We start from the raw sequence: 56609 nt of genomic DNA, 5'->3' as shown, positions 1-56609 counted from the left end.
CGCCATGCGCGTGATACTCATCTCTAGGGGGGAGACCGGGTCGACCGATTCCGCAAAGCACAGCTGCACGGGGCCCCTCACCTGACCGCAGTTTCTTCCGGTCGTCATCACCGCGCCAAACGTTCGGATATCGAAGAAGTTATCGCACATGAATTGAGTAACCTTGCGCTGATCCTCGACCTTTTTCGGCAGTTTCTTATCCACCGGCTTCAACCCATAGTGCTTGTACGCCTTTTCGTTCCTCTCATTGAGCACGGCACCTTCCTGCACGTAGATCTTGTATCCCAGCTCCCCCTCTTCGACGTCGGGATCATCGATGGAACATCCCTTGACAAGATCGACGTAGTTGCGAATCTTGCGCTTGATACAGACATCCGAGATGATCCCCACGCCCGTCTCGGGATCGATACGCGGGAGGTTGCCGGCATCGGGATCTCCATTTGGATTGCCGTTTTTCACGTCGCAAATAAAGATAAAGTCGTAACGGTTCTTAATCGGTTCAGACATTATTGCTCCTCCTCGGAATCACCTGTGTGGTTTTCAATTGCAACGTCCTCGTCTTTGGTCGTCTTGCCGCGCCAGAGATCACAGCGCTCTTGGTAATACCCGATGAAGAACGCCCCTTGCTCATCCATACTCAGCGTTTTTGGCAGCGAGCTCTCACCGGGAAAGAGGCGGCCGACAATCTCGTCCATCTCCCGCTCGAGCTTTACCGAAAGCCCCCTCTTCTTTTTGCGCAGAGTTCCTAGATTGGCTTGGCAGCCTCTCATCAACGGCTGAAAGACCCTCTCGGGTGTCGAGGAGGCGGCTCCGATGTACCGATCCCGGATTGTCGCGTTTGTGTCGCCCGAGGCACCCTGCTGGGCACGCTCCATAACGGCGAACAGTCTCCCCAAAAGATACCCGATGTTGCTGTTTCCCCTGTTCAGAGCCATATCAAAGCGCTCCTTTCTCGTCAGCTCGACACCCCTGCGGCGCGCCTTTCTTACCAGGCAGCCCTTAAGAGCCGCCGCGCGCTGCTCCATATCCCATTTGTTGTTCGACGCATGATCCGCTCTCATCCTCGACAAGATCAGCTGCTCAAGTGCAACAGGGAAATCCGTGCCGCGGAGCATCGATTCGAAGCTCCTGCTCACCAACGTCGAGGGAACATTCGAAGACTTTCCAAGGGGCGCCGTCTGCAGGAGAAACCCCCACATAGAGGTCCTCTCAACGCCCACCATAGCCGTGTCGCGAAGGAAGTACCCGTAGTTCTCAGCGATACTCCCCAACGAACGATGCTCGTAGAACCGCACGGACAACCTCGCGGCATTTGGGGAAATCCCCAAGATGCTGAATCCGAGGTTGTTGTCGAATTGCGAAAGGGGAAGCCCCTTTCGCATCTCGCTGAACGCATTGGAAACCACGTCGAGGGCGGCCTTGTCTTCCGCAGAAGACCTCCCGAGCAATATATCGGCCAAGAGACGCTCCTCTCGCGGAGCCGCCCTATCCGCCCAAAACGTGACGATGGTGTTGCCGAGAACAATCCTCCTGTCGGGTTTACCCAAAAGATATTTCAGGGCTGTCCCCGCCTTGAACGCAACGCTTTTAGAAATTGCCGCGTTGTAGGCCTGCCTCTTGCCATAAGACTCCGACGCGTCAAAGTTATATGAAACAAGCGAAGCGCCCGACGATTGAGCTCCGGGGATCCCTGTCACTTGAGGAAACAGGCGAGCAAGGGCACCGTACTCACCGGTGACAGAGCAGAAACCCTCTACATCATCGGAGGGGGCACGTTCAAGGTAATCGGTCCAAGCGCTCCGAACGGCAGAATGTTCGTGGATAAAGTTCCCTTCCCTCTCAAGACAGAAAACCATCATCCTGCCTTTTACAAGCTCATCGACGAGACCCTCGGAAACAGCATCGCCTGCTTTGGGATTGTCGAAGAAAGCCAGGACCGCCTTTGCTCCAGCATCGTTGCAGGCATCTAACACCTCATGGTGTAAAACACGCGATCGCTCCCTATTCGCACTCCCATCTTTCGCGTCGATACCAAGAAGGTAGGAGGCTTTATCGCATAGCAAATAAGCTTTTGGGCTCTTTCCCGACCTGCCGTCGTGCTCGGGAACAATCATCTCGAGCGGCTGAAGCCGCCCCTTCTCATCCTGAGTCCCCAGCGGCAGGACGCTCTTCACCGCTCCCTCGACATCAAGAACGATCGCCCAGCTAACCTTCTCCTCGCTCCATCCTGGAAGCGGAATCTGCTCAGAGATATCAGGTTGATCGACGAGCCTGTCATACAGGGAGCTCAACTCGTGAAGAATCATGAGACCAACCCCTCTCTCGCCGAAGCAACATCGATGACCCCATGGCGCATCATTGCCCTGAAAAAGAGCGGGTCTGGAGAGTCCGCATTGCTGAAATCAAGGTCGTATAGCATGTATCCCAGATCTCGTTCGGGCACGTCGGAATAAAAGCCCGCTATTTCTTCATCGGCCTCAAGCAATTCGACCTTCGCGGGAAACTCCCTACATCCGAGTACAGGTTGGGCGAAGTGTTGACCCTTCCTGAAGCGTCTCATCGCGATGTTGTAATGCTTCTTTGGCCCATCATCAACATCCCCGGCCCGATCCGTCATGTCGAAGTGTGCATCGACCACATATGCCACATCCCTCAGGTAGGTCATCGCCCTCTGCTGACGCTTGTCGGTAGCCACGATGGCCAAACCGGTCCCTTTCTCGTAAGCTTCTTTCGCGTTCCTATAGCTCAACTTGCTCTCCAGCTCGTTTCGCCGGAACGTATCGAACCGAATCTCGTTGAGGACCGCGATGCGGTCGATGAGCCACCGGATGGACGGCTTCCAGTACACGGCCTCTAAGATCCCCCTCGCCGCCGAGGGAGTGATGACGTCATAGCTCACCCGCTCTGATTTGAATTCCGGCCTCGTGAAACAGGCTCGCGGACCGGAAATCTTGAGACGCACGCCATATCCCATTTTTCCTCCTTTCGCTTCATTGTTTCTGACGACTCAGCAAATTAGTGTCATAGGCCTACCCTCTTCCGGCTCCAAAAGCCCTACCGCGCTGCTATATGTCTCACGACAATCATGCCATGTCGCGTAGACATAAATCGGAGCATACGTATCGGCATCAACCACACCTGCTCGCACGAGTTCGGCAAGTCTCCAGGAAGCCACGCCGACGCTTGATTGCTGAAGCTTTACCGCGAACGCAGACGCGGGAACTCCCCGCGAGCATGCATCTGAAAGCTCCTCGAGCAGCAGGCGGCCCTTCTCGCCCCAAGGCACGAACACCGGAACCGTTTCGTCTTCGATTATTCGGTACTTTTCCGCATAGTGCTCGAAATCGAGCGTTCCGAACACGGGCCTGGCCTCTAGCAGGGCGCTGGAAACCATGTCCCCATACAAGCCTTCGGCATCGAGGCCCACCGCAGTAGCGGCGCCGTACCGACACTCGAAAAACTCTTTGGATATCGCCGCGTCAAAAGCGCCTCCATGCGCATCGATCAGCCGCTTGGTAATAGCCTTCATGCGGCCGAGCCAACTTGCGTCGTATCGTTTGCCTGAAAGGCCGTTTTCAAACTCATCGGAGATTTCGAATATATGGACAATTCCCTGGTCGAGTCTTCCCTCGCGGTTGCATCTCCCCGCAGCCTGCACCAAGGAATCCGCACCGGCAACCTCGCGATAGACAACCGGAAAGTCGATATCGACCCCCGCCTCGACAAGCTGGGTAGATATGACGATGCAGCGATCCCCGGAAACCAGGCGCCGCTTCACGCTATCCAGCACCTCTGAACGGTGCAGGGGCGTCATATTTGCACTGAGATGGAAGATCCCGTGCTCTGCCGCAACATCAGTTCCAGCTACCCCCATGCGGCGAACCACGTCTTCAAATACGACGCGGGCTTTCTTCTTCGTACCGAGAATGCAAAGCACCTGATGGTTGGCGGACAGGGCGTCGACGAGTTCATCTTCTCGGATGTCACCGTCAACCACGAATCTGACCCTGCTCCCAAGCGCGATGTCCAAATCATCTTGGCAAGACACAACCTCGCGAGGATGTGCCCCGAATGGCCATAGGCCATCGAGCGCGGGCTGGGTTGCGGTGCATAAGAGCACGGTAACATTGTAGTCGGCAGTAAGTTCCTCGAGCATGGCCAACGTCACGGTCAGGAGGCCATCCGGAAGTGTCTGCGCCTCATCCAGGACGATGACGCTGTTCGCAATGTTGTGCAGCTTCCTGCATTTGCCCGGCTTATTTGAGAAGAGGGATTCGAACAGCTGGACATTGGTCGTCACGATGAGAGGAGCATCCCAATTCTGCGCGGCAAGTCGCACAGATAGCCTTACCTCATCATCCTCGATGAGATCGAAATCATAGTTCGAGTGATGCTCCAATACGTTAACGTCCCCGAACACCTCGCTGAACACACGTGCCGTCTGCTCGACGATGCTCGTAAATGGAATCGCATAGATCACCCTGTCCATTCCGTTGGCGGCCGCATGACGAAGCGCAAAGGAGAGGGAGGAGAGCGTCTTTCCCCCACCCGTTGGAACGGTGAGCGTATAGATTCCTCGCCTGCCACGCGCCGCGGCGCGGCATTCCTCAAGTACCTCAGCTCGTATCTTGTTGACCATGGATTGTGCAGCTGAAGCCATGATGCCATCCATGTGCCGATCGAGAAGATGCGACAGCTCGGCAATAGTCCGGCGCTTCGTTACGCCGTCCCTCGTAGCAGCGACATTCGGAGCTATATACCGCTCCGTATCGATATAATCCGCATCAACCAAACAAGAAAAGAGCATTCTCGATAACACGGAAGCAGAGAAGATCCCACGCGTTTGAGCCGTAGCGATATTTCCTGAAAGCGCCAGCTTCTCAAGTGGCATTGGCTCGAGCTCGCTACTTTCTGGAAGCGTTATCCCGATACGTTTCGCGTAATCCAAGAAAGCACAGACAACATCATCGACACCATCCGCGGAGAGTCTCTTGATCAGCGGGGTGCGTCCCCCGTCTCCGCCTTTCAAGCCGTTCGGCATGCCACCGTGGTGGCCAGCGATTGGAAACGCCAGCAAGCATCCGTTGGCATCGCCAAGCGCACTTGTATAACGGAATAGAGCTGCCGACGCGCCAGGGGCACCATGGTCAACCTGCTCCCTCGAGCCAAAAAGCCTTCTTTGAAACGCAGGGTTAACCTTCCCTGCATCATGAAACAAACCGAGAGCGCGGCCCCAGTTCTCATATCCAAATGAAGCGGCAAATTGAGATGCAAGTTCCGCCACATTGCATAGATGCTCTTCTAAAGACTGCCATTCAGAGGGATCGGACCCTTCTCGAGAATGGGCGTAGATCGGCGAATTCTCCGTTGCTGTCATGCTACCATCCTCCCGAGCGAAGATTGCATGACATCATTATTGAGTTCGTAGAAAATTCTTTGGTAACCATATCGGTTAACGGTAGATTTACGCCGGCAGAAAAGCGGCGGGCGGCTTGCGCCGCCCGCCGTCCGGTTCACGAAGAACCAAAGAAGTCTCTACGTTTCAATCCACGCACCCGCGAGAGGTGCGACTAGGACCAGCTGCCAGCCAATATGACGCTGCTCCAATTTCAATCCTCGCCATCTCATGAAGGCAACGCCTCCATTATCTCATTATCTGGCTGGTATTGTTTCAGTCACTTCACCACCACGAATGAACAGAGTGACGCTTTCCAGTTTGATCATGCCGCATCATCTGCGTTGATCAACATCGTTATGCATTGAACTGCTAACGCCGCAAGCTTTCACACCCATCCCCTCCACACAAAGCCTATGTCGCCACTAGGAATACCGTGCTACCATTCCCTGCGGAATTATCGGTAACGGAACGAGGAGGCATCCCTTATGGAGCGTCCGAACGCATGGAAGAAGTACGGTGAGGCGGATCTTGCCGAGCTCGAGAAGCTCTGTAGCGAGTACCGCGCCTTCATCAGCGAGAACAAGACCGAGCGCGAGTGCGTGCGCGCGAGCGTCAAGCTTGCCGAGGCTGCGGGCTACGTCGATCTTGACCAGGTGACGGCCGAGGGCCGCAAGCTCTCCGCCGGCGACAAGGTCTATGCCGTCTGCCACAACAAGACCATCATGCTCGCCAACATCGGCACCGCGCCGCTCGAGCAGGGCGTGAACATCCTGGGTGCGCACATCGACTCGCCGCGTCTGGACATCAAGCAGAACCCGCTGTACGAGGCCGGCGACATGGCCTACCTCGACACGCATTACTACGGCGGCGTGAAGGCCTACCACTGGGTCGCCACCCCGCTGGCGCTACACGGCGTCGTGTGCAAGAAGGACGGCACCACGGTCGAGGTCTGCGTCGGCGAGGACGCCGCCGATCCGGTGTTCTGCATCTCCGACCTGCTGATTCACCTGGCTTCCGACCAGATGAAGAAATCCGCCGCCGAGGCTGTCGACCATGAGAACCTCGATGTCATCATCGGCGGCCGCCCCGTGCGCATCGAGGGCGACGACGCCCCGAAGGAGCCCGTCAAGCAGATGCTGGTCGACATCCTGTCCGACAAGTACGGCATCGAGGAGGAGGACCTGCTGTCCGCCGAGCTCGAGGTCGTGCCCGCCGGCGCTGCCCGCGAGATGGGCCTCGACCGCTCCATGATCCTGGGCTACGGCCAGGACGACCGCGTGTGCGCCTACACCTCGCTTGCCGCCCAGCTCGACGTCGAGCAGGTCGAGCGCACGAGCGTGTGCCTGCTTGTCGACAAGGAGGAGATCGGCTCGGTGGGCGCCTCCGGCATGACCAGCCGCTTCTTCGAGAACACCATGGCCGAAATCATGGAGCTCGTCGGCGAGACCGGCCCGCTGGCGCTCCGTCGCTGCCTGGCCAACTCCCGCATGCTGTCCTCCGACGTGTCCGCAGGCTTCGACCAGCTCTACGCCGACCGCTTCGAGAAGAAGAACGCCGCCATCATGGGTCATGGCCTGTGCTTCAACAAGTACACCGGAAGCCGCGGCAAATCCGGCTCCAACGACGCAGACGCCGAGTACATGGCGCTCGTCCGCACCATCATGGACGAGGCCGGCGTCGACTTCCAGACCTGCGAGCTCGGCCGCATCGGCGCGGGCGGCGGCGGCACGATCGCCTTCATCCTCGCCGAGTACGGCATGGACGTCATCGACTCCGGCGTGGCGGTCCTGTCCATGCACTCCCTGTGGGAGGTCACGAACAAGGCCGACGTCTACGAAGCCTACAAGGGCTACAAGGCGTTCATCGAGCGCGCCTAGCGCGAAAACCCCTCCTTACGGGCCCAACCCGGGAATCTGCCAGACGGCGGGTTCCCGGGTTTTTTATTGCGACATCAAGGTACGAAGGCTCAACCGGTCGTTCCATCGAATCACCTTCCCTACCTCCCGGCCCCCTTTTAGACACCCCGTGGGTACCGCTTGCCATCCTGTGCGTCAAAAAATGTTAACGAGCACGTACGCTTGGAGATATCTGGAGGGTCTGCGCGTGCGCACGCCCGTGCCGCGCGCACTGTCAGGACGAGGAGGTACGGTATGAGAATGCCTCACCGAGTACTCGCCATCACCGCGGCCTTATGCGCCGGGATCTTAAGCGTAGGCGCAGGGGCTCTTCCCGCCCTGGCCCAGGATGCGAACGTCGAGGCACAGGTTGAGTTGCAGGCGTCGCAGACCAAGACCGCCTACGACTTCTTCAGGGCCCAGGGCAGCAACACGGCGGCGGGCATCCTGAACGGCACGGTCGGCCCGCGCAAGATGAAAGACGGCACCTACCTGCACAACTACACGAACCTCGGCGACGCCGACGACGCGACCTCGCTTGCCAACATGCTCGAGGCGCTCGACATGCTCGAGGAGATGAACAAGGTCCGCACGCAGGTCGAGCACGTCAGCGAGCTCAAGGTGACCGACACCGCCATGGCCTACACCATGCTTGCGGCCAATTGGACGAACGACACCTACGAGAACGGCGGCGGGCTCCAGCACTCCAACCCCTACGCCGACCCCGACACCATGCGCTGGGGCAACTCGCGCGGCGAGGTCATCGCGCGCGGGTACCGCGACGCCCGCCACGTGATAGGCGGCTGGTACTGGGCCGAGAAGGCCTATGCGACCGGCACGAGCCAGACCGACCTGTACGGCACGACCTACTCGACCACCGAGAACCGCCAGACCGGCCACTACAAGATCATCCGCGACAACACGTATAAGATCGCCGGCGCCGCCATCGTGAGCGACAACAACATCCGCGCGGTCGACTTCGCCGACGTCAACCGCCTGCTCGGAGCCGGCAGCTACACCGGTACGGTCTCGGGCGAGCAGACCTACACCGTAGCGCAGTACCGCGCGCGCCTGCAGGCCTACATCGATCAGATAGGCGGCATCGACGAGCCCGAGCCGGAACCCGAGCCCGAACCTGCGCCGGACACCCCGTCTGGCGACTACAAGGTCATCGTTGCAAAGAAGGGCGAGGTCGAGGTCCGCGTCGGCAAAGCCGCCCCGGGAGAAACACTTCACTTCAGCGTCATTCCTGCGGAAGGCTGGCAGTTTGACCGCATGTGCGTGGATGCCGAAGGAGGAACGCCCCTGGTAATACACTCCGGCGAGCGCGATGAGGACTACTGGATAACCATGCCCAATGCCAATGTCATCATCCAGGTCTTTTGCAGCAAAATCGAATACGAACCCTGGATGTACCCGAGCATCACGGTCGAGATCGAAGGCGCCGAGGGCGGCTACATGAACGTGCCTTCGAGCGCTAAGCCCGACACGGTGGTCTCCGGCAGCATCGTTACGAACGACGGCTGGTGGCTCTACTCCGCGACCGCCGAGGCGGGCGGACGCGACATCGTCTTCCAAATGGACGTCGACGACGGAGGACTCTGGAAGTTCGCCATGCCCCACGAGGACGTCACCATCAAGCTGGTGTTCCTGCCCTACCCCGATGATGAGGATCCGGATGAGCCCGACAAGCCGGACAAACCCGTTGAGACCCCGAAGCCGAACTTCAGCGACGTGGCCGACGACGCCTGGTACGCGGGCTCGGTCGCGTGGGCGGTCGAATCCGGCGCCATGGGCGGCTACACCGGGACGAACAAGTTCGGCCCCGACGACACCCTCACCCGCGCGCAGATGGCGCAGGTCCTGTGGAGCCTGGAGGGCAAGCCCTCCGTCACCGTCAACGCCGGCGACCTGCCCTCCGACGTGAAGACGGGCGAGTGGTACGCCTCGTCGGTGGCCTGGAGCCTTGAGACCGGCGTGTTCGCCGGCTACGACGACGGCACCTACGGGCCGGAGAACGCCCTCTCGCGCGAGCAGGCGGCGGTCGTTCTCTGGCGCCGCTCCGACGAGCCCGCATCCAACCAGAGCCTGAGCGCCTATCGCGACGGAGACAAGACGTCCTCCTTCGCGGTTGCCGCCATGCGTTGGGCGATCGAGGAGGGCGTGCTGTCCGGCAAGGACCAGGCGGACGGCTCGAAGCTGCTCTGCCCGCAGGACACCTGCACGCGTGCCGAACTCGCGACCATGCTCATGAGGATGGATAACGAGGGCAAGCTGTAATATCCGCCTCCAGCAGAAAAGCGGCCGCCCGGGACCTCAATGAAGGTCCCGGGCGGCCGCTTTTTCGGCTTGCATACCGTGCCGTGACATGATTTCGAAGGCGCCGCCGTGCTTACGCGATGGCCTCCAGGACGGCACCGCAGCGCGGGCAGGCGACGGGAACGGTGGGCGTGCCGACGCGCGTGGTCGTGTAGCCGCAACCGGGGCAGCGCATCGTCGTGGTCGCGAGCCTGCCGCCGCGTCCGTCAAGCGCGTGGAACCCGCCGGAAACCTCCGAGAGCTCCTCGTCGCTCAGCTGAATGGCGCCGTTGACCTTCATCTCGCGCTCTGCCATCGTTCGCTCCTCTCCATCGGCTGTCGAGACCATGGTACCCGGATTGGCCGACCTCGTCTTGTGGGAACGGAACGAAAGCAACGTTTTTGGGAACGAACCATGGCCCGTGGGTGAGCTGCTCGTGATACGGTGTTGCGCACGGTCCCGATTCCGAGGAGCACCCATGCTGCAGGTCATCATCTCCCCCGCCAAGCAGATGCGCGTCGCGCGCGACACGTTCAGCCCGCGCGGCATCCCGCCCTATCCCGCAACAACCAAGCGGATCTACCGCGCGCTGCGCGAGATCGAGCGGACCCAGGGCCCCGACGGCCTGCGGGGACTGTGGCGCGTGAACGACAAGCTGCTCGCCGAGAACATCGAGCGCCTGCATGCGTTCGAACCGGTCGCAGACGAGGCGCGGCTGGACGATCCGGATATCGCGCCTTCGGTCTCTCCCGCCGTCTTCTCGTACGTGGGCATCCAGTACCGCAGCATGGCGCCCGAGGTCATGGGGTTCGCCGAACTCGAATGGCTGCAGGAACACCTGTGGATCCTGTCCGGCTTCTACGGCTGCGTGCGCCCCTTCGACGCCGTGGAGCCCTATCGGCTTGAGATGGGGGCCAAGCTCGCCCTCGACGGCGCGCGCGACCTCTATGCGCTGTGGGGAGACGCGATCGCCCGCGCGATCTTTACCGACGACGAACCGGCTGTCGTGGTGAACCTCGCGAGCGTCGAGTACGCCAAGGCCGTGCTGCCGCACCTGCCCGAAGGGGCGACCGCGGTGACCTGCATCTTCAGCGAGGAGCTCCGAGCCGGGAAACCCGTGCAGCGCGCGACGGCGAGCAAGATCGCCCGCGGCTCCATGGTCCGCTGGATGGCAGAGCACGGCGTTGAGGATGCGCGCGACCTCACGCGGTTCGACGTGGGCTACGCCTTCGCACCGGACCTCTCCGATGCGGACGGGAGCACGCTTGTCTTTGTGCGCCAAGCAGGCGATGCCGAAGAGGACCACTCGTAGCCGTTCTCGCGCAGAGCACTCTCGAAATCGCGCTCGAACGCCTGGTGCGCGCCGAGCCCGATATTGAGCAGACCGTCGCCCGCACCCGAACCGATCGCCTCGACGCGGGAGGACGAGCCGTCGCCGGTGATGACGATGGTCAGGCTCGCATAGCTGCCGTTGCGCAGGAAGAACTTCTCGATGACGCCGACGTACACCGAGAAGTCGCCAAGGTCGCGCTCGGTCTTTCCCGCCCACTCGATTGAGGTCCCCAGCTCGCCGACCGCCGTGCGCACCAGGGCCTTGGCGTCCTCCATGCCGATGGGGGCTTCAAGAGGGATCATCGCATCCTCCCGTCTGCTGCCGCCTGAGATGAAACAGCAGGTCGCGTCACGAACCGCCGAGGAAGATGAGGATCGCGATGAGCACAACGACCAGGGCCAGGCACCACACCATGCACCCGCAGCCGCAGCCGGTCTGGTTACCGTTCGCCCCGGAGGGGCCTGTGAGCAGGCCGTGCACCATCTCGGTGAAGGCCCCGTCGCCCATGCCGACGCGCCCGTCGCGATCCCAGTCCAGCGGATGATGATTCATCTCGCCTCTCCTCTCACCTCTCGTGCTCAGTATACGAAGCATCTCGCGAACCCGGGCGATATCGGGGGACGGCTCCGTAAACGGCCCGCCGCAGTCCCCGTGGGCGGGTGTGAGAAAAAAGGGACAGGCACTTTTTTTCTCACGGCGGAGATTAACGACTCCGCGAGCGGTGCAACCGTAATTATGCTCGCCTCGAGGCTTCGCCCGCTATGCGCGCCACCGGAACCCCGAAATAGACGACGGCTCGAGTCCATCCGGAACCGAGCGCGCTATAATGGGCGCAACAATCGCATATCACGGGGAGCTTGCAGGACACCACGGCAGGCTGAGAGGGGGCGCGACCCGCCCCGACCCGACGAACCTGATATGGGTAATGCCAACGAAGGGAGCATGCGTATGAACGCACCCAACACTGTCAATCTTGTCACGCAGCTCGACTACGCGCGGGCGGGCGTCATCACCGACGCCATGCGCGCCGTCGCCGAGCGGGAACACCGCGATCCGGAGTTCATCCGCGCGGGCGTGGCGGCGGGCCGCATAGCCATTCCGGCGAACATCCGCCACCTCGACATGGGCCTTGAGCCCCGCGGCGTCGGAGCCGGCCTCTCCACCAAGGTGAACGTCAACCTCGGCATTTCCGGTGATGTCGCCGACGCCGACGTCGAGTGGGAAAAGGTGCGCACCGCCGAGAAGTTCGGCGCCGACGCCATCATGGACCTGTCCAACTCCGGCAAGACGCGCTTTTTCCGCCAGCAGCTCGTGCGCGAGACGCCGCTCATGGTGGGCACCGTCCCCATGTACGACGCCATCGGCTACATGGAGAAGCCCCTGGTCGAGCTGACCGTCGACGACCTGCTCGAGGTCACGCGCGCGCACGCCGAGGACGGCGTGGACTTCCTCACCATCCACTGCGGCATCAACAAGAGCGTCATCAAGACCTTCAAGGAGACCGGCCGCCTCATGAACATCGTGAGCCGCGGAGGCTCGCTGCTGTTCGGCTGGATGGAGGTCACCGGCAACGAGAACCCCTTCTTCGAGTACTACGACGAAATCCTGAAGATCTGCCATGAGTACGACGTCACCATCTCGCTCGGCGACTCGTGCCGCCCGGGCTGCCTCTACGATGCGAACGACGCCGTGGAGACCGCCGAGATGATCGAGCTGGGCAAGCTCACCAAGCGCGCTTGGGACGCCGGCGTCCAGGTCATGATCGAGGGCCCCGGGCACATGCCCATCAACGAGATCGAGGCCAATGTGCGCATGGAGAAGAGCCTGTGCCACAACGCGCCCTACTACGTGCTCGGCCCGCTTGTGACCGACATCGGCGTCGGCTACGATCACATCACCGCCGCGATCGGCGGCGCCATCTCGGCGAGCGCCGGCGCCGACTTCCTGTGCTACGTCACGCCCGCCGAGCACCTGTGCCTGCCGAACGCGCAGGATGTGCTCGACGGCCTCATCGCCACGAAGATCGCCGCGCACGCCGCCGATATCGCCAAGGGCGTGCCCGGCGCGAAGGATATCGACAACCGCATGGGAGACGCCCGCCGGCGCCTCGCCTGGAACGAGATGTGGACCTACGCGCTCGACCCGGTGACGTCGAAGGCGCGCTACGAGGCCTCCCCCGCCTCCACCGAGGGCACCTGCACCATGTGCGGCAAGATGTGCGCCGTGCGCACGGTCAACAAGGTGTTCGAGGGGACGACGATCGATCTCGACGCGCAGGGAAATACGGATTGATTCATGAATGTACGGGGGCCGAATCAGCGTTTGCGCAGGGTTCGTTTATCTGACACCCCAGTTCATTCATGAATGAGCTGATCGACGCTCCCGAACGGAAAAACTCACATGAAGGACCGGGCAGGGCCCCGTCCTCATCTCAGAAAGGAATAGCACCATGGACATGGCAGAACTCGGCCGTGCACTCGACAACGTTCGCACCACCGTGCCGCTCGTGCACTGCATCACCAACTACGTGACGGTCAACGACTGCGCAAACGCGCTGCTCGCGTGCGGAGGCTCCCCCATCATGAGCGACGAGCCCGATGACGTGGAGGACATCACCTCGATCTGCGGCGGCCTCGTGCTGAACATCGGCACGCTCAATCAGCGCAGCATCGAGGGCATGCGCGTGGCCGGCAAGCGCGCGGGCGAGCTGGGCCACGCGATCGTGCTCGACCCCGTGGGCGCCGGCGCATCCAAGCTGCGCACCGACACGGCGGCGGAGCTCATCGACACGCTGCCCGTCACGGTCGTGCGCGGCAACATGAGCGAGATCAAGACCATCGCCGGCTCCGCCGCAGCGACCCGCGGCGTGGACGTCAATCCCGATGACGCCGTGACCGAGGACAACCTCGCCGCGAGCGCCGATTTCGCCCGCAGCCTCGCCGCCAAGCTCGGCGCCGTCGTGGCCATCACGGGCGCCATCGACATCGTCGCCTCCGCGGACCGTGCGGTCGCCATCCGCAACGGCGTGGCGACCATGGGCAAGATCACCGGCACCGGCTGCATGCTCACCTGCGTCGCCGCCGCATATGCCGTCGCCAACCCCGACGACGTCTTCGGCGCGACCGTCGCCGCCATCGCGGGCCACGGCCTTGCCGGCGAGGTCGCCGCAGCGCGCATGGCGCCCGCCGACGGCAACGGCAGCTTCCGCACCTACCTGCTCGACGCCATCTGCAATATGTCCGCCGACCAGCTCATGGCCGGCGCCAAGATCGAGGAGCTGTAATGCCGGCCGCCCAGCGCGGCCCCTGGACGCCAGAGGATATCCGTCACGGCATGCTGCTGTATGCCGTGACGGACTCCGCCTGGCTGCACGGCCGCACGCTCGCCTCGTGCGTGCGCGAGGCGCTCGCGGGAGGCGCGACCTTCGTCCAGCTGCGCGAGAAGCACATGTCGACCGACGAGCTCGTGGAGGAAGCGAAGACGATCCTCCCCATCTGCCGCGAGGCGCGCGTCCCGTTTCTGATCGACGACGACGTCGAGGCGGCGCGGCTCGTCGGCGCCGACGGCGTGCATGTCGGCCAATCCGACACGGCATGCGCCGAGGCGCGCCGCATCCTCGGCCCCGACGCCATCGTCGGCGTCTCCGCGCAGACCGTGGAGCAGGCGGTCGCCGCCGAGCGGGCGGGCGCCGACTACCTCGGCGTGGGCGCGCTCATCCCCACGCCCACCAAGCCCGACGCCGTCGACGTCACGCCCGAGGAGCTTTCGCGAATCTGCCGCGCCGTCGAGATTCCCGTCGTCGGCATCGGCGGGCTGCACCTGAGCACGATCGACATCCTCGACGGAACCGGTGCCGCCGGCGCCGCCGTGGTTTCCGCGATCTTCGCCGCCGAGGATATCGAGAGGGACACGCGCGAGCTTGCCGACAAGCTCTCCCGCATGGCCCTCGCACGCTAGCGGCAAAGGATACCATCTGCGCCCATCCCAAATGGCGCAACGAGAAGGAGGTTGACGATGGACACGTTCCGCGTTCCCGCCGTGCTGTCTATCGCCGGTTCGGATTCGAGCGGCGGTGCCGGCATCCAAGCGGACATCAAGACGATTGCCGCCCATGGGTTGTTCGCCGAGACCGCCATCACGGCGCTTACCGCGCAGAACACCACGGGCGTCCGCGACGTGCTCGAGGCGACGCCCGAGTTCGTCGGCGAGCAGATCAATGCCGTGTTCGAGGACATCCCGCCCGCAGCGGTGAAGATCGGCATGGTGTCGTCGGCCGCCATCATCGAGACGATTGCGCAGCACCTTGAGCGCTGGCGCGCCGAGAATATCGTCGTCGACCCCGTCATGGTCGCCACGTCGGGCGCGCGCCTCATCAACGAAGATGCCTCGACGGCGCTCACAGGCAGGCTGCTGCCGCTCGCGCGCGTGATCACGCCCAATATTCCGGAGGCGATCGCCCTCGCCGGCAGATCGATCTCCGATGCCGACGAGCAGCAGGCGGCGGCATGCGAGCTCGTCGAGCGCTTCGGCTGCGCCGTCCTCGTCAAGGGCGGCCACGGCGTCGCCGACGCCAACGACGTGCTTGCCGAGCCTACGGGCACAGCAGGCCCGCGTATCACCTGGTTCACGCACGAGCGCATCGAGACCGAGAACACGCACGGCACCGGGTGCACGCTGTCGTCCGCCATCGCCTGCGGGCTGGCGCAGGGCCTTACGCTCTCCGATGCCGTCGAGCAGGCGAAAGCCTATCTGACCGGCGCCCTCGCCGCGGGCCTCGACCTGGGCCGCGGCTCGGGTCCCGTCGACCACATGTGGCGCCATCGCGGCTGATGGGTTGGATGGGGACGGGTTCGTTTCAACCCGTCCCCGATGGCACGCCGACAGCTGCCCCTAGTCGTCCGCGACCGTCACGCCCAGCAGGCCGACGAGCGCGAGGGCCTGCTCGACGCTCACCTTCGCGCCGCGTAGCTCGCGAAAGTCGCTCGAGAGCACCGGGGCGGCAAACTCACAGGTCGAAAGGTCGATGCCCGCAAGCGGCGTGCCGAACACGTCGATACGCGTCAGATCGCATCCGTCGAGCTCCACGCGCTTCAGGCGCGTCCGCTGCATCGCCGCCTCGATCAGGCGCACCGCGCGCATGCACAGCACATCGACGGTGCATTCGGACAGGTTCGCATAGCTCAGGTCGCTCGAGGAGACGGCGACGCCGGCGAGCCGGGCCTGAAGGAGGCTCAGGCCCGGCGCCGAGCAGTCGACCATATCGCAGCGGTTGAGCCACGCCCGATCCATGGAGCACCGGATGAACCGGCAGCCCTGAAAGCGCACATCGCGAAACGTGCACCCGCTGAAATCGACGCCGTCGAACGTGCAGCCGCGAAACGCCACGGTATCGAACGTCGCCGACCCCGCGTCCTCGTAGGAAAGCTCGAGTCCTACAAACGCCGTGTTACCCACCCGCGCGTCGCCCTCGGCGAACAGGTCGAGCAGCTCCTCGACATCGATGTGGGCCCCGAGCGCCTCGGGCACCTTGGCGAACGAGGAGACCCGCCGCGCCATTACAGGTACTTCCTCCAGTCGTCCTCCTCCTCGGCGGCCGCCTCCGCCGCAGCGTCCGCCGCGGCCTTGGCGCGCGCGGTCTGCATGTCGGAGTAGGACTCGCCGTTTTGCTCGGGGAAGCAGGCGAAGGCGTGCTCGAAGCGCGGGAGGTTGTCGTCGTAGCGGGTCTTGGGGATGGCGAACCAGACCTCCTCGAGCGCATGGGCGCCCGAGGCGAGCTCCGCGCGGAACATCTCGGCGACCGCGCTCGCGTCCCAGCCGAAGGCGCCGCAGCCGTACGCACCGAGCACAGCCTTCTTGATTCCGCGCGCATCGATGAGGTCGAGCACGAAGCGGATGCGGTCGCGCATGGCGTCCGCAAGGACCTCATCGGAGACCTTGTACTCCGAGCGGGCGCGGCGAGCGTTCGGGGCGGCCGCCACGACCACGTCGGCGTAGGCGTGGATCTTGCCGCGGCCGAAACGCACGGCGGGCACCACCAGCGCGCGGTTGCGGTACAGTTCGCAGTTGAGGTTGCGGCGACGGTTCTCGGCGTACCAGTCTCCGAACGTCTCGAGGACGTTGCCCAGATAGGACTCGCGGCACAGCGACTGCTCCTGACCGGTCGCACCGCGCGAGAAGCCGCCGGCGGGATTCACGAACGAGGCGAAATCGAGGACCGCGAGATCACAGTAGGCGGCACGTCCGCGCCCGTTGTCCAAGATGACGGCGACGGCATCGGCGTCGACGACGCTCACCTGGGGGACGCGCCCCTCTTCGACCTCGTGGGCCGGGACGCCGTCGTAGCGCACCGTGCCCTGCTGCGCCTGCTCGATTTCCTTCGCATAGCGCGCAGCCATCTGCTCGATATGCTTTTTCGCCGCGTCCGCGCGCGCCGCCTTACGGGGATTCTCCCTGCGCTCCGCCATACTGCATGCTCCTTTGCCGTACGCATTCGGGATACCTACATGGTGCCTATGATAAACCGTGCGGCGGAGCTTTTGGGACGGGGTCGTTATCGGGCGCAGTGCAAATCGGGGACGTACCTGTTGCGTGCATGCATGCACGCAACAGGTACGTCCCCGATTTGCACCGACGGCCCCGACCCAAATAGCACCATCATGGTATGACGGTGTTGACCGGCCATCCGGGTAGGTCATGGAATGAAACTCCGGTATCATGTTTTGAGTTCTGACCATTTTTCGTCCGCAAACGGTGGTTTCGCCTTGTCCATGGAGTTCTTCATTCCATATATCTGTGTGGCCGCGGCGGCCTTTATCACCACCTATGCCTGCGTACCGCTCGCACGGCGCCTGGCGATCCGCCTGAACGCCGTCGACTATCCCTCCAAGCGCCGCATCAACAAGACGCCCATCCCCCGCATGGGAGGTGTCGCGGTGCTCCTCGGGCTCATCGCCGCCCTCGTCGTCCAGCTCATCGGCACGTGGTACTTCCACTGGCCTCCCGTGCTGATCCCGCACCCGAGCATGAGCATCAACTATCCCCTGCTCGGCGTGTCGTTTCTGCTGATCTTTCTGACCGGCGCGGTCGACGACGTCGTCCAGCTGCGCCCGCGCGCAAAGCTCGCTGGCCAGCTCGTCGCCGCCATCTGCGCCGTCGCGAGCGGCGTGGCCATCAACTCGGTCGTCAACCCGTTCGGAACCGACTACATCCAGCTCGGGTGGCTCTCCTACCCCATCACGGTGATCTACCTCATCGCGTACAGCAACATCATCAACCTGGTCGACGGCCTCGACGGACTCGCCACGGGCATCTCCGCCATCGCCTCGATCTCCATGTTCTCGTTCGCCGTGCTGGCCGGCCGCGTAGACGCCGCGGCGCTCGCCATCGCCCTCATGGGCAGCTGCTTCGCGTTTTTGCGCTACAACTTCCACCCGGCAAGCATCTTTCTCGGCGATTCGGGCGCGCTGCTGCTCGGCTTCGCGCTGGGCACCATCTCGCTGCTCAACGTGTCGCGCACCGCGGCCCTGACCTCGCTCATCATCCCGCTCATCGTCGCGGGCGTGCCCATCATCGACACGTTCTCGGCGATCATCCGCCGCATGCGCGCGCACGTCAGCATCGGCCAGGCCGACAAGGGCCACATCCACCACAGGCTCATCGAGGAGGGTTACGACCAGCGCCAGGCGGTGCTGCTCATCTACCTGTGGTGCATCCTGCTGTCGCTGGGCGCCGCCGCCATCAACCAGGTCGGCATCGAGCTGCGCATCGTCATCTTCATCGTGCTGCTCGTCTGCTCCATCGCCTTCGCCATGCGCTTGCACCTGTTCGAACCGGTACTGCGCCACCACTACAACCCCAAAACCCACCAGGATGAGATCGTCACTCCCGACGACCCCGCGTTCGCCGAAGAGGAGCAGTCGCAGCGCGAACTCAAGCGCGAGCACCGCGAGCAGTACCGCGAGAACCTCGGGAAGGTCTTCCATCCGAACAAGCCGAATCGTGACAACAAACGCTAGGAGATCACACATGCCCAACGAACGCAGCTACGAGACCGCCCTCGAGCGCAGCAACCAGATCAGCGCGGACCTCGCGCAGCACCCCCAGAACTACACCATGCTGACCGGCGACCGGCCGACCGGCCGTCTGCACCTGGGCCACTACTTCGGCACGCTCAAGGGCCGCGTCGAGCTCCAGAACATGGGCGTCAACACGAACGTGCTGATCGCCGACTACCAGGTCATCACCGACCGCGACACCACCGAGCACATCCAGGACAACGTCTACAACATGGTCATGGACTACCTCGCCTGCGGCATCGATCCCGACAAGACGATGATCTACGCGCACTCCGCCGTGCCGGCGTGCAACCAGCTCCTGCTGCCCTTCCTCTCGCTTGTGTCCGAGGCCGAGCTGCAGCGCAACCCCACGGTCAAGGCGGAGATGGAGGCCTCGGGCCACGAACTGACCGGCCTTCTGCTCACCTACCCGGTGCACCAGGCCTGCGACATCCTGTTCTGCAAGGGCAACGTCGTGCCGGTCGGCCGCGACCAGCTGCCCCACATCGAGCTCACCCGCCTCATCGCCCGCCGCTTCAACAACCGCTACGGGCGCGTCTTCCCCGAGGTCGACGCCCTGCTGTCCGACACGCCGCTTCTGCCCGGTCTCGACGGGCGCAAGATGAGCAAGTCCTACGGCAACGCCATCTCCATCTCCATGACGGCCGAGGAGACGGCGAAGCGCATCAAGAAGAGCCAGACCGACTCCGAGCGCATGATCACGTTCGACCCCGAGAACCGCCCCGGCGTCTCGGGCCTGCTGTCCACGGCCGCCATCTGCACCGGCCGCTCCGAGGTCGAGATCGCCGCCGAGATCGGCATGGGCGGCTCCGGCCAGCTCAAGAAGTACGTGACCGAGGCCGTGAACAGCTACTTCGCCCCCATCCGCGAGCGTCGCCACGAGTTCGAGAACGATCTCGGCTACGTGAAGGACGTGCTCGCCGAGGGCAACCGCCGCGCCAACGAGATCGCCGAGGCGACGCTCGCCGAGGTGCGCGAGGCCATGGGCATGGTGTACTAGCGCACCTGCAGTCACCGGTTTCTGACCCCGCCATGGGCATCTCTTCATGGCGGGGTCCGCGATGCATCCCGTCAGGATCGAGAGGTTGAAGGAGCAGCCGATGTACCGGCTTATCGCAAGCGACATGGACGAGACCTTTCTCGGCGAGGGGCACCGCGTGCCGCCCGCGAACCTCGAGGCGCTCGCCCGCATGCGCGAGATGGGCATTCTTTTCGTCCCGAGCTCGGGCCGCCCCTACTCCTCCATCATGGACAGCCTGTCCGGTATCGACCCCGCGCTGCTGCAGGGCAGCTACGTCATCTCCTACAACGGCGGCTTCATCAACCGCTACGGTGACGATCGCCCGCTTCTGCGCACGGTGATGGACCGCGCGAGCCTCGAGCAGCTGTACCGCTACGCCGTCGAGCACCGCATCTGCATGCATGTCTACACCGAAAGCGGCCGTATCTTCACGCAGTTTCTGAACGAGCTCGAGCGCGGCTACATCGCCAACCTCGCGGGCATCGAGGAGCTCGGCGACGACCAGGACGCCCTCGCGATGGCGGGAGGCGAGGAGTTCCCCAAGATCATCTTCATGGACCCCGATTTCGACGCCGTCAAGCGCCTGGGCGAGCGGCTCCGCCCCTCACTCGATCCCGAGCTCGTCGATATCACGCACTCCTCGAACCGCTACGTGGAGTTCGTCCCCCACGGCGTCAACAAGGGTACGGGCCTCGCCCACCTCGCCGCCATGCTCGGCATCGATATGGCCGAGACCGTCGGCGTGGGCGATTCCGCAAACGACCTGGCCATGATCCAGGCGGCGGGCCTGGGCGTGGGGGTGGCGAACGCCTCGGACGACATCCGCCCCGCCTGCGACCTCATCCTCGACGCCACAGCCGACGACGGGGCCTTTCCGGAGCTGCTGCGCCGCATATCCTGACCGCGACCTCGAGGAGGAACCATGCCGTCCATCCCGCCGTTTTGCACCTGCACCGACCACGCATGCGCCTGCCATCCCGCAAACCACGACCGGGGCTGCGCACCGTGCGTCGCCAAGAACCTGCACCAGCACGAGGTTCCCGCCTGCTTCTTCCGCGCCGTCTCCCCCGACAAGCTTCCCGAGGACTCAGACGACTGGTCGTGGGAGAGCTTCGCCCGCCACGTGCAGGCGCACGCCCGATAACCGCACGCGCCCGATACATGAAAGCGCCCCACCATCGACTTGGATGGCGGGGCGCTTTCATGTACAACGTTGATCGCACAGAGGGGAGGGATGCAATCAAACCCGGCGGAGAGATTATTTTTCATCGCCTGTATCTGCTCCGTCGTTGAGTTAACTATAGTAAACTGACCGGCTGAAGTCCATGACGAAGATGCTCTCCATATCCTCTTCATAAGTTAGCCATGGATAACCATTTATGAGGACCGACGATATGGGACAATTCTCGTGCAGTCTGGATGGAAAGGAGCCGGATATGGAGCGAGACGGATTCTTTGCACGCGTCTACGAGACAGTCGAGCAGATTCCCGTGGGCTTCGTGGCGACCTACGGGCAGATCGCCCGCCTCATCGGTGAGCCGCGTCGCGCGCGCTACGTCGGCTACGCCCTGCATTCGAATCCCCGTCCGGGCGAGATCCCCTGCCACCGCGTGGTCTTTGCCGACGGGCGCATCTGCGAGGGGTTCGCATTCGGCGGCCCTGAGGTCCAGCGCGCCCTCCTTGAAGACGAAGGGGTCGTCTTCCGCGACGAGACGCATGTCGACCTGAAGGCGTGCAGGTGGCCTGCGGGGCTGTAAGAAAGCACTGATCACCATCTTTCGCGCCGCGGGAACGCGCCTGGAGGCCGTCGTATCCGCCCGTGTGTGAAATCGCACCTTGGTAAAAGGTTTTACCAAGGTGCGGGGGGCGCCTCGTTTTGAATTTGGTATCAATTCGTAGGCCAGAAGGGCCACACGGGGGCGGATCGAGGGCCCCTCCCGGAGCCTACGGAATCGGCTGGCCAAAGAAACCGCAGATCACAGGCTTGTCAGATATGGCCGTTTCCATCTGTACTTCCCGATTTGATACCAAATTCATTTTCAAGAGCCATTGACCCCCTCGTTCCTGGGGTTTTGCAGTGCGGTTTTCCCACCGTGCGCATACGGGCACCGAGATCCGACCTCAGCGTGGCACCAAACGCACGTCGACTCCCCCGCTAAGGACGCTCTCCTCGCGCCGACCGCTCCACCTTTCTCCTCGTCGGCGTCGGGCCCAAGAACAGCGGCACGGCGATGCGCGTATAGAACGCGAGCCAGATCAGCGAGGCACAAAAACCGCCGATCACGTCGGAGGCGTAGTGCACACCCAAATAGATCCTGCTGATCCCGATCATGAGGATGATGAGGGAGAAGACCGCCGAAAACAGCATGCGACGGCGCCTGTCGTCCTCGTAATGCCAGACCAGCCACACGAGCAGGCCGAAAAACGCGCACGCCGCCATGGAGTGTCCCGAGGGGAAGCTGAACCCATGCTCGACCACGAGGTTGATGCCTTCGGGCCGCGGTCTCTGCACGAGCGCCTTGATGCCGAGGTTCAGCAATGCGACCAGGCCGACATTGAGCGCGCAGCACCATCCGGGGCGCTTGCCCGGCGCGAACGCCGCGATCACCAGCAGCATGGCGACGATCACCAGCGGTGTCGCCAGAGCCGAGAAGGCCTCCATGAGCGGTGTGAGCCAATCGGCGCGCAGGTGCTCCACGATCAGCCAGCGCGCGAGCGCATCGATGCGCATGAGCTCGCCTTCGAGCACCTCCGCAAGCAGCAGCATGAAGACCGCGAGGCATACGAGCACCAGCACGAGCACGCGGTTTTCAACCAACAGGGCCGCAAGCCTCTTTGCCGTGCCGTGCGTACGCTCGGCACCTTCCTGTCCGGACCCCATGCGATCCATTCGCATCTCCCCTCAACGCGTTTGCGGCATTGTACCCACCAGACCCCTCCCCTGTCCGCGCATCATCGTTCCCGCACAACGCCGCCCCGGTGCGCAGGACGCGAAGCGGCCGGTTTGACTTTTGTCCACGCGAGCCTCTATTATCGAACATGTGTTCAGTTTGAGCGATTCGAGCGGAGGAGAAACGGTGGCGAGGCGCGAAGGCGAAGACAAAACCTACCTGTGCATCGACCTCAAGACGTTCTACGCCTCCGTCGAATGCGCCGACCGCGGGCGCGACACGCTCACCTGCAACCTCGTGGTGGCCGACCCCGACCGCGGGCGCACGACCATCTGCCTCGCGGTCTCGGCCGCCATGAAGAAGCTCGGCGTGCGCAACCGCTGCCGCGTGTTCGAGATCCCCGAGGGCATCGACTACATCATGGCCAAGCCGCGCATGCGCCACTACATGGAGGTCTCCGCGCAGATCTACGGCATCTACCTCGAGTTCGTCAGCGCCGACGACATCCACGTGTACTCCATCGACGAGTGCTTCATCGATGCGACTCCCTATCTGGCCCTGTACCACAAAACCGCCCGCGAGTTCGCGCGCGAGCTCATGGACGCCGTGTTCACGCGGTGCGGCATTCGTGCCACCGCGGGCATCGGCACCAACCTGTTCTTGGCCAAGGTGGCGCTCGATATCACGGCGAAGCACGTCAACGACGGCATCGGGTACCTCGACGAGGAGCTGTTTCGCGAGCAGATCTGGCGGCATCGGCCCATCACCGACATCTGGGGCATCGGGCCGGGCATCGCGGCGCGCCTCGCCAAATACGGCGTGGCCGACCTGATGGGCGTGGCCGCGCTCGACGATGCGCTCCTGTACCGCGAGTTCGGCGTGACGGCCGAGTATCTGATCGACCACGCGCAGGGCATCGAGCCGTGCACCATCGCCGAGATCCACGCCTACGTGCCCGAGGCGACCTCCATCGCAAGCGGCCAGGTGCTGCCGCGCAACTACAGCTACCGGGAGGCGCGCACGGTGCTGCGCGAGATGGTCGACACCTCGGTGCTCGACCTCGTGGCGAAGCGCGCCGTGTGCGACGGCATCTCGCTGTACGTGGGGTATGCGAGCGATGCGCGCGACCTGGCGCGGATCGGGGCGAGCGGAAGCGCGCGGGTGACCGACAGCTGCGGGCAGGTGCGCGCGAGCACGCACGGGCTGCTGCCGGACGCCGTCTCCGCGCCGCATGCGACGCGCTCGCGGCCCGTGGCGCACGCTGCAGACGGCATCCGCGCCCGCCAGGCGGCCCGCGATCCGGACGGCGCCGCGCCAAGTGCCGTCTTTGTGGGCGAGCACGGCAAACGCACCGTGCGCGGCAAACGGGCCTACGGATATGCGGAGGCTTCGCGCAAGCTGGGGGAACGCACCAACTCGTTCAAGCGCTTGATGGCCCGCTTCGACGCGCTCTTTGACGAGATCGTCGATCCCACCCGGCCCATCAGGCGCATCAACATCGGCTTCGGGGGGCTGCTGCCGGAGGAGTTCGCGACGATCGACCTGTTCACCGACGTGCAGGCCGAGCAGACCGAACGCAACCTCGCCGAGGCGATGCTCGCCGTCCGCGACCGCTACGGGAAAAACTCCCTGCTGCGCGGCACGAGCTACAAAGACGAGGCCACCGGACGGGACCGCAACGAGCAGGTGGGAGGACACCATGCCTGATATATCGGATAGGAAACGCGTGCCCTCGCCCTGGGGGGATCTCGAGTTCACGCCCGTCGAGGACGCGGGCCGCGCCCCCTCGCTCGAGCGGGGCGACGGACGTCCCCAGCGCCGCGCGGACGGCCGGCCGCGGGCGAGCCGCGCCGCGCAGTTCATGCCGTTTGCCGCCCTGACCGGCTATTACGATCTGGTGCGGGAGCAGGAGCGCATCGTCGAGCCGCGCCACGAGCTGACCGAGGAGGAGGCCGATGAGCTGTCGCGTACCATCATGCAGGTGCGCCGCGGCGACCTGGTGCGCATCACGTACTACGATCGCGGCGGCTACAAGACGCGCGCGGGTGTCGTGAACGCCATCGAGCCCGAACGCCGGCGCCTGCGCCTCGGCACCAACACGATCCCCTTCGACGACATCTGGAAGCTCCTGCGCGCATAGGGGCGCCACGAGAGAGGGGCACAAAAGGCGCGCCCGGGTCGCATTGGCGCGACCCGGGCGCCGCATGAATCAGTCGACGGCTCTCCGATAGCGGGAAACGGGAGGCAAACGTCCCGTGTATGCCCCTAAGTGTTATCCCTTAATATGCTCACTGGGGAGCACGATCGACACCGTAGTATTCGTAGTATGTCGAACCACAACTGCACCTATAAGGAGGGGGAACCAACCCCGAACCAGAGGAGAGATACCCGATAATATGGCCACACCAACAGCACTTCCAGAGAGGCCGCGCAGTATTGCCATTAGACATCGGGGGCTTCCAAATCATTTGTCCCCCGGACGCGTCTACAAGGGCATCATCGGGGATCTCTGCGCAGCCGTCGCCGACCCCCCAGCTTCTTTTCGAGATTCTCCTCCATGATTAACCTCGTCTCTCGCAGGTTCCTCGTACCGCCCAAACACCATATTGGTTCCGGGCCACACCCCCATCCTAGCATGGCAGGCGATCACCGTCCGTCGCGACGGGAGCGAGCGCCCCGGTTCCGGGAACGGATGCGCGACACCTGTCAGATGACCCATTACAGTTTGATCACGTAGTAGCCTGCGTCGCGCACAGCCGCCTCGTACGCGGCCTCGTCAATCGGGTGTTTCGACCGCACGTGCGCGGTCTTGGAGCCGAGATCCACCGTGGCCCAGGTGCCGGCGACCCCGTTCAACGCATGGGCCACGTTGTCGGCGCAGCCTTGGCAGCTCATGCCCCCGATGGGCAGATCGATCTCATACGGGTAATGCGTCTCGTCGGTATCCGTGACCTTGACTGCCCGCACCGCGCGGCCCTCGTTGCCCTCCGTGCAGCAACTCTGCCCCCTGGTGAGGCCGCCGACCGCACGTCGAACGCCTGCGACAAGGCCGATCACGACGACGATGAACACGATGATGTTGCCCGGTGTGAAGATGTCTCCCATAGCTCCCCTTTTCCGTGCAGGACGCGCATACATGCGCAATAGACAGGCTGTCACAGCCACTATAGCGCGTTTCCGTCATAAGTTCGACAAAGTTGACTTTTTTCTTGACCTGCAGGCGGCTTCGCTATAAGTTTGCTAGTGGAAACTTTCATCAGCCGCAGGGTAAACGGGAGCAGCCATGACCAGGACCATCGATTCTCTGTCCCTCGAACGAGCCATCGTGCGCCATTGCTCGCCTACGCTCGCCGCGCTCAAGCCGGCAAGCCTTTTCACCTTCCCCGGCAACTTCGTCGACGCTCCCGACAGCCAAACGCATCGCCACGCCCTGGCGGAAGCGATAACGGCATGTGAGCAGCAGCTGGCGAGCGCCGGCATCACGGTGCGCGTGCTTGCATGGCGAACCTGCGGCGCGCTCGTCTACGTGTACCGTCCTGCCGAGCTGGCGGCCTACCTGTCCGATCGGCGCGCATCCTGCCTTCTCGGCGCCCTGGGATACGACACGGCTTCGCTCGATCGCTGCATCGGGGCGCTCGCCGGCAAGCTGCAGGCCATGGACCCCGGCCGCAGGCAGGCAGCGCGCGAAACCCCCTGCCCATGCACATCGTCCGGATGCAGCAAGGATTTCCCCCACGAGATGGGCCTGTTTCTGGGATACCCCTACGAGGACGTTGTCGGCTTCATCCAGCATCGGGGACGCGATTACCTCGCCGTGGGCATGTGGAAGGTCTACACCGACCTCGAACGCGCGCTCGAGACATTCGAGCGATTCAAGCGGTGCGCCGCAGCCAGCATGCGCGCCCACCAGAACGGCAGCAGCCTTGCGCAGCTTGCCGTCGCAATCCGGTAACTGTCCGGATCAATCCGGACCCGATAGAAAGGATACATCCATGAGCAAGATCGCAGTCATTTTCTGGAGCGGCACCGGCAACACCGAGGCCATGGCCAACGCGGTTGCCGAGGGCGCAGCATCCAAGGGAGCCGAGGTCGAGACGATCCAGGCTGCAGATTTCAGCGCAACCAACGTCTCCGGCTACGACGCTCTCGCTTTCGGCTGCCCGGCCATGGGCTCCGAAGAGCTCGAAGAGGGCGAGTTCCAGCCCATGTGGGACGACGTCAAACCCGAGCTCGGCGACAAGAGGATCGCCCTGTTCGGCAGCTACGACTGGGGCACGGGCGAGTGGATGGACACCTGGCGCGAAGACGCCGAGGACGCCGGCGCCAACGTGGTCGACACGCTCATCGTGAACAACGAACCCGATGACGAGGGCCTCGCCTCCTGCGCAGAGCTCGGAGCGGCACTCGCGTAGCATATCCGCAAAGACGCCGATCACCCGCCTCGGCGCACCATACGCCACCCCTCCTCAAGCCCTGCCGACGCGACTCACGGCAGGGCTTTTTGCGTTCCGTCAAGGGTACAATTGGACGTGACGGTCCAGACGGGTCGCCGCAGCCCGTCAGACGCGGCCCGGCATCTGAACCGAATGCAGAACAGAGAGGGGAACTATGGACGATACCAAGCGCGCAGCCCATCGCGCCACGGCGCAAACCGTCATCAAGAATCTCAAGCGCCGCAACATGGAAGGCTACTACTGCGACACCGCAGCCGAGGCAGTCGACCTGGTGTGCGGCATGATTCCCGCAGGCGACTCCGTCACCTGGGGCGGCAGCGTCACCTTCACCGAATCGGGCATGAAGGCCGCGCTTGAGGCGGGCGACTGGCGCCTGCTCGACCGCACGACAGCCACCACGCCCGAGGAGAAGCGCGAGATGTGGCGCGACCGCTCGAGCGCCGATTGGTTCTTCATGAGCACGAACGCGCTGACCATCGGCGGTGAGCTCGTCAACATCGACGGCAACGGCGACCGCTTGGCGCTGCTCGTCCACGGACCGGCGCACGTCGTCGTGCTGGTCGGCATGAACAAGCTCGTGGCCGACGTCGACTCCGGCATCAAGCGCATCCGCACGACGACCTGCCCGCTCAATGCGTCGCGCCTGCACACCGCGACCCCGTGCGAGACCAACGGCATCTGCGGCAGGTGCCATGCCGAGCGCTGCATGTGCTGCGAGACGGTCATCACCCGCCATTCCCGCCACGACGGGCGCATCAAGGTCATCCTCATCGGCGAGGATCTCGGCTACTGATATAGACATCACGGCATCAGGCATTACACGTCCTCGAAAGGAACGACTGTGAACGATTTTAGGTTCTACTCCCCCACGCGCTTCGTCTTCGGCCGCGGCGTGACCGACCGCGCAGGCGACGAGATCGCCAAGCTCGGCTTCAAGCGCGCCCTGCTCGTCTTCGGCCAGGGCTCCGTGGTCCGCACCGGAACGCTCGACCGCGTCAAGGCATCGCTGGATGCCGCCGGCGTCGCCCACGCCGAGCTCGGCGGGGTGAGGCCCAATCCCGAGATCACCTCGGTGCGCGAGGGCATCGCGCTGGCGCGTGAGTTCGAGGCGGACATCGTCGTGCCCGTTGGCGGCGGATCGGCCATGGACGCCGCAAAGGCCATCGCGCTCGGAGCCGTCTACGACGGCGATGCGTGGGATTTCTGGCGCAAGCGCGCCACGCCGACCGACCATCTGCCGCTTGCGTGCGTGGTCACCATTCCCGCATCGGGATCCGAGGCGTCCAACTCCTGCGTCATCAGCAACGACGAAGAGCATCTCAAGTGCGGCCTCAACACCGACCTCAACCGCCCCGTGCTCGCCATCATGGACCCCGAGCTCACCTTCACCCTGCCCCCGTACCAGACGGCAGCGGGCGTCACGGACATGATCGCCCACATCATGGAGCGCTTCTTCTCCGGCCAGCCCGCGGTGGACGTCACCGACAACATCGCCTGCGGCATGATCCGCGCCGTCATGGACGCCGCGCCGCGCGTCATGGAGGATCCGAAGGATTACGACGCGCGCGCGAACATCATGTGGGTGGGCACGCTCGCGCACAACGGCCTGGCGGGCCTCGGCCTGGGCGTTCCGGGCGGTCGCGACGGCGACTGGACCTGCCACGGCCTCGAGCACGAGCTGTCGGCATTCGATCCCAAGATCACGCACGGCGCCGGCCTCGCGGTCATCTTCCCCGCCTGGATGCGCTATGTCTGGCGCGAGCATCCCGAGCGCTTCCTCGCGTTCGGAGAGCAGGTGTTCGGCATCGAGCCGGTCGATCCCGCAGTCGACGACCTCTCCGATATCGACGAGGAGATCACGCCCGAGCGCGCTGTCGAGGACGCCGTCGAGGCGACCATCGACGAGCTGCAGGACTTCTTCGTCTCCCTCGGCATGCCGCGCACCCTGTCGGAATTCGGCATGACCGAAGACGACATCGAAAAGCTCATGCCCGGCCTCTCCATCAACCGCGGCGAGCTGTTCGGCTCCTTCAAGAAGCTGACGCTCGACGACGCGCGGGCCATCTATCGGAGCGCGCTGTAAGGGTACCGTCGTCGGCCATCTCAATCGCGATGCCCGTCGGAACAGGGCGGCCGGGCCTGTGCCCGCCGCCCTTTTTGCTGAGCTGCGCTATCGATATCCGTTGAGGCACTTGTCCTGCCGCCCCGACCGTGCGACGCTTATGCGCCCAAGAGAACCACCGACCGATCGCCTCCGCGCGCCCGCGGAATGAATCGGCCGGCGGCTTCCGAAGGCTCCCGAACTGTGCACATGCGTTTTTGAGGAAAGGGCTGCCATGGCATCCTTGCATCGAACAGTCACCCGCCGCGCCGTCCTCGCCGCCGGCGCCTTGATGGCGCTCAGCGCAGGATTGGGCGGTTGCGGCGGGAGCTCGGCCGCACCGCAGGGCGATCCGAGCGATGGCAGCTCCCCGAACATCTCACCGGATATAGCGGAGGTGACGGACGGCCCCGTGCAGCCGGGGCCCTCATCCACACCGACGCGACCCGAGCGGACGCTTGCCGCCATGACGCTCGAGCAGAAGGTCGCCCAGCTGTTCTGCGTGACCCCCGAGCAGCTCACCGGCGCCTCGGTCGCCACGGTCTCGGGCCCCATGACCGCCGACGCGCTCGCGCGCATCCCCGTCGGAGGGCTCGTCTATTTTTCCCACAACATCGTGGGCGACCGGCAACTGTGCGACATGCTCTCCGACGCCGACCGACTGAGCCGCGCATCGGGCGCCGGCGTGGGCGCCTTCCTGTCCGTCGATGAGGAGGGCGGCCCGCTCGTCGCGCGCGTCGCCAACTCCGGCCTGTTCGATGTCCCGACCTTCCCCAACATGAGCGAGATCGGGGCGACCGGCGACGCGTCGCGCGCGGCCGAGGTCGGATCCACGATCGGCGGATATCTCGCCGACATCGGGTTCAACCTCGACTTCGCCCCCGATGCGGACGTGCTCACCAACCCCGACAACCCCGTCATCGGCCCGCGCTCGTTCGGCAGCGAACCCCAGCTCGTCGCGCAGATGGTCGCAGCACAGGTCGAGGCGATGCTCGCCGTGGGCGTCGCGCCCTGCGTGAAGCACTTCCCGGGGCACGGCGACACCATGGGGGACTCCCATACCGGGGCGGTCTATACCGAGCGCAGCAGAGACGAGATCGAGGCCTGCGAGTTCGAACCGTACCGAGCGGCCATCGAGGCGGGCGTGCCCATGGTGATGGTCGGGCACATCGAGACGCCCAACTTTGCCGCCGACGGGCTGCCCGCCTCGCTCTCCCCCATCATGATGGGCGACGTGCTGCGCGGCGAGCTCGGCTTCGACGGCATCATCATCTCGGATTCGTTTTCCATGGGCGCCATCACGCAGCGCTTCACGCCCGACGAGGCCGCCGTGCAGTTCTTCGCTGCCGGAGGCGACATGCTGCTCATGCCGGCGGATCTCACGCTCGCCTACAACGGCGCGCTCGAGGCGATCGGAGGCGGCGTGCTGACCGAAGCGCGCATCGATGAGAGCGTGATGCGCATCTTGAACGTCAAGGACGACCTCGGCCTGCTTCCATAGGAAGGCATCCGTCCGCATCGGGGGCCTTCCGGATCCGCTTACTGCTGAAGAGCCCGAAGCCGCTTGATCTCCTCGGCGTATCCGGGAAGCTCGTTGGGCGTCTCCAGAATGAACGGCAGGTCGCGCAGAGCGGGATGCGAGACGATGCGCGCGAACACGTCGTCCCCTCCTCCGAGCTCGGCAGAGCCCAGATACCCCTCCCCGATCTTGGCATGGCGGTCCTTATGCGCCCCGCACGGGTTCTTGGAGTCGTTGATGTGCACGGCGCGCAGGCGCGGAAGGCCGATGATGCGGTCAAAGTCCGCGAGCACGCCGTCGAGATCGTGGATGATATCGTACCCGCCGTCGCTCACATGGCAGGTATCCAGGCACACCCCCAGATGCTCCGCAAGGCGCGGCGAGCGCTCCTCGACGCCCTCGATGATGGCCGCAAGCTCCTCGAATGTGCGGCCGACCTCGGTGCCCTTGCCCGCCATGGTCTCCAGCAGCACCGTGGTGCGCATGCCCTCGAACATGACCTGGCAGAGGGTCTCGACGATCAAATCGATACCGACCTCGGCGCCCTGCCCCACGTGCGAGCCGGGATGGAAGTTGTAGTAGTTGCCCGGAAGCGCCTCCATGCGCTGCAGATCCTCGGCCATCGCCTCGAGCGCGAACTCGCGCGCCCGCTCCTTTGCGGAGCAGGGATTGTACGTGTAGGGGGCATGCGCCACGAGGGGCCCGAACGCGTGCTCGTCGAGGATGCGCTGCAGGGCGGCGACATCGTCCAAGTCGAGCTCCTTGACCGATCCCCCTCGCGGATTGCGCGTGAAGAACGCGAAGGTGTTCGCTCCGATGGACAGCGCGGTGGCGCCCATGGCCTCGAAGCCCTTCGTCGTGGACAGATGGCACCCGATAGTAAGCATTCAAACTCCATTTCTCAGTCAAGACGGCGCGCCCATTGTACGCCACAACCGAAGGCGGCGGCAGGCTGGGCGGCGTCTTCCTCATCACGGTGGCCGTCGCATCTCGCCAAGCGGGATGGGTTGAAATGAACCCGTCCCCAATCAACCGCCAAGCGGGACGGGCTGAAATGAACCCGTCCCCGAGCACCCCAAAAAACGTGTATATCGAGTTTGGTGCGATTTTTAGGTGCCCTTCGCCCACATGCACCGCACCCCTCGGCATTTGCCCAGTTGTTTCCTGCGGAATTGCTGAGGGGTGTAGCGGTGGTGGAGAGATGTGCCTCAAAAATCGCACCAAACTCAGCCTACCGTCTCTGTGGGTTTTGCCCGAAGCGGATTTTTATGCACTTTCTTGACAGGAATATGCAGCAACGTCGCCTACGGCGTCGCGTGCACCCCTTCAAGCTCGAGCAGCGCCCGCTTGCGGTCGAGCCCTCCCGCGTATCCCGTGATCGAGCCGTCAGCGCCCACCACACGATGGCAGGGCACGATGATCGAGACCGGGTTGCGTCCGACCGCGCCGCCGACGGCACGCGCCGAGGTCCGCACGCCGTAGCGCCGCCCGAGCTCCTGCGCGAGCTGCCCGTACGTCGTCGTCTGCCCGTACGGGATCTCGGCAAGCAGGCCCCAGACGCGCCGCTGGAAATCCGATCCCATCAGATGGAGCCGCGGCGCCTCGTCCGGCACCTCTTTGGCGAAATACCGATCGAGCCAACAGCACGCGCCGTCGAGCGCACGACACGCCTCACGGAAGGCAGCCAGATCGCCCCCGCCGTCCTCGCCCAAACGACGGCGCGTCGACCCGAATTCGCCAAGATGCTTCTGCCCCTCGAACCACACGCCGGCAAGCCCCAGCTCGTCCGCCGCGAGCAGCAAAGGGCCCAGCGGCGAGTCGTAGGTCCGCTTCTGCATGGACATCGCTACCCCTTTCGTGATTTGGGCGCCCAGTCGCGCATGCCCGGTATGGCGCCGCCCGCGATGGCCCACAGATACAGGCTCGCCACGCTGCCATACGGGCTGTAGCGGCGCCGATACTTCGCGAACAGCTGCGGGGTGATGCGCCGATGATGGTAGAGCATCCTCATGCCGCGCTGGATGGCCAGGTCGTCAAAGGAGAGCACGTCGGGCCGCTGCAGGCAAAACAGCAAGATCATCTCTGCCGTCCAGCGGCCGACCCCCTTGAGCGACACGAGCGCCGATATCGCCTGCTCGTCGGGCAGCGCTGCGACCGCATCGAGGTCGAACGAGCCGTCCTGCACCCGCTCGGCGAAATCGAGCAGGTAATCGGCCTTGCGAAACGAGATCCCCAGAGCCTGGAGCCCGTCGCGGCCGGCGTCGAGCACATGCGCGGCGTCCACGGCACCCAGCCGCTCCCGCATACGGCCCCAGATGGTCGCCAGTGCTTTCGTCGAGATCTGCTGCCCGACGATCTGGTGCACGACCGACGAGAACAGGTCGTCATCGACCTCGCGCTCGACGGGACCGATGGCGTCGATCGCCTCGGCCAGCCGCGCGTCGCGCGACCGCAGATACGCAAGCTCGGTCTCCCCGTAGGCAAAGCAGGCCATCGAAGCCTCCGTTCACGCAGCATGCCCTAAGGAGGCACCGGTCACGTGCGTTCGCGCCGGTCGGCCCCGCGGCACGGCGGATGCGGACGAAGGTGCGGCGCGAAATGAATCGCTCGATGTCCCCCAAGGCGTCAACCTGCAACCATTGTCGCACGAAAACGCCCGCGCAGCCGCATCGGCCGCGCGGGCGCGTCCCCGTTTTCATCAAAGGTCGCCGTGTCCTCACGCCGCGCGCGTCGCGACGCCTCGGCCGCCGGTCGCGCTCTACGAGCGCTCGGCAATCTCGAGCACGAGCCGCTCGGTCTTCTCCCAGCCCAGGCACGCATCGGTGATGGATTTGCCGAACACGCCGCCGTCGATGGGCTGGTTGCCGTCTTCCAGGTAGCTCTCGACCATGAAGCCGCGCACGAGCCGGCCGATCGCCGGCGCGCGGCGAGCGGAGTCGAGCACCTCCTTCATGATGCGAATCTGCTCGAGCGGGCGCTTGCCGGAGTTGTCGTGGTTGCAGTCGATGATCGCCGCGGGATGGGCGAAGTTGTCCTCCGTGTACTTGGCAGCCAGGCGCTCCAGGTACTCGTAGTGGTAGTTGGGATAGTTGAGCCCGTCCTCACCGATGTAGCCGCGCAGCACGGCGTGGGCGAGCGGGTTGCCCGTCGTCTCGACCTCCCAGTTGCGGAACAGGAAGGTCTGCGGCTGCTGGGCCGCGTAGATGGAGTTGAGCATGACGTCGGTCGATCCGCCCGTCGGGTTCTTCATGCCCACAGGCATGGGGACGCCGGAAGCGACGAGACGATGCTCCTGGTTCTCGACCGAGCGCGCGCCGACCGCGATGTATCCGAGCAGGTCGATCAGGTACTGGTAGTTCGAGGGGTAGAGCATCTCGTCGGCCGTGAACATGCCCGTCTCCTCGACCACGCGCAGGTGCATGCGGCGAATGGCCTTGACGCCCTCAAGCAGATTGGGCGCCCCCTCGGGATCGGGGTTGTGGAGGAGCCCCTTGTAGCCTGTACCCTTCGTGCGCGGCTTGTTGGTGTAGACGCGCGGGATGATCACGAAGCGGTCGCGCACGCGGTCGGCGAGCTTGGCGAGACGCGTCACGTATTCGAGCACCGAATCCTCGCGATCGGCCGAGCACGGGCCGATGATCAGCAGGCGACGCGGATCGCGGCCGGTGAGAACGTCTGCGACCTGCGCATCGAAGTCCGCCTTCTTGCCCGCCATGTCCGCAGAAAGCGGCATCTCCTCGCGAATCTCCTTGGGGATAGGCAGCAGACGCTTGAACTTCATTGACATGGTCGGCACTCCTTTTTCACATCATCGGCAACACATATAGGGGCGATTATCCCCTGCCCCAACCGTCGCGGAAAGTCCCCTTGACGCACGAAATCGAAATGTTAATAATTCTCTTCCCCGCAACCGCATACCTGCGGCGTTCGACCGCTGGGCAATCACCCTGTTTCCGATTGGTTACCGCTTGTTCGACACCACGCGGACCGGCGCGTGCCTCGGGTACAACCATGTGCAGGCAGGCACTACGGACATGAAAGGGCATCTTCATGGATACCAATCAGTTTGAGATCCACACCAACGCCGTGCGATATGTTGACCCCGAAGGGACCGTGCTCGCCGAGGTGACGTTCCCCGCCGAGGACGGCAGCGTGGTCAACATCAACCATACGTTTGTCGACGAGTCGCTGCGCGGCCAGGGCATTGCCGGCAAGCTGCTGGAAAACGTCGCGCAGGAGCTGGAGGAGACCGGCCGCCGCGCGCACGCGACGTGCAGCTACGCCGTACAGTGGTTCGAGAAGCATCCCGAGCGGGCATCGCTGCTCGCGTCGTAGGCGCATCCGGCTCGAACGCACGAAGGCGCCGCCGCGCAGCTTGGCTGTGCGGCGGCGCCTTCGTGCGCGGCGGCTGCGGGCGGGGCTCGGGCGTCCTCCCCAGATTCGCTACAGCAGGGCAAGCGCCAGAAGAACCGTCAGGAACGCCACGTTCCACGCCGTGAACATCACGAGGTAGCGGCCCTTGTGGGCGGGTAGCCACAGCGCGAGCTGCTTGTAGGAGATGAGGCTCGCCATGGAGGCGATGAGCGTGCCCAGCCCGCCGATGTTCGTGCCCACGATGAGGGCCGGAAGGTCGGATGTGAAGCCCGACAGCAGGATCGCCGTGGGCACGTTGGAGAGCACCTGGCTCGCCACGACGGACACGATGAGCTCGTGGCCGGCGACCACCGACGCGATGAAGGCGTCGATCGCTTCGATACGGCCCATGTTGCCCACGAAGACGAAGAACGCCACGAAGGTCACGAGCAGGCCGTAGTCCACGTGCGCAAGCGCACCGCGGTCCGCCACGGCGCCCACGAGCAGGGCGACGGCCACCGGAACACCCACGGGCACGACGTGCGCCACGGCAAGCAGCGAGACGGCGAACACCGCCACCCACGGCACGATACGCGCCGGCGCGAGCGCATCCGGCTCAGCCGTCGCGGTGACGGGCGCACGGCCGCGACGGGCGTCCGCAAGCTCCTCGATGCCGTCGCGCTTGAGCGCCTGGCCCGCCACCACGATCACGATAGCGAGCATCACGAGAGCTGCCGCCGCATACGGGGCGACGAGCAGCATGAAGTCGGGCAGCGGCATGCCCGAGACCGAATACAGGTAGAGGTTCTGGGGATTGCCGACCGGCGTCAGCATGCTGCCCACGTTGGCGGCGATGGTCATCATCACCACGGTGAAGCAGGTGAGCTTGGGCGAGCGCAGCGAATCGAGCGCCAGCAGCGCCAGGGGCACGAAGGTCACGAGGGCGACGTCGTTCGTGATGAACATGCTCGAGAAGAAGGCCAGCAGCGTGAGCGCCAGGATGAGCGGGCGCGTACCGCGGATGGCCGCGAGCAGGTGCCGGCATGCGACGCGGAACACCCCCGCGCGCGAAAGGCCGGTCATGGCGGCCATGAGGCTGAACAGCAGCCCGATGGTATGCAGGTCGACATAGTCGGCATAGCCGGCATCGGGCGGCACCGCCGCGCACGACGCAAGCGCGAGTACCGTCGCGATCGCCAGCACCGGATCTTTGCCCACAAGCGAGCGCAGGCTCCTGATTCGCCTTCTTACCGCCGCCACGAATGCCCTCCTTCGAATCGTCCTCGGCGCCCCTTTCGCCAAGACGGCCAGATGGAGTATAGCGGGATATGCGCGCCCGCAGCATCACCCGACCAAATCCATACGCGCAGCGAACAAACTTGGCCTCTCCCGGCTACGTCCCCAATGAGGCCAACAATGGCGCCATTGGGGACGTAGCCGAAAGAGGCCAAGAGCGAGGGCTACATGATGAGCATGGCGTCGCCGAAGCTGAAGAAGCGGTAGCGCTCCTTGATGGCCTCGGCGTAGGCATCCATGATCTGGTCGCGCGTGGCGAGCGCCGACACGAGCATCATGAGCGTCGAGCGCGGCACGTGGAAGTTCGTGATCAGCGCGTCGACGACATGGTAGGTCGACCCCGGCATGAGGTAGAGGTTCGTCGTGGCGTCCGCACGCACCGTGATGTCGCCGCGGCCCAGCGTGTCCGCACCGTCCTCGCGACCCTCGAAATAGCGTGCGACCACGGGCGGCTCGGACGCGGGCGCCTCCGCATCGAACGCGCTCTCCAGCGAGCGCACGGCCGTGGTACCGACCGCGATCACGCGGCGGCCGGAAGCCTTGGCCTCGTGCACGGCGTCGATGACCTCGGCCGGCACATGGTAGCGCTCGGTGTGCATGACGTGCTGCGTGGGGTCGTCCTCCTCCACCAGGCGGAACGTGTCGATACCGACCTCGAGCTCCACGGCCACGAACCTGGCGCCCTTCGCCTCGATGCGCTCCATGAGCTCAGGGGTGAAGTGCAGGCCGGCCGTAGGCGCCGCCGCGGAATGCTCCTCCTTCATGGCGTACACGGTCTGGTACTTCTCGGGATCGCCCTGGTAGTCGGTGATGTAGGGAGGCAGCGGCACATGGCCCGCGGCATGAATCGCCTCGTCGAGCGTGCGGGGCGCCCCCTGCGCGCTCTCGCCCTGCGGGGTGAACCGGACCAGGCGGCCGCCGCGGCTCTCGGGCACGAAGTCGACGACCTCGCCCGTGAGCACGACCGGCGCCGTCTCGGGCGCGTGCAGGCCGCCCGCGCGGTACTCGATCACCGCCCCCGGCTTCAGGCGCTTGCCGGGGTTGACGAGGCACTCCCACACATGGCCGAGCGCATCGATGTCCTCGCGACGGCGCAGCAGCAGCGTCTCGGCCACGCCGCCCGTCTTGGCCTTGCGCCCGATCAGGCGCGCCGGCATGACGCGCGTCTTGTTGATGACGAGCACGTCGCCGGGCTCGATATAGTCGATGATGTCGCGGAAGACCCTGTGCTCCACGGTCCCGCCGTGGGACAGGGCGATGCGCCCGTCGCCTTCCCGCGTCTGTCCGCGGCGGTCGAGCACAAGCAGGCGGCAGCTGTCACGCGGCTCGGCCGGGGCCTGAGCGATCAGCTCTTCGGGCAGGTTGTAATCGAAATCATCGGTTCGCATGGGATGAAAGCTTTCTTCTTGCAGCCGTATCGGATACGGCGGATGACCAACGTTGCTATCCTAGCGCAACGCACGGCGGGGCACAGGCCCTCCCCCATATCCACGCAGGCGCTGCACATGGGAGCGGATGCGATGCGCCGCGAGCCCTGCATCGTGCAAATCGGGGACGTACCTGCTGCGTGCAAAAATGCACGCAGCAGGTACGTCCCCGATTTGCATGCCAGGCCACCCGTTAAGATGGCCCGGTCGGCGTCCTCCTAGAACGTCACGTTGCCGAACTCCGAGAGCTCGAGGTCGGGGTTGTGCTCAAAGGCCCAGTCGACGTTCCACGGGCTCGTAAACAGCAGCAGCTTGCCGCCGCGCATGTCCTCGACGCGCAGCGTGTCGCGCGTGAGGTTCAGGCTCTTGATGTCGACCTGGCCGGGCTCGTTGGCGATCCAGCGGATGTCGGTGTAGCCGAGGGGCTGGCGGCGCACCTCGACATGGTACTCGCTCTTCAGGCGCTGCTCGAGGACCTCGAACTGCAGCTCGCCGACCACGCCCACGATCACGCTCTCCATGCCGGCGCCGAGCTCGCGGAAGATCTGGATGGCGCCCTCTTGGGCGAGCTCTTCCATACCCTTCACGAACTGCTTGCGCTTGAGCGTGTCGACCTGCGACACGCGCGCGAAGTGCTCGGGCGCGAACGTGGGGATTCCCGCGTACTGCACGCGGCACGAGGTACTGCAGACGGTGTCGCCGATGGAGAACATGCCCGGGTCGAACAGGCCCACGATGTCGCCGGCATACGCCTCGTCCACCGTCGCGCGGTCATCGGCCATCATCGCCGTGCCCGTGGCCAGCTTGATCTTGCGGTTGCCCTGCATGTGCCACGCGTCCATGCCGCGCTCGAACTTGCCCGAGCAGATGCGCACGAAGGCGATGCGGTCGCGGTGGTTCTTGTCCATGTTGGCCTGGATCTTGAACACGAAGCCCGAGAACGCCGAGGTCTCCGGCTCCACCGGCTCGCCGGTGAGCGCGTCGGTGTGGGCGGACGGCGCGGGCGCCAGGCGCAGGAAGTCCTTCAAAAACGGCTCCACTCCGAAGTTCGTGAGGGCCGATCCGAAGAACACCGGCGAGAGCTTGCCGGCGCGCACGGCGTCGAAATCGAACTCGTCGGCGGCGCCGTCGAGCAGCTCGATGTCGTCCATGAGGTTGCGGTGGTTCTCGGCGCCGATGAGCTCGTCGAGCGCGGGGTCGCCGAGCTCCGCCTCGATCTCGTTGACCTTCTTGGACGCGTTGGCGCGCCCGTCGCCCTCGAAGGCCAGCACGTGGCGGCTCGCGCGGTCGAACACGCCGCGGAAGTTCTTGCCGTTTCCGATCGGCCAGTTCATCGGACACGTGCCGATGCCCAGCACGTTCTCGATCTCCTCCATGAGCTCGAACGGGTCGCGCGTCTCGCGGTCGAGCTTGTTCACGAACGTGAAGATGGGGATGCCGCGCAGGGCGCAGACGCGGAAGAGCTTCACGGTCTGCGCCTCGACGCCCTTGGCGCCGTCGATGACCATGACCGCGGAGTCCGCCGCCATGAGCGTGCGGTAGGTGTCCTCGGAAAAGTCCTGGTGGCCCGGGGTGTCGAGGATGTTCACGCAGCAGCCGCCGTAGGTGAACTGCAGCACCGACGAGGTGACCGAGATGCCGCGCTGCTTCTCGATGTCCATCCAGTCGGACACCGCGTGCTTGGCGCTGCTCTTCCCCTTGACCGAGCCGGCCGACTGGATCGTGCCGGTGTACAGCAGCAGCTTCTCGGTCAGCGTGGTCTTGCCCGCGTCCGGGTGCGAGATGATGGCGAAGGTACGGCGCGACGAGATCTCATCGGCGATGCTTGGCATGGGCTCCCCTGTTCTGCGGCCGCGGTGCTCGACGGCGGCCCCTCATATGCGTTTGACCTGAGCCATTGTAGCCGCAAGCGCCCCGACACACGAGACGTCCACGCGAAAACCGCCGGCCGAGCGGCGGCGCGCCCCGACGGCGCGAGCATGCGCGCAGCCGCGCCGCGCCCTACCCCTTCGTCCGCGCCGCGGCCGCGCACAGCACGGCGCCTGCGACGACGGGCGCCGCGATGACCGCGAACGTGAAGGAGAACCCGGAGCAGAACAGGTCGGGGCGCCCCTCGATGAAGGCGTCCACCGCGTAACCCGCCCCCTCGGACATGCGGCCGTACAGAAGCGCGCTGCCGCCGGAAACGCCGACCGACATGCCCAGATATCGCACGAGCGCGACGACGCTGCCCGCGAACCCCAGGTGCTCGGGCGCAACCGACCCCATGACGAGCGAGTTGTTCGGCGACTGGAACAGTCCCGTGCCGACCGCCATCACGAGCATGCCGACGACGATGACGGCAAGCGGGGCGGTCGCGGGCAGGCTTCCCGTGAAGGCGATGCCCACCGCATAAATCACCAGGCCCGTGAAACACGGCAGGGCGCTGCCGATGCGGTCGGACAGGGCGCCGGCGGCGGGACCCACCGCCGCCATGCCAAGCGGGATGGCGGTGAGCTCCTCCTGCATGACGGGAAGGGCGATGTTGACGATGCTGCTGTCGAGTGTGGACATGAACGTCATGGCCACGATGGTGAACAGGATGACCCACTTGTTGGAACGGGGCATGCCGGCGGATGCGGCGCTACTCACGCGATTACCTCCCAGACGCGCGCGGACAGATCCACGCGCCCGGAAACGCGCCCCCCCGGTAGCAGCGATCGCGCTGCGGCACCGGGCGCTATCGCGGGCGTGGCGGCAACCGACCCCCTCCCGCGATGGGCGGGCACATCATAGCATGCACGGCGCCGTATCGGGCCGCATCACAGCGTGCGGCTGAGCCCGGGCGAGACAAGTCCCACCCGGCAGCGCCCGCGCGCCGCGCTCGCTAGCGAGCCGTCTCGCGACGGACCAGCACCGGCTCCACGGCCTTATGGACCGGCTCGCCGAGCGGCCGCGGCCGGCGCTTCTTGCGCTCCTCCATCTGTGCCATGAGCAGCCCCATGGCCTCCTGGGCGATGCGGGAAACCTGCTGGCGCACCGTGCTGATGGGGATGACGGACTCGCGCGAGACCGGTGAATCGTCGAAGCCCACGATGCGGTACTCGTCGGGCAGGCCCCCATGCGTCCGCACGATCTGGTTCACGAGCATGTTCGCGTAGGTGTCGTTCGACACGAACACGCCCTTGCGCCTGCCCGGGAAGCGCTCCTCCAGCTCTTCGAACACCTGGCGCATCGTCCGGTCCGCCTCCTCGTAGCCGTGGCCGAAATCGCGCAGCATGAGCTCGCAGGCCACCCCGCGCTCGCGGCACGCGTCCACAAAGCCGCTGATGCGCCCGTGCGCGGGCACCGACTCGGGCACGTCGGAGTTGATATGGATGAGCACCTCGCAGCCGCATTCGTCCAGAAGGCCTGCCGCCAGGGCGCCGCCCGCGCGGTTGTCGGTATTCACGCTGCTGCAGAAGCGGTCCTCTCGCTCGATGGTGACGACCGGCACCTGGAAGGAGGCGAGCTCCTCGGAGGGCACCGTGTTGCTGAGGACGATCATGCCCTCGATCTGGTAGGCGAGCAGCTCCTCGATGTAGCGGCGCTCCACGTCGCGGTTGTCGTCGCCGGCGAACACGAGGAACTTGTAGCCGTACGTCTCGTAGGTCGCTAGGATCTCGTCGAGCATCTGCGAGTAGAAGTGCAGGTAGAGGTTCGGCACGATGACACCCACGAACTCGGTCTTGCCGCTCGCGAGGATGCGGGCGACCTTGTTCTCCTTGTAGCCGAGCTCCTCAAGCGCCGCGGCGATCTTCTCCTGGTTCTCCACCGTCAGCGAGTCAGGGTCGTTGAAGTAGCGCGATATCGTCGTCTTCGAGAAATGGGTGTAGCGCGCGATATCGGCAAACGTGACGCTCTTCTTGCCCATCGGTCCTCCCTCTCTTGCACATAGCGCTCAGCCTAGCACAAGCGGTGCGGCGGATGCAGGCGCGTCCGCACGGCAACCGCCTCGGCCGATACGCTCACCCGCGATTTCCTACCGTACACCGACAAGACGGGGCCCGCTGCGGGCGATTCATTGTCTGACCCCTCGTCCGTGTGATAAACCGTACTCGGTTACGTAATCGGTAACTTAACCGGTTCTTTTCAACAAAGGGAGGCGGCGGCATCGGCGCGGCCTACGCCACCATGGTGCAGGTGCTCTCCGTCTCGCAGGGCCCGTGCGGTATCATCGGCGTCATCTGCATCAGGCCCGACTGCATGCTGCAGTTCCTCGTCTCGGTGGTCATCGCGATCGTGTGCACGTTCGTCATCACCATCGTGTTCGCCAAGACCATCGGGCGCAAGCAGCTGGCCACCCTGTAGCCTGCAACCCTGCCACCTGGCAGGTTGCACCCCTGCAGCCGAAAGGCGACGACCGACGCGCCGTCGCCTTTCGGCACATCAGCGATACGGAGCGACCTCCATATCGGACTGACCCCGCCAACCATCGGATTAAAGGAGCACGACGTGCGCGGCATCGAGCAGACGGGCCACCTCAAGGCGCCGCTCAACTGGATCAACGACCCCAATGGGTTCATCTACTACCGCGGGCAGTACCACCTGTTCTATCAGTACTTCCCCTATGCCCCGAGCTGGGGAACCATGCACTGGGGGCACGCGGTGTCGCCCGACCTCATCCACTGGGAGCACGAGGGAATCGCCCTCTTCCCCACGAAGCTCGCCGACCGAAACGGCTGCTTCTCCGGCAGCGCCATAGAGCGCGCGGGGCGCCTGCACCTCTTCTACACCGGCGTCCGCTACCTCGAGACCGACCCGGAGAACATCCACAAACACCTGAACAACCGGTTCGAATCCTGCCAGATGGAGCTCGTCTCCGCCGACGGGCAGCACTTCGACAACCTGGGCGCCAAGCGCGTCATCATCCCGGCGATCACCGATCCGGAGCTGGGCGACGCCACCCATACGCGTGACCCGAAGGTCTGGCGCGGGCGCGACGGCTACCACCTCGTGCTCGGCACGACGGTCCACCGCGAGGGGCGCCTTCTCATCTACCGCAGCGACGACCTTGGTACCTGGGAGCTCGCCGGCACGGTCGAGCGCGACGGTCTCGGCTGGATGTGGGAGTGCCCCGACTGGTTCGAGGTCGACGGTACCGGCGTCGTCATGGTCTCCCCCATGGGCCTGCTCGACGACGGCGCGGCGCCCACCGACATGGCCATCTGCATGCTCGCGGACTTCGACGAGGGCACCTGCTGCATGACGCTTGCCGACAGCTACCAGTTCTTCGACTACGGCCTCGATCTCTACGCGCCGCAGAGCGCGCTCGACGCCGAGGGGCGCCGCACCGTCATCGCCTGGCTGCGCATGCCCGCCGCGGTGGAGGCTGCCGAGGGCGCCTGGCGCGGGATGATGAGCCTGCCGCGCGTGGTTGAGGTGGCAGGCGGCCACATCTACTTCCGCATCCACCCCAACGTGCGCGCTGCCTACCGCCTGCCGGTGTCCCCCGAGCAGGCCTCGGCGCGCACCGGCTACCACCTAGCCATCGAGCTGCACGAGGGCGAGTCGCTCGACCTCGGCGGATACCGCATCGCGCGCACGGGCGGTCACATCGTCGCCGACCGCAGCGCTGTGTGCCCGCACAACGGCAAGTGCCGCCTCACCTCCGAGACGCCCGAGGTCCGCGAGGGCGATCGTCTCGACATCTTCGTCGACGCGAACATGGTCGAGACCTACGTGAACGACGGCGAGTACGTGCTGAGCCACGCGGTCTTTGGGCTCGAGGACCGCATCGTCGTGCATGCCGTCGCGACGCCGGAGTTCCACGCCCTCGGCTAGTTGCTCCGACCTGCTGCGCGAGAGACACCCTGTCCGGATTTCGCCCTCACGCGTTCTTCGCGCGCACGCGTACCAAGCGGCCGAACGCCGAACGGCAGAGGGGCACCGCGTAGAGGAAGACCGCAAGCGCCATGCTCTCGATCGGAGCGCCCATCGAGGCCAGCGGGACGCTGCCGGCGATCGACCAGGGCACCAGGCCCGCGACCAGCACGACCGAGTCCTCCAGGTCGAGGGCGTGGTCGGACCTCGAGGCGGACAGGCCCGAGCTCAGCTGATGCGTGAGCATGATGGCAAGCGTCTGATTGCACGAGATCATCGAGGCCAAGGCGGCGATACCCAGCGTGGCGGTGAACACGGACACGCGCGCCGCGAGCGACGCGACGATCCCCTCGACCGCGCTCAGAAGATCGGTCTCCTTGAAGATCCCCGCGTACGCCGAGGTCGTGCAGACGATGCCGACCGCCGACAGCATCGAGGCGACGCCGCCGCCCGACAGGACGGCCGTCTCGGGCGTACGCGCGACATAGCCCGCAAGCGCCACCCGCACGACATCCGCCAGGCCCATACCCTGGATGCCAAGGCAGATCGGCACCGCCGACAGCACGCCGGCGGAGATCACGGCGAAGATGTTCACCCGGAGAGCGGCGAGCGCGAACACCAGCACCGGCGGCGCGAACACGAGGGGGTTCAGGTTGAAGGCGGCCCTCATGCCGTCGAGCGCGCCCGCGCCCCCGGATGAGGCGCCCGCAAGCAGGCCGGCGACGACGTAGACGGAGCACGACAGGGCGAACGGCGCTATCGCCGTTCTCGCCATGCGCTTGAGGTTCGCGTAGAAATCGGTGTCCGTGATGTTCGCCACGAGCAGGGCGCTCGTCGAGATGGGAGACCAGCGGTCGCCGAAAAACGCGCCGGATAGCGCGGCCCCGCCCGCAAGCGGCAGCGGGATGCCCATGCTCGCCGCGATGGAGACGCATATCGACCCCATGGTCGCCGCCGTGCCGAACGAGGTCCCCGTCAGGACCGATACCGCGCAGCTCAGCAGGAACGTCATGATGACGAACAGGTGGGCGGGGATGCAGGGCACCGCATAGACCACGATGGCGGGAATGACGCCGGCGGCGCGCCACAGACCCGTCAGCATGCCGACGGTCAGAAGCATACCGAGGATACGGCGCACCGGGCGGATGCCGTGCCAGCACATCGCGAGCACGCGGCGCACGCCGTTGCCGCACTGCCGCGCGTACCCGCAGAACAGGACCAGGCCGCCGAGCAGCGCATAGACCGTCGGCACGCCGGCGGCGATGCAGCCGATGAGCAAAACGGAAAACAGTCCAAGCGTAAGCGGTGCAGCCAATGTCATCCCCTCGGTACATGCGGATCCCCTATGCAGCAAGAACCGTTATACCGCCGGGTGCGTCCGGGCGCACGGCAGCCCGCCTCCCATCACAGGAACGCTACGGTTGCGCCCCGTCCCAAAGCGAATAGGCCATGTGGGGACGTGCCCGTTTCAGCTCATTGACGGCCGTGCATGCCACCGATGGGTCAAAACGAGCCCGTCCCCAGATGACCCGAAGCGCGCCTTTGGTCAGCGGTAGAACGCGGACAGGTCGCGACCAAGCTCCACAAGCGTCGGCTCGTCGACATAGGCCATGTGGCCGGCGCTGTAGAGCTTGAGCTCCACGCGGCGTTTAAGATCCTCCGGCAAAAACAGGTTCGAGATGTCGTGCGCGGCGTTCCACCAGGGCGTCGCCGCGTCGTAGCGCCCTCCGAGAACCGCCACCCGCATCGTGGGGTTGTGCTTGAGCGCGGCCGCGATGTCGTATGCCACGTTGGGCGCCGCGGCCCTCATGCCGCTGCCGGGCACCTCGTGCGAGCGGTCCCAGGTGATGCCGATCTTCATGAAGTTGCTCAGCGGGTACTCGGGCGCGCCGGCAAAGCCGATCTGCTGCAGGTGCCGGCGGAACGCCGCGTTCCAGGCGGGCTCGATGGCGTCCGAGGAGGCGTCGCCCGCGATCGGCGAGCTGACCTCGATCGACGTGCAGGGCGCATGGGTCGTGAAGCGCGTGTCGAACCGCCCGGTGACAAGCCCCTCGTCCGCCAAAAGCGAGCTTCGAAACGTCGTCAGGTCGATGCGCAGGTTGTTGCGCGCGATAAGCTCGGCGGGAAGACCGATGATCTCGGACAGCTCGCGCGCCGAGCTCGCCTTCTCCGCAGGCGTCATGCGGTCGCCGCGCAAGAGCATCGGGGCGTAGACGCGCTCGGCGAAGTCCATGGCCCCGTCGAACCACGCCGCCTCGTCGGTCCCCGCTCCGGCGCGGCCGAAATGGCGCGCGGTCGCCGCGAAGACCGGCAGCAGCCCCACATATCCCAGAAGCGACCCGGGCATCTTCTGCGCCCAATCGAACACCGACGACAGCATGATGACGCCCGTAACCGGGACGAACCGCTCGGAGAGCAGGCGCATGAGCACCGCGTTGCGCATCGTTCCGTACGACTCGCCGAACAGATAGACCGGCGACCCCCAGCGGTTGTTCCGGGTCAGCCACGACACGATCGCGCGGGCGAACGTGTCGGCGTCCCCATCGACGCTCCACATGTCCTGCGGGTCCGTCCCCTCGGCGACGACCGAGTAGCCCGTGCCGAGCGCATCGAGGAACACCAGGTCGCTGACGCGCAGCAGCGTCGCAGGGTTGTCCTCCATGCGCGCGGGCGCCGCCACGTGCCTCAAGCCGTCGGTCGCCACGCGCTTGGGCCCGATGCCGCCGACGTTGATGGGCACCGACGCGCTGCCCGGGCCGCCGTTGTAGCAGAAGGTGACCGGGCGTGCGGACGCGCGGGCGTCCGGCGCGGCGACATAGGACAGGGCGAACATCTTGCCCAGGAGCTTGCCCGTATCGGTGCGCACGTCGATGTGGCCCGCCGACGCGACGTACTCGATGCGCTCGCCCGCGCACTCCCACGCCATGGTCGCGCAGGCGGGCTCGGGCACCGGAAGCCTGCCCTCTTCCGCATCCATCTCGTATACCAGCTGATCGCTCATCTGTCTGCCTCCCTTGCCTGCAAACGGCGGGTCGACCCCGCCCTGCAGCCGTTCCTATTGCCGGGCGCGGACCCGCTCGCCCTCGATCCGGACGTCGCCGTACGGCGTGCGCGCCGTGCCCGTCACCCGATTGCCATCAAAGCGGGCGTCGCAGGTGAAGGGCACCGTCTGGAGCAGCATCGAGAGCTTGCCCGAAAGGGGGACCACCGTCGATGGTCCCTCCCGGCGCGGCGCCCCGCACACAAGGGGGTACCGTTTGCCCAACGCCGCCAACGTGCCGCTCACCCGACCGTCCCCGGAGCACGCCACCGTAAGCGTTCCCGTCTTCCTGCCGAGCGGTGTGTCGAGCGTCGCCCGGTAGGTGCCGTCAACCATGGTATCCCCCACGGGCCGCATCGCCCGGCTTCTCCGCAAGCGTCGCCCAAAACGACGGGATGCCGAGCTCGTGCAGACGACCCGATCCGTTCGTGTCCTCGTACAGGTCGAGCAGGCGGAAGCCGGCCTGGATCTGACCGCGGATCTGCTCGTCCATCGTATGGAAGAACTGCACGCCCCACTCGGGAAGCTCGTCTTCCGAGATGAGCGACGGGTCGAGCAGCGGGTTGTACGGCAGGCCGCGGACGATGCGCTCCTCGTCGTCATCGACCACGTAGTTGAAGCCGTTGTCGAGGCCCGCGAGGAGCCTTCCGCCCGGCGCCAGCACGCGGAAGCATTCGCGCCAGATAGGCAGCACGTCCTCGACGTAGCAGTTGGACACCGGATGGAAGATGAGGTCGAACTCCCCGTCGTCAAACGGCAGGGGGCGCGTCATGTCGGCGCGCACGACGCGGATCTCGTAGCCCTCGCGCTCGGCCACCAGGCGCTCGGAGGCCACCTGGCGCTCCGAGTAATCGAGCACCGTGCACACGGCGCCCATCGCGGCGAACAGCGGCATCTGCTGGCCTCCGCCCGCCGCCAGGCCGAGCACGCGCCTGCCCCGCATGTCGGCGAAGAGCCAGTCGCGGGGCACCGTGCGCACGGGCGTGAGCACCATGGACCAATCCCCCTCGAGCGCGGCCAGATACCGCTCGTGCGAGATCGGCGTGCCCCACTCCCAGCCATCGGCGATCCACTGGTCGATGATCCGAGCGTTCAGGTCGGTGTACGATTCCCCTGCGCAGGCGTCTTGCGCCCCGCACCCGCCATGGCGTTTCAGACCCATGGCACCTCCTCTTCTCGATGCGTCATGACCTCATGCCATTATGCATCAACGGACTGCCCGCCATGCGCGCGGAGCACGCCGCGCGCATGGCGGGCCCTCGGAAACGCCGCAGGAAGGCCGCTCGTCTCCTTGTGGACGCTGCCCCAAGGGGGCCTTCGATGGATTTGGTATCAATTTCGCATGAATAGTACACGTAACATCTGAATGGCTACCATGTCTACCTGCGGTTTTATTGAGGTGCCCGTCATCGGGGCCAACCGCCCAACCCGTGCTGACGGCGCGCGGGCGGTATATGGCTCGATTGTTGATACCAAATTCAGATGGAGCCCGGCGCGAGCGCCCGCCTCGGCAGGATGGGGACCACTCGCGCCTGCCGGCGCCTGCCTCAGGAATCCGTCTCGATGGTACGGATACTCGGAATCGCCCATGTTGCCAGCGCAAGAAGGAGCATGGCGGCACCGGCACCCGCAAACCACAGCGTCGCGCCGACCCCATCGGCAAACAGACTCGACACGGCAAGGCCTATCGGCAGGGCCCATGACATGATCGCGCCGTACAGGCCAAACACGCGACCCAGATACTCGGGCGGGACCTTCTCCTGCATGAGCGCAATCTGCGGACCGGAGTAAAACGGCGAGCTCACGCCCATAAGGAAGCTCATGGCCAAAAAGGTGACATATCCGTTTGGGCCGAGCAACCCTGCCACAAGCGTGGCGGCGCCATAGAGCGCCGTCGCCGCAACAACCGTAAGCGCGCGATTTTTAAAGCCGCCCGTCGAGGCGAGAAGGGCGGACCCGGCGATCATGCCCACCGAGAAGACGATCTCCGCCGTCGCGGCATCGGTCGTCGTCCCTCCGAAGTGGTCGATCGTCATGAGCGGAAACAGCGCCGATATGGGCGAGAACACGAGCGTGAACACGAAGCCGCACCACAGGAGCGCAAACAGGCTGCGATAGGCGCGCAGCACCCGGTAGCCGGCAGCGGCCTCCTGCAGCAGGGCGCGTACGCGCGAGGAGATGCCGACGGGTCCCGCCGCCTCCGCCTCGCCGGCCGCCTGAGCGCCGCCGACGTCGAGCCGCGCGACCATGACCGCGACCGTCGCCAAAAGCGCGCCGAGCACATCGAGCGCGATCATGGCCGTAAGGCCCCACAGGGGGTAGATGACCGCCGCGACGGCCGTCCCCAAGATATAGCCGCCCGACTGCACCGCCTGCGACACGCCCGCCAGTCGCGTCAGGTGCTCGGGCGGCGCCACGAGCGGCGTCAGGGTCTGAAACGCCGGCGCGTGGAACGCGCTGCCGATCGCGCGGAAGAACAAGGCGACGATGACCACCCACACCGGCAGCGCGCCCGTCGCCGACACGGCGGCGACCAGGGCGCTCACCGCGGCGATAAACAGATCGGCCCCGATGAGCACGCGCTTGATGGGCATGCGGTCGACGATGACGCCGGCAAAGGTCCCGAACGCGGCGAGCGGCAAGAACCCGGCGAGCGAGGCGAGCGACAGTATGCTCGCCGAATTCGTCGAGAGCGTGATGTGCCAGATGAAGCCCATCTGCAGGATGGAACTCGTGAGCACCGATATCAGCTCGCCGCCCCATACGCAGGCGAGCTTCACCTGCCACGAACGTTTCGCCATGGCCCCTCCCTCATCGGTCCGTTCAGGCAAACGCACCTATTGTTGCATGATTTCCCGCTGGACCCTTCGGGGCAGTTTGGCGAACACGAGGTCGAAGCTTGCGTCGCAGAGCTCGAGCACCAGACCCTCCGGCACGCCCGTATCATCCAGATCGATCGAGATCCATGTCCTGCCGTCGGAGTAGTACCCAGGCAAGACCGCCGCGGGAAACTCCGCGCGGAGCTCGACGATGCGCTCCGGATCGCACTTGAGCGACAGAAGGTGCCGGCCGGCATACGGGGCCTTCGCGTTCTGGGCCGCCGTGAACTCGCAGGCGAACTGCTTGCCGCCCACCCAGTACACCATCCAACCCCACGAGGGGTGCAGCGCCCGCGTCGCACCCGGATGTGCCAGCAGCCGAGCCTCGATGGCCGTCACGTCCATAGCGCCCTCCTTGTGGGAAAATGGGGACAGGCACTATTTTCTCACAGTTCGAAGGGATGCGATCGACATGGAATTCACCGACGTCGTGAAGAATCGCTATTCGTGCAAGCAGTTTGACGGCAGGCAGGTCGAGCCCGAGCATCTCCAGGCGATCCTCGAGGCGGGCCGCGTCGCCCCCACTGCCAAGAACCTGCAGGAGCAGCGCATCTACGTCCTGCAGAAAGAGGCGGACCTCGCCGCGATCGACGAGCTGACGCGGTGCCGGTACGGCGCGCCCACCGTGCTTCTCGTCGCCTTCGACGCCCAAAACGTGTTCACCTATCCGGGAGGGGCGCGGGATTCGGGCATCGAGGACGCGACCATCGTGGCGACCCACATGATGCTCGCTGCCTACAACGCAGGCGTGGACAGCTGCTGGATCAACCTGATCGATCCCGACACCGTGCGCAAGCGCTTCGACCTGCCCGAAAACGAAGAGGTCCTCATGCTGCTCGACCTCGGGTATGCGGCTGGGGGCGCAGGCCCCCTTGCCAACCACGACAGCCGCAAGCCCCTCGCGGACACTGTGGTGTACCGCTAGCACCCACCTAGCGTGATGCTTTTAGGGACAGTCCCCTTTTTACCAGCGATGGAGCGTCGCTCCATCGCTGGTAAAAAGGGGACTGTCCCTAAAAGCATCAATGCGTCCGGTAGCGCACCTCCGAGCGGCCCCGCTCCGCCAGGCGCGCCGTCGCCGTCAGGGCAAGCCACAGTCCCATCACGACCATGACCAGGCATACCAGGCCTCCGACCGTGCCCTCGACGAGGTTGCGCGACACGCGCACCGGCAACCCCTCCCAGTCGACACGCGAGAGCACCACGGTCTGCAGCGCGAATATCGAGATGATCGCGCTTGCGAGGTTGAACACGCGCACGCCCTTGACCGACAGGGTCTCCTCGCGACGCGCGCGCACGAGATTGACGAGCGCGACCGTGACCAGCACGAACGCGTAGGCCGCATAGATATACATGAGCGCGCCCGGGTAGGTGCCGCCGAACCCCTGGAGCACGATGCGCGCGACCGTCCCGGACATGACGAGCACGGCGAGCGCCAGCACCGTTCCCGCACGCCTGCATCGACGCAGCGAGTCGACGCTCTCGACCCTGCGGTCGAGCGTCACGCTCATGAGCGCGCCCGACGCGAGGTAGGACTTGCCCGCGTTGAGCCCCGCGATCACGATGCCGACCGACAGGACCCACACCGACTGCGCCAGCAGCCCCATCACGACGTTTACGAGCGCGAACGCGACATGGACGACGCCGACGACGAGTCCCGTCGCCATGGCGCGCGCCTGCCGGTTCTCTATCAGCGGGTCCGGCACCACGGCGCGGACCACGGTGCCCACGCGGGAGACGCGGCGGACCACGATGGCCTCGCCCGGCGTCGTGTCCGGGGCGCCCGCCAGGAAGCGAAGCAGGCGGACGGCGGTGCGCCTGACGCGCGTTCGGGTGCGGACGCGCACGCGGCTGTTCGTCTCGACGATGACCCGCATGCCGCACCTCCTCGCCCGCGCGCCCCTGCATCTGCCCTGGATGGGTTGGTTGGGGACGGGTTCATTCCAACCCATTCGCCCTGCATCCATCATAGCGGGAGATGCCGCAAGACCGCAGGCGCAGGCGCCGGAATCGCCCGCAGATGGCATGTCCCGGCAAGGCAGCCCCGGGACCGCACGGCGCCGACCGGCCGCGTTTTCGGCGGGCTGCTACGCGCGCCTGCGGTCGATCACGAGCGTGCGCACGAGCGAGCACGCGAGCGCGATCAGGACGAGCGCGGAAAGCAGGTGGAACACCGTCGCCAAGCCGTGCATGAACAGCTCGGGCCGCCCCTCCACGAAGCTCGTGACGCGATAGCCCGCCTCCGCGCTCATGCTGCCGTACAGCACGCCCGTGGAGATGGTGATGCCGAGCGACTGGCCGAGGTAGCGCATCAGGTTGCCGAGCGACCCCACGAACCCGAGCATCTCGGGCGCGGCATGGCCCATGATGAGCGAGTTATTGGGCGACTGGAACATGGCGCTGCCGAGCGAGGTGAACATGAGCATGGGGACGATGGCCGTAATCGGCGTGTCGAGCGCCAGGCACGACAGCCCGAACAGGCCCGCCGAGAAGACGGCCTGGCCGGCGATCGTCGGCTTGATGCAGCCGATCTTGTCGGACAGCGCGCCCGACAGCGTTCCGATCGTGGCGTTCACCAGCGGGTAGCACGCCATGACGAGGCCCGCCACGCCCGGATCGAGCCCGAGCGCGCTCTGCAGGTAGAACGGCATGATGATCGTCACGCCGGAAAGGCCCAAAAACACAAGGACCATGGCGACGAGGTCGATATCGAAGCTGACGTTTCTGAACACCTCGAGGCGCACGAGCGGCTCGGGCACTCGGCGCTCCACCGCGACGAAGAGGGCCAAAAGCACAAGACCGACCGCAAGCAGGCCGAACTCGAACGGGCCCGCCGCGGTCTCCATGAGCGTGATGGCCACGAACACGAGCAGGATCGAGGGGATGATGAGCAGCATGCCGGGCACGTCGAGCGACCGCTTCTCGGTCGGACGGCGATTCGGCAGGGCGATGAGGCCGATGACAAACGAGATGATGCCGAACGGGATGTTGATGACGAAGATCGACTCCCACGGGAACATCGACACGAGCATGCCGCCAACGGTCGGGCCCGCCATGGCACCCAGCGCCGTGAACGTCGCCACGAGGCCCAGCGCGCGTCCACGGCTCTCGGCGAACAGCTCCGTGATGATGCCCTGGTTGTTCGCGAGGCTGCACGCCACGCCGAGCGCCTGCACGCCGCGCGCGATGACGAGCACCGGCAGCGTGGAGGACAGCGCGCACAGCCCCGACCCCACCGTGAACAGGATGACGCCGATCTGGAACACGCGCACCTTGCCCACGATGTCGCCCAGGCGGCCGAACACGAGCAGAAACGCGCACGTGATGACGAGAAACGCGCTCGCCACGAGCTGGACCTCAGTCGCCTCGACGCCGAGCTCCGCCTGCATCGTCGGCAGCGCCACGTTCACGATGGTGCCGTCGAGTACCTCCATGAACGTCATGCACAGAATCGCGAACAGCGCCCACCCGCGATGCGCGGTGCCGCCCCTCGCTCCAGTCCTATTCATCGCCATCAACCCCTTCGTCGCATGATCCCGACCTGCCGTACAGCGCGTCGAGCGTCGCATCGATCAGCGCGTCGACCGTGCGCTCGAGCGCCGCGGGCGCGAACTCGTCGCGCGCCAGCAGCGTGAGGGCGCAGACGCGCTGCAGCGACGCCGCGAGCTCCGCATCCGGCTCGCCTCCCGCGGCGCGCACCGCATCGGCGACGCTTGCGAGCATGCCGCCCGCGAGCTCGGGCCCCATGCTCACATCGCCGGGCAGTGCGCGGCGGATCTTGCGGAAGTCGGCGTCATCGACGCATCGAAAGATCGCGCGGTCGCTGTGCCACGCGGCGCGCATCCACGCATCGAGCTCGTCGCGTCCGGGCGCGCCGCCCGAGCGCTTCGCCCGGACGGTCATGTCATGGAGCTCCTCCATGAGCGCGCGCCGGTTCTCGGCGACCATCTCTGCCACGAACTCGCTTTTGGACTTGAAGAACCCGTAGAACGTCCCGGGCGCGATGCCCGCCTCGCGCGCGACGTCCTCGACGCGCGTTGCGCGGTAGCCCCGCTCGAGCAGGCAGCGCCATCCCGCGTCGAGCATGGTACGGCGCAGCGCCTCGCGCTCCTCCTGGGTAAAAATCGCCGGCATCTCGATCCCTTCGATACGGCTTCCATCGTGCATCATGGTACCCACACCCGATGTCTTTAACTGAATATTCATTTTATTTTTTCAGTTTTTGCGCGATTTGAGAGCCGCCGTGCTAGGGATGATCGGGGACGGGTTCGTTTCAACCCATATGGACCGATGGAGGACTGGACGCCGATCACGCGGAAGGCGCGGGCCGCGACCGCCCGCGCCCGCTATCGCCGCTGCCCGTAGACGTCGTTTTTGATCAGACGGTAGGCGCAGGCCGCGAGCGGTACGCCCACGAACATGCCGACGATGCCGAACGCGCCGCCGCCGACCGTGACCGCCGCGAGCACCCAGATGCCCGGCAGCTGGATGGACGAGCCCACGACGTGCGGGTAGATGAGGTCACCCTCAAGCTGCTGCAGCACCACGATGAAGATGAGGAAGATGAGCGCCTGGACAGGCGACACCATGAGGATGAGAAACGCGCCCACCGCCCCGGAGAGGAACGCGCCGATGATGGGGATGAGTGCCGTGAACGCAGTGAGCGCCCCGATCATGAGCGCGTAGGGCAGACCCAGCACGAACATGCCGAGGGCGCACAGCGCACCCAACACGACGGCCTCGGTGCACTGCCCGACAAGAAAACGGTGGAAGCAATCGTCTGCGATACCCAGCACATAGCGGACACGCACAAGTGTGGAGGCAGGAAGATAACGCTCCATCAACAGGTCGCGCTGACGGGCAAGCGCCCTCTTGTTGAGCAGGATGAACAGCGCGAAGATGAACGCGAGCACGAACGTCGCCGTACCGGAGACCACGCCCGACACCGCTCCGACCACGCCGGACATGACCGTGGTCGCAAGGCTGCTCGCGTGCGATTGCCAATCGAGGGCGCCGAGCGACTCCGTGACGCTTTCCACAACAGCGGGCGTGATGAGGTTGCTCTCCTCGAGCCATGAAAACAGGGCCTGCAAGGCGACCGGCAGCTCGTCGATAAGCAGGCGTACGCAGTCGATAAGCTGCGGCACCACAAGACGCAGCACGATGGCGACGACCGCGACAAGCGTGAGTAGCGCCGCCATGAGCGAAAGGCCCGGGCGGACGCGCGCAACGACGCGGCTGCTGCTTTTCGGCAGCATATGCCGCTCGTAAAAGCTCATGAGGATGTTCAGCGGGTAGGCGAGCACAGCGCCATACACAAGCGGCGCCACCGCCTGCAGAATAAGCCCGATAAAACCGGCGATGTTCGGCCAATAGTAGATAGCAAGATACACCGAAAAGGCCGCGATGGCGAGAGCGACGACGGTGCGGATGCTCGGTTGGTTCACGGGCCCTCCCGAAAATCGGTTGCTTTCTCCCCCATGATACCCGCTGGCGACCTCGGCAGCCGCCCGGTCTTCCCGGAGACGAAACCGCCGCCCGCGTCCCTCGCGCCCGCGCCCCTCACTCCTCGATGGCGCGGATGCCCTCCAGGCGCACGGCCACGAGCTGAGTGCCGCCCTGCTTTCCGGCGCGTTCCACGAGCGCCCACTCGTCATCGACGTCTTCGAGCGTGCCGGAAAGCTCCGCCGTCCCGACCGCCGCGTTCAGCTCGTCGAGCATGAGGGTGACGGACCTCCCGCGGCGCCGCTCGAGCTGCCCGCGCAGCCCGCGGTCGCGGTCGCCGTCGTGCGCGACGATTCTCCGCAGGTCCCTCTTCGTCGGCATCCAGACGAACAGCGCGATGACGAACCCGAACGTGAGTATGCTGATCACCTGGTAGAACGTATCCATCCCCTACGCCTCCGTCCCCGTCGCGATGCCCTCGATGTCCCGGATGTCGATCAGCCGCACCACGCGCTCCCGCTCGATCTTGGGCGAGCCCAGCCGCGAGCGCTTCACCGTGCAGGCGACGCGAATCCACCCGTCCGAGATGTCGAGCACCTCCGCGTCCTCGAGCACGCCGCCGGCGCCGGCGCACGCGACCAGGGCCGTCTTCCCGATGAACGCGCGCAGCACGTGCAGGTCGCGCGCGCGGCGGTCGCGCCCCGTGCTCACCACGTCGACCTCATCGCTCACAAGGTCGTCGATCGTCACGCCGTAGAGCCGGGCTAGCTCTGCGGCCTTGTCGAGCGCAGGCGAACCTTGCCCGAGCTCCCAGTTCGACACGGTCTGCCGGCTCACGCCGATGGCTGCGGCGACCTCTTGCTGGCTCTTCCCGGCGCGACGCCGCAGCGTCGCGAGCTTGTCGGAAATCATGGGCGACCTCCCGTCCGTTCTGATCGCTCCCATTGTCCCGCGACGGGCGCCTCCAGGCGAGCAAATCCGCTTGGCAATCCCGCCAATCCGCTTGCGCCGTGCGACAATGGGTGCCGCAACCCATGTCCCCAAAACACGTCTGGAGCCCCTATGATCAGATCCCTCTCCCCCGCCGACCTCGACACCGTCATGAACCTGTGGCTCGATGGCAACGAGCAGGCGCATCCCTTCGTGCCCAAAGGCTACTGGCGCGCCGCGTACGAAGGGGTCCGACGCGAGCTGCCGCATGCCGACGTGCTGGTCCATGTCGACCCGGAAACTGGCGACGTCGACGGGTTCATCGGCCTGACCGGCGACTACGTGGCGGGCCTCTTCGTTCGCACCGACGCCCGGTCGCACGGGATCGGCAAGGCGCTGCTCGACGAGGCGA

56 protein-coding genes and 1 riboswitch (2 of these 57 running past the window's edge) are annotated in these 56609 nt (G+C 65.2%); of the genes, 24 read left to right on the top strand and 32 right to left on the bottom strand.

Features of this window, described 5'->3' with window-relative positions; all coding sequences use genetic code 11:
• The 4 genes in view from cas7c to cas3 are tightly spaced (at most 33 nt apart) and all read right to left on the bottom strand, a layout consistent with a single transcriptional unit that may run on beyond the window.
• Positions 1-507: the 5' portion of a type I-C CRISPR-associated protein Cas7/Csd2 gene (gene cas7c, locus QVN30_RS08810; protein ID WP_289836116.1), read on the bottom strand. 411 nt of this gene lie to the left of the window's left edge; the window shows 507 of its 918 coding nt (coding positions 1-507); its start codon is at positions 505-507; its stop codon lies beyond the left edge, outside the window.
• Positions 507-2306 (bottom strand): type I-C CRISPR-associated protein Cas8c/Csd1, encoded by a 1800-nt coding sequence (cas8c, locus tag QVN30_RS08805; RefSeq protein ID WP_289836115.1) that lies wholly within the window; start codon positions 2304-2306, stop codon positions 507-509. The genes cas7c and cas8c overlap by 1 nt, the downstream gene beginning before the upstream one ends.
• A complete protein-coding gene (cas5c, locus tag QVN30_RS08800) occupies positions 2303-2974 on the bottom strand; it encodes a type I-C CRISPR-associated protein Cas5c (RefSeq protein WP_289836114.1) in 672 nt (223 codons plus the stop codon). The genes cas8c and cas5c overlap by 4 nt, the downstream gene beginning before the upstream one ends.
• A gap of 33 nt (positions 2975-3007) precedes the next feature.
• Positions 3008-5377, bottom strand: coding sequence for a CRISPR-associated helicase Cas3' (gene cas3, locus QVN30_RS08795; RefSeq protein ID WP_289836113.1), 2370 nt, complete (start codon positions 5375-5377; stop codon positions 3008-3010).
• A gap of 506 nt (positions 5378-5883) precedes the next feature.
• Here cas3 and QVN30_RS08790 point away from each other — a divergent pair.
• Together QVN30_RS08790 and QVN30_RS08785 are read left to right on the top strand one after the other, a co-directional pair.
• Positions 5884-7275, top strand: coding sequence for an aminopeptidase (locus QVN30_RS08790; protein WP_289836112.1), 1392 nt, complete (start codon positions 5884-5886; stop codon positions 7273-7275).
• Positions 7276-7548: 273 nt separating this feature from the next.
• Positions 7549-9573, top strand: a complete 2025-nt coding sequence (locus tag QVN30_RS08785; RefSeq protein ID WP_289836111.1) for a CAP and S-layer homology domain-containing protein — start codon at positions 7549-7551, stop codon at positions 9571-9573.
• A gap of 112 nt (positions 9574-9685) precedes the next feature.
• Here the strand turns inward: QVN30_RS08785 and QVN30_RS08780 are convergent, their stop codons facing one another.
• The gene (locus tag QVN30_RS08780) at positions 9686-9907 is read right to left on the bottom strand and encodes a hypothetical protein (protein ID WP_289836110.1); all 222 of its coding nucleotides are present in this window, start codon (positions 9905-9907) and stop codon (positions 9686-9688) included.
• A gap of 163 nt (positions 9908-10070) precedes the next feature.
• Between QVN30_RS08780 and QVN30_RS08775 the strand changes: the two genes are divergently transcribed.
• Positions 10071-10904 (top strand): YaaA family protein, encoded by an 834-nt coding sequence (locus QVN30_RS08775; RefSeq protein WP_289836109.1) that lies wholly within the window; start codon positions 10071-10073, stop codon positions 10902-10904.
• Here QVN30_RS08775 and QVN30_RS08770 read toward each other — a convergent pair.
• On the bottom strand, positions 10814-11227 hold the full coding sequence (locus tag QVN30_RS08770) for a DUF6054 family protein (protein WP_289836108.1): 414 nt from the start codon (positions 11225-11227) through the stop codon (positions 10814-10816). The two genes, QVN30_RS08775 and QVN30_RS08770, sit on opposite strands and share 91 nt — an antisense overlap.
• A 46-nt stretch (positions 11228-11273) precedes the next feature.
• Positions 11274-11477 (bottom strand): hypothetical protein, encoded by a 204-nt coding sequence (locus tag QVN30_RS08765; protein ID WP_289836107.1) that lies wholly within the window; start codon positions 11475-11477, stop codon positions 11274-11276.
• Positions 11478-11764: 287 nt separating this feature from the next.
• A riboswitch (TPP riboswitch) is annotated at positions 11765-11882 on the top strand.
• Here QVN30_RS08765 and thiC point away from each other — a divergent pair.
• The 4 genes from thiC to thiD all read left to right on the top strand — a co-directional run bounded on the left by thiC (position 11874) and on the right by thiD (position 15755).
• Positions 11874-13217: a phosphomethylpyrimidine synthase ThiC gene (gene thiC, locus QVN30_RS08760; RefSeq protein ID WP_289836106.1), complete on the top strand. Its 1344-nt coding sequence runs from the start codon at positions 11874-11876 to the stop codon at positions 13215-13217. (Overlaps the previous riboswitch by 9 nt.)
• A gap of 157 nt (positions 13218-13374) precedes the next feature.
• Positions 13375-14208, top strand: coding sequence for a hydroxyethylthiazole kinase (gene thiM, locus QVN30_RS08755; protein ID WP_204539035.1), 834 nt, complete (start codon positions 13375-13377; stop codon positions 14206-14208).
• Complete coding sequence (thiE, locus tag QVN30_RS08750) at positions 14208-14882, top strand: thiamine phosphate synthase (RefSeq protein ID WP_289836105.1); 675 nt, start codon at positions 14208-14210, stop codon at positions 14880-14882. The genes thiM and thiE overlap by 1 nt, the downstream gene beginning before the upstream one ends.
• A gap of 57 nt (positions 14883-14939) precedes the next feature.
• Complete coding sequence (thiD, locus tag QVN30_RS08745; RefSeq protein WP_289836104.1) at positions 14940-15755, top strand: bifunctional hydroxymethylpyrimidine kinase/phosphomethylpyrimidine kinase; 816 nt, start codon at positions 14940-14942, stop codon at positions 15753-15755.
• Between the two features lie 60 nt (positions 15756-15815).
• Here thiD and QVN30_RS08740 read toward each other — a convergent pair whose 3' ends face one another.
• Both QVN30_RS08740 and QVN30_RS08735 read right to left on the bottom strand, forming a co-directional pair.
• On the bottom strand, positions 15816-16481 hold the full coding sequence (locus tag QVN30_RS08740; protein WP_289836103.1) for a pentapeptide repeat-containing protein: 666 nt from the start codon (positions 16479-16481) through the stop codon (positions 15816-15818).
• Positions 16481-17389 (bottom strand): TIGR02452 family protein, encoded by a 909-nt coding sequence (locus QVN30_RS08735; protein WP_289836102.1) that lies wholly within the window; start codon positions 17387-17389, stop codon positions 16481-16483. The genes QVN30_RS08740 and QVN30_RS08735 overlap by 1 nt, the downstream gene beginning before the upstream one ends.
• Positions 17390-17692: 303 nt before the next feature.
• Between QVN30_RS08735 and QVN30_RS08730 the strand changes: the two genes are divergently transcribed.
• From QVN30_RS08730 to QVN30_RS08710, 5 genes are all read left to right on the top strand, one after another.
• Positions 17693-18940, top strand: coding sequence for a glycosyltransferase family 4 protein (locus tag QVN30_RS08730; protein ID WP_289836101.1), 1248 nt, complete (start codon positions 17693-17695; stop codon positions 18938-18940).
• 10 nt (positions 18941-18950) lie between these two features.
• The gene (gene trpS, locus QVN30_RS08725) at positions 18951-20000 is read left to right on the top strand and encodes a tryptophan--tRNA ligase (RefSeq protein ID WP_066833641.1); all 1050 of its coding nucleotides are present in this window, start codon (positions 18951-18953) and stop codon (positions 19998-20000) included.
• A 100-nt stretch (positions 20001-20100) separates the two neighbouring features.
• Positions 20101-20922: a Cof-type HAD-IIB family hydrolase gene (locus QVN30_RS08720; RefSeq protein WP_289836100.1), complete on the top strand. Its 822-nt coding sequence runs from the start codon at positions 20101-20103 to the stop codon at positions 20920-20922.
• 21 nt (positions 20923-20943) lie between these two features.
• On the top strand, positions 20944-21165 hold the full coding sequence (locus tag QVN30_RS08715) for a DUF6485 family protein (RefSeq protein WP_289836099.1): 222 nt from the start codon (positions 20944-20946) through the stop codon (positions 21163-21165).
• 292 nt (positions 21166-21457) lie between these two features.
• Complete coding sequence (locus QVN30_RS08710; protein ID WP_204539059.1) at positions 21458-21778, top strand: MGMT family protein; 321 nt, start codon at positions 21458-21460, stop codon at positions 21776-21778.
• 398 nt (positions 21779-22176) lie between these two features.
• Here the strand turns inward: QVN30_RS08710 and QVN30_RS08705 are convergent, their stop codons facing one another.
• Positions 22177-22911 (bottom strand): phosphatase PAP2 family protein, encoded by a 735-nt coding sequence (locus tag QVN30_RS08705; protein ID WP_289836098.1) that lies wholly within the window; start codon positions 22909-22911, stop codon positions 22177-22179.
• Between the two features lie 187 nt (positions 22912-23098).
• Here QVN30_RS08705 and QVN30_RS08700 point away from each other — a divergent pair, with 187 nt between their 5' ends.
• Entirely contained in the window at positions 23099-24619 is a 1521-nt protein-coding gene (locus tag QVN30_RS08700; RefSeq protein WP_289836097.1) for a Y-family DNA polymerase, read from the top strand.
• Entirely contained in the window at positions 24612-25052 is a 441-nt protein-coding gene (locus QVN30_RS08695; RefSeq protein ID WP_289836096.1) for a YolD-like family protein, read from the top strand. The genes QVN30_RS08700 and QVN30_RS08695 overlap by 8 nt, the downstream gene beginning before the upstream one ends.
• Positions 25053-25630: 578 nt before the next feature.
• Here the strand turns inward: QVN30_RS08695 and QVN30_RS08690 are convergent.
• A complete protein-coding gene (locus QVN30_RS08690) occupies positions 25631-26017 on the bottom strand; it encodes a heavy-metal-associated domain-containing protein (RefSeq protein WP_289836095.1) in 387 nt (128 codons plus the stop codon).
• Between the two features lie 178 nt (positions 26018-26195).
• Between QVN30_RS08690 and QVN30_RS08685 the strand changes: the two genes are divergently transcribed.
• The 5 genes from QVN30_RS08685 to QVN30_RS08665 all read left to right on the top strand — a co-directional run bounded on the left by QVN30_RS08685 (position 26196) and on the right by QVN30_RS08665 (position 30968).
• Positions 26196-26864, top strand: a complete 669-nt coding sequence (locus QVN30_RS08685) for a DUF3793 family protein (RefSeq protein ID WP_289836094.1) — start codon at positions 26196-26198, stop codon at positions 26862-26864.
• A 40-nt stretch (positions 26865-26904) separates the two neighbouring features.
• Positions 26905-27324 (top strand): flavodoxin, encoded by a 420-nt coding sequence (locus QVN30_RS08680; protein ID WP_204564457.1) that lies wholly within the window; start codon positions 26905-26907, stop codon positions 27322-27324.
• A 196-nt stretch (positions 27325-27520) separates the two neighbouring features.
• The gene (locus QVN30_RS08675; protein ID WP_289836093.1) at positions 27521-28159 is read left to right on the top strand and encodes a lactate utilization protein; all 639 of its coding nucleotides are present in this window, start codon (positions 27521-27523) and stop codon (positions 28157-28159) included.
• Between the two features lie 48 nt (positions 28160-28207).
• Positions 28208-29449, top strand: coding sequence for an iron-containing alcohol dehydrogenase (locus QVN30_RS08670; RefSeq protein ID WP_289836092.1), 1242 nt, complete (start codon positions 28208-28210; stop codon positions 29447-29449).
• A gap of 253 nt (positions 29450-29702) precedes the next feature.
• The gene (locus tag QVN30_RS08665) at positions 29703-30968 is read left to right on the top strand and encodes a glycoside hydrolase family 3 protein (protein WP_289836091.1); all 1266 of its coding nucleotides are present in this window, start codon (positions 29703-29705) and stop codon (positions 30966-30968) included.
• 38 nt (positions 30969-31006) lie between these two features.
• Here QVN30_RS08665 and QVN30_RS08660 read toward each other — a convergent pair whose 3' ends face one another.
• The 4 genes from QVN30_RS08660 to QVN30_RS08645 all read right to left on the bottom strand — a co-directional run bounded on the left by QVN30_RS08660 (position 31007) and on the right by QVN30_RS08645 (position 34773).
• Positions 31007-31873, bottom strand: a complete 867-nt coding sequence (locus tag QVN30_RS08660; protein WP_289836090.1) for a deoxyribonuclease IV — start codon at positions 31871-31873, stop codon at positions 31007-31009.
• Positions 31874-32290: 417 nt separating this feature from the next.
• Positions 32291-32830, bottom strand: coding sequence for a methylated-DNA--[protein]-cysteine S-methyltransferase (locus QVN30_RS08655; protein WP_289836089.1), 540 nt, complete (start codon positions 32828-32830; stop codon positions 32291-32293).
• Positions 32831-32832: 2 nt separating this feature from the next.
• Complete coding sequence (locus QVN30_RS08650; RefSeq protein ID WP_289836088.1) at positions 32833-33480, bottom strand: DNA-3-methyladenine glycosylase family protein; 648 nt, start codon at positions 33478-33480, stop codon at positions 32833-32835.
• A 264-nt stretch (positions 33481-33744) separates the two neighbouring features.
• Positions 33745-34773: a 3-deoxy-7-phosphoheptulonate synthase gene (locus tag QVN30_RS08645; protein WP_066833670.1), complete on the bottom strand. Its 1029-nt coding sequence runs from the start codon at positions 34771-34773 to the stop codon at positions 33745-33747.
• A gap of 263 nt (positions 34774-35036) precedes the next feature.
• Here QVN30_RS08645 and QVN30_RS08640 point away from each other — a divergent pair, with 263 nt between their 5' ends.
• Positions 35037-35321, top strand: coding sequence for a GNAT family N-acetyltransferase (locus QVN30_RS08640; protein ID WP_204570212.1), 285 nt, complete (start codon positions 35037-35039; stop codon positions 35319-35321).
• A 108-nt stretch (positions 35322-35429) separates the two neighbouring features.
• Here the strand turns inward: QVN30_RS08640 and QVN30_RS08635 are convergent, their stop codons facing one another.
• The 5 genes from QVN30_RS08635 to QVN30_RS08615 form a co-directional block, all read right to left on the bottom strand.
• A complete protein-coding gene (locus tag QVN30_RS08635; protein WP_289836087.1) occupies positions 35430-36599 on the bottom strand; it encodes an SLC13 family permease in 1170 nt (389 codons plus the stop codon).
• A 200-nt stretch (positions 36600-36799) separates the two neighbouring features.
• Complete coding sequence (queA, locus tag QVN30_RS08630; protein WP_289836086.1) at positions 36800-38023, bottom strand: tRNA preQ1(34) S-adenosylmethionine ribosyltransferase-isomerase QueA; 1224 nt, start codon at positions 38021-38023, stop codon at positions 36800-36802.
• A 257-nt stretch (positions 38024-38280) separates the two neighbouring features.
• Positions 38281-39894 carry a peptide chain release factor 3 gene (locus QVN30_RS08625; RefSeq protein WP_066833678.1) on the bottom strand — a complete coding sequence of 538 codons (1614 nt, stop codon included), beginning with the start codon at positions 39892-39894 and terminating at the stop codon, positions 38281-38283.
• A 169-nt stretch (positions 39895-40063) separates the two neighbouring features.
• Positions 40064-40693 carry an MFS transporter gene (locus tag QVN30_RS08620; protein WP_289836085.1) on the bottom strand — a complete coding sequence of 210 codons (630 nt, stop codon included), beginning with the start codon at positions 40691-40693 and terminating at the stop codon, positions 40064-40066.
• Between the two features lie 235 nt (positions 40694-40928).
• The gene (locus QVN30_RS08615; RefSeq protein ID WP_204564446.1) at positions 40929-41954 is read right to left on the bottom strand and encodes a LacI family DNA-binding transcriptional regulator; all 1026 of its coding nucleotides are present in this window, start codon (positions 41952-41954) and stop codon (positions 40929-40931) included.
• A gap of 260 nt (positions 41955-42214) precedes the next feature.
• On the opposite strand from QVN30_RS08615, the gene QVN30_RS08610 reads away from it, so the two are divergent.
• Positions 42215-42391 (top strand): hypothetical protein, encoded by a 177-nt coding sequence (locus QVN30_RS08610; protein WP_289836084.1) that lies wholly within the window; start codon positions 42215-42217, stop codon positions 42389-42391.
• Positions 42392-42535: 144 nt separating this feature from the next.
• On the top strand, positions 42536-43864 hold the full coding sequence (locus QVN30_RS08605) for a glycoside hydrolase family 32 protein (RefSeq protein ID WP_289836083.1): 1329 nt from the start codon (positions 42536-42538) through the stop codon (positions 43862-43864).
• 46 nt (positions 43865-43910) lie between these two features.
• Here QVN30_RS08605 and QVN30_RS08600 read toward each other — a convergent pair whose 3' ends face one another.
• From QVN30_RS08600 to QVN30_RS08575, 6 genes are all read right to left on the bottom strand, one after another.
• Positions 43911-45218 carry a Na+/H+ antiporter NhaC family protein gene (locus QVN30_RS08600; RefSeq protein WP_289836082.1) on the bottom strand — a complete coding sequence of 436 codons (1308 nt, stop codon included), beginning with the start codon at positions 45216-45218 and terminating at the stop codon, positions 43911-43913.
• 231 nt (positions 45219-45449) lie between these two features.
• Entirely contained in the window at positions 45450-46904 is a 1455-nt protein-coding gene (locus QVN30_RS08595; protein WP_289836081.1) for a S10 family peptidase, read from the bottom strand.
• 54 nt (positions 46905-46958) lie between these two features.
• Positions 46959-47291: a hypothetical protein gene (locus QVN30_RS08590; protein ID WP_289836080.1), complete on the bottom strand. Its 333-nt coding sequence runs from the start codon at positions 47289-47291 to the stop codon at positions 46959-46961.
• The gene (locus tag QVN30_RS08585; protein ID WP_289836079.1) at positions 47272-48105 is read right to left on the bottom strand and encodes a class I SAM-dependent methyltransferase; all 834 of its coding nucleotides are present in this window, start codon (positions 48103-48105) and stop codon (positions 47272-47274) included. Before QVN30_RS08585 ends, QVN30_RS08590 begins: the two co-directional genes overlap by 20 nt.
• A 385-nt stretch (positions 48106-48490) precedes the next feature.
• Entirely contained in the window at positions 48491-49744 is a 1254-nt protein-coding gene (locus tag QVN30_RS08580; RefSeq protein WP_289836078.1) for an MFS transporter, read from the bottom strand.
• Between the two features lie 36 nt (positions 49745-49780).
• The gene (locus tag QVN30_RS08575) at positions 49781-50167 is read right to left on the bottom strand and encodes an MmcQ/YjbR family DNA-binding protein (RefSeq protein ID WP_289836077.1); all 387 of its coding nucleotides are present in this window, start codon (positions 50165-50167) and stop codon (positions 49781-49783) included.
• A gap of 67 nt (positions 50168-50234) precedes the next feature.
• On the opposite strand from QVN30_RS08575, the gene QVN30_RS08570 reads away from it, so the two are divergent.
• Complete coding sequence (locus QVN30_RS08570; protein WP_289836076.1) at positions 50235-50747, top strand: nitroreductase family protein; 513 nt, start codon at positions 50235-50237, stop codon at positions 50745-50747.
• Between the two features lie 97 nt (positions 50748-50844).
• Here QVN30_RS08570 and QVN30_RS08565 read toward each other — a convergent pair whose 3' ends face one another.
• The 6 genes from QVN30_RS08565 to QVN30_RS08540 form a co-directional block, all read right to left on the bottom strand.
• On the bottom strand, positions 50845-51699 hold the full coding sequence (locus QVN30_RS08565; RefSeq protein WP_289836075.1) for a hypothetical protein: 855 nt from the start codon (positions 51697-51699) through the stop codon (positions 50845-50847).
• Between the two features lie 210 nt (positions 51700-51909).
• Positions 51910-53331, bottom strand: coding sequence for an MFS transporter (locus tag QVN30_RS08560; RefSeq protein WP_289836074.1), 1422 nt, complete (start codon positions 53329-53331; stop codon positions 51910-51912).
• Positions 53324-53992 carry a TetR/AcrR family transcriptional regulator gene (locus QVN30_RS08555; protein WP_289836148.1) on the bottom strand — a complete coding sequence of 223 codons (669 nt, stop codon included), beginning with the start codon at positions 53990-53992 and terminating at the stop codon, positions 53324-53326. Before QVN30_RS08555 ends, QVN30_RS08560 begins: the two co-directional genes overlap by 8 nt.
• 176 nt (positions 53993-54168) lie before the next feature.
• Positions 54169-55269 carry an AI-2E family transporter gene (locus QVN30_RS08550; protein ID WP_289836073.1) on the bottom strand — a complete coding sequence of 367 codons (1101 nt, stop codon included), beginning with the start codon at positions 55267-55269 and terminating at the stop codon, positions 54169-54171.
• Positions 55270-55384: 115 nt separating this feature from the next.
• Positions 55385-55714, bottom strand: coding sequence for a hypothetical protein (locus QVN30_RS08545; protein WP_289836072.1), 330 nt, complete (start codon positions 55712-55714; stop codon positions 55385-55387).
• Between the two features lie 3 nt (positions 55715-55717).
• Positions 55718-56179: a helix-turn-helix transcriptional regulator gene (locus QVN30_RS08540; RefSeq protein ID WP_289836071.1), complete on the bottom strand. Its 462-nt coding sequence runs from the start codon at positions 56177-56179 to the stop codon at positions 55718-55720.
• A gap of 150 nt (positions 56180-56329) precedes the next feature.
• On the opposite strand from QVN30_RS08540, the gene QVN30_RS08535 reads away from it, so the two are divergent.
• On the top strand, positions 56330-56609 hold the 5' portion of the coding sequence (locus tag QVN30_RS08535) for a GNAT family N-acetyltransferase (RefSeq protein WP_289836070.1). Its footprint extends 179 nt past the window's final position; only the first 280 of its 459 coding nucleotides appear in the window; the start codon lies at positions 56330-56332; its stop codon lies off the right edge, out of view.

It is taken from the genome of Collinsella ihumii, assembly GCF_030385545.1.
Taxonomy (GTDB): domain Bacteria; phylum Actinomycetota; class Coriobacteriia; order Coriobacteriales; family Coriobacteriaceae; genus Collinsella; species Collinsella ihumii.
This window is presented reverse-complemented; position numbering and strand designations above follow the sequence as displayed.

Coding starts and splice junctions, on each gene's coding strand:
- trpS (WP_066833641.1), top strand. CDS start 18,951: ATGCCCAACGAACGCAGCTACGAGACCGCCCTCGAGCGCAGCAACCAG.
- QVN30_RS08785 (WP_289836111.1), top strand. CDS start 7,549: ATGAGAATGCCTCACCGAGTACTCGCCATCACCGCGGCCTTATGCGCC.
- QVN30_RS08685 (WP_289836094.1), top strand. CDS start 26,196: ATGACCAGGACCATCGATTCTCTGTCCCTCGAACGAGCCATCGTGCGC.
- QVN30_RS08710 (WP_204539059.1), top strand. CDS start 21,458: ATGGAGCGAGACGGATTCTTTGCACGCGTCTACGAGACAGTCGAGCAG.
- QVN30_RS08570 (WP_289836076.1), top strand. CDS start 50,235: ATGGAATTCACCGACGTCGTGAAGAATCGCTATTCGTGCAAGCAGTTT.
- QVN30_RS08690 (WP_289836095.1), bottom strand. CDS start 26,017: ATGGGAGACATCTTCACACCGGGCAACATCATCGTGTTCATCGTCGTC.
- QVN30_RS08555 (WP_289836148.1), bottom strand. CDS start 53,992: ATGATGCACGATGGAAGCCGTATCGAAGGGATCGAGATGCCGGCGATT.
- thiD (WP_289836104.1), top strand. CDS start 14,940: ATGGACACGTTCCGCGTTCCCGCCGTGCTGTCTATCGCCGGTTCGGAT.
- QVN30_RS08610 (WP_289836084.1), top strand. CDS start 42,215: ATGGTGCAGGTGCTCTCCGTCTCGCAGGGCCCGTGCGGTATCATCGGC.
- QVN30_RS08770 (WP_289836108.1), bottom strand. CDS start 11,227: ATGATCCCTCTTGAAGCCCCCATCGGCATGGAGGACGCCAAGGCCCTG.
- QVN30_RS08560 (WP_289836074.1), bottom strand. CDS start 53,331: ATGAATAGGACTGGAGCGAGGGGCGGCACCGCGCATCGCGGGTGGGCG.
- QVN30_RS08655 (WP_289836089.1), bottom strand. CDS start 32,830: ATGTCCATGCAGAAGCGGACCTACGACTCGCCGCTGGGCCCTTTGCTG.
- QVN30_RS08660 (WP_289836090.1), bottom strand. CDS start 31,873: ATGCTTACTATCGGGTGCCATCTGTCCACGACGAAGGGCTTCGAGGCC.
- thiC (WP_289836106.1), top strand. CDS start 11,874: ATGAACGCACCCAACACTGTCAATCTTGTCACGCAGCTCGACTACGCG.
- QVN30_RS08640 (WP_204570212.1), top strand. CDS start 35,037: ATGGATACCAATCAGTTTGAGATCCACACCAACGCCGTGCGATATGTT.
- QVN30_RS08615 (WP_204564446.1), bottom strand. CDS start 41,954: ATGGGCAAGAAGAGCGTCACGTTTGCCGATATCGCGCGCTACACCCAT.
- QVN30_RS08645 (WP_066833670.1), bottom strand. CDS start 34,773: ATGTCAATGAAGTTCAAGCGTCTGCTGCCTATCCCCAAGGAGATTCGC.
- QVN30_RS08675 (WP_289836093.1), top strand. CDS start 27,521: ATGGACGATACCAAGCGCGCAGCCCATCGCGCCACGGCGCAAACCGTC.
- QVN30_RS08545 (WP_289836072.1), bottom strand. CDS start 55,714: ATGGATACGTTCTACCAGGTGATCAGCATACTCACGTTCGGGTTCGTC.
- thiM (WP_204539035.1), top strand. CDS start 13,375: ATGGACATGGCAGAACTCGGCCGTGCACTCGACAACGTTCGCACCACC.
- QVN30_RS08740 (WP_289836103.1), bottom strand. CDS start 16,481: ATGGCGCGGCGGGTCTCCTCGTTCGCCAAGGTGCCCGAGGCGCTCGGG.
- QVN30_RS08650 (WP_289836088.1), bottom strand. CDS start 33,480: ATGGCCTGCTTTGCCTACGGGGAGACCGAGCTTGCGTATCTGCGGTCG.
- QVN30_RS08680 (WP_204564457.1), top strand. CDS start 26,905: ATGAGCAAGATCGCAGTCATTTTCTGGAGCGGCACCGGCAACACCGAG.
- QVN30_RS08565 (WP_289836075.1), bottom strand. CDS start 51,699: ATGCGGGTCATCGTCGAGACGAACAGCCGCGTGCGCGTCCGCACCCGA.
- QVN30_RS08665 (WP_289836091.1), top strand. CDS start 29,703: ATGGCATCCTTGCATCGAACAGTCACCCGCCGCGCCGTCCTCGCCGCC.
- QVN30_RS08720 (WP_289836100.1), top strand. CDS start 20,101: ATGTACCGGCTTATCGCAAGCGACATGGACGAGACCTTTCTCGGCGAG.
- queA (WP_289836086.1), bottom strand. CDS start 38,023: ATGCGAACCGATGATTTCGATTACAACCTGCCCGAAGAGCTGATCGCT.
- QVN30_RS08695 (WP_289836096.1), top strand. CDS start 24,612: ATGCCTGATATATCGGATAGGAAACGCGTGCCCTCGCCCTGGGGGGAT.
- thiE (WP_289836105.1), top strand. CDS start 14,208: ATGCCGGCCGCCCAGCGCGGCCCCTGGACGCCAGAGGATATCCGTCAC.
- QVN30_RS08780 (WP_289836110.1), bottom strand. CDS start 9,907: ATGGCAGAGCGCGAGATGAAGGTCAACGGCGCCATTCAGCTGAGCGAC.
- QVN30_RS08735 (WP_289836102.1), bottom strand. CDS start 17,389: ATGGCGGAGCGCAGGGAGAATCCCCGTAAGGCGGCGCGCGCGGACGCG.
- QVN30_RS08705 (WP_289836098.1), bottom strand. CDS start 22,911: ATGGATCGCATGGGGTCCGGACAGGAAGGTGCCGAGCGTACGCACGGC.
- QVN30_RS08765 (WP_289836107.1), bottom strand. CDS start 11,477: ATGAATCATCATCCGCTGGACTGGGATCGCGACGGGCGCGTCGGCATG.
- cas8c (WP_289836115.1), bottom strand. CDS start 2,306: ATGATTCTTCACGAGTTGAGCTCCCTGTATGACAGGCTCGTCGATCAA.
- cas5c (WP_289836114.1), bottom strand. CDS start 2,974: ATGGGATATGGCGTGCGTCTCAAGATTTCCGGTCCGCGAGCCTGTTTC.
- QVN30_RS08790 (WP_289836112.1), top strand. CDS start 5,884: ATGGAGCGTCCGAACGCATGGAAGAAGTACGGTGAGGCGGATCTTGCC.
- QVN30_RS08585 (WP_289836079.1), bottom strand. CDS start 48,105: ATGGGTCTGAAACGCCATGGCGGGTGCGGGGCGCAAGACGCCTGCGCA.
- QVN30_RS08580 (WP_289836078.1), bottom strand. CDS start 49,744: ATGGCGAAACGTTCGTGGCAGGTGAAGCTCGCCTGCGTATGGGGCGGC.
- QVN30_RS08575 (WP_289836077.1), bottom strand. CDS start 50,167: ATGGACGTGACGGCCATCGAGGCTCGGCTGCTGGCACATCCGGGTGCG.
- cas3 (WP_289836113.1), bottom strand. CDS start 5,377: ATGACAGCAACGGAGAATTCGCCGATCTACGCCCATTCTCGAGAAGGG.
- QVN30_RS08730 (WP_289836101.1), top strand. CDS start 17,693: ATGGAGTTCTTCATTCCATATATCTGTGTGGCCGCGGCGGCCTTTATC.
- QVN30_RS08540 (WP_289836071.1), bottom strand. CDS start 56,179: ATGATTTCCGACAAGCTCGCGACGCTGCGGCGTCGCGCCGGGAAGAGC.
- QVN30_RS08715 (WP_289836099.1), top strand. CDS start 20,944: ATGCCGTCCATCCCGCCGTTTTGCACCTGCACCGACCACGCATGCGCC.
- QVN30_RS08625 (WP_066833678.1), bottom strand. CDS start 39,894: ATGCCAAGCATCGCCGATGAGATCTCGTCGCGCCGTACCTTCGCCATC.
- QVN30_RS08595 (WP_289836081.1), bottom strand. CDS start 46,904: ATGAGCGATCAGCTGGTATACGAGATGGATGCGGAAGAGGGCAGGCTT.
- QVN30_RS08775 (WP_289836109.1), top strand. CDS start 10,071: ATGCTGCAGGTCATCATCTCCCCCGCCAAGCAGATGCGCGTCGCGCGC.